The organism is Coleofasciculus sp. C1-SOL-03 (assembly GCF_040220555.1).
In the GTDB taxonomy this organism is placed as follows: domain Bacteria; phylum Cyanobacteriota; class Cyanobacteriia; order Cyanobacteriales; family Coleofasciculaceae; genus Coleofasciculus.
In genome coordinates this window covers 1-57,671 of sequence record NZ_JAVJUO010000177.1, presented here as the reverse complement: position 1 = coordinate 57,671, position 57,671 = coordinate 1, and the positions used below count along the sequence as shown (strand labels likewise).

Sequence of the window (57,671 nt, the reverse complement as noted above, 5' to 3'; positions counted from 1 at the left end):
ATGGCGTCAATTGGTCTGAGGCGATCTGTTCCCTAAAGACAACGGATGTGGTAAAACCATATATCAGAGACTTTGATAGTTATAAGCGTGACTATCAGCATCAACAAATAACTGGAGGTTACTTAGAAATATTACTTTTAGCATGGCTGGATGATTTAGCCTTCCACTGGAAGTTAGAAACACCGCCAGCATCAGAAGCATTAGCAGCCATTGGTTTATTAGAACGACTAGATCAGGGTAGCACCAAACGTGAGGTAGAAATTTCAGGTGATACTATACTTAGAGACGAACTTTCTCATGAGTATTTGTACTGGGCGTGATTTATTAGCGACTACATTGCTGCAAAATACGCCATCATCGGTGCAGCTAGTCATGCCAAGTATTTGTTTAATGGAATCCTTATCAGCGTTAGAAAATGAGCAAAAATACCGCCGACGTTTTGAAAATGAACTAAATTTACAAATTAGTCAGTTACGACGAGATAGAACCTCATCTCATGCGAGGTCGATGTTGGCGCTTTTAATGGAGTCTAAAACTGAAAATGAGCAGCTACTTGCAGAGGTAAAAATGCGTCTGTATCAAGCGATTAACCGGATATCTGAAAAAGCCGAACTCATTGCTTTAACGCCAGCCATAATCCAAGATAGTTTAACTATTTCTTTAATTGATCAAGATTATACAGATAATCTGATTCTTCACTGTATTCTACATCAGGCACAATCCTACCCGACGGAAACTCAAGTATTTTTGAGTAATAATGAACGGGACTTTGGTACACCCGAAGTTCAAGCCGCGTTGGGCAATGTAGGAATTACAAATTATTTTAGTAGCACTCAAGTCTTGCTCAATTGGCTACAATCTCAGCAATCTGAATAAACAACAGAAATGCTCGTTCGTTCGTAGTTGCGCTTTAGCGCCATCAACGCTTGCATCACACCCTTTAAATCAATGACAAAGTTGATTAACTGAATCACCCCATCCTGATAAGTACAATTTTTGCACAACTCAGCGTTTCTTTATATTAATTTAATCAATGGCGAATCAAGTAGAGACTTGGGACGACGTGAGATATAATAAATTCAACCATCATCCCATTACCGACCAATAGAGCAATCATGTGCATCCCCTAGAAATCAAGGATCAACTCAAATCCCTAATGAAAGAGGCATCATCGATAGAACCCTGTTTAGCGAAACGGTTAGATGAGATCAACCGCTGGGTGAAAGACATCAAGCCAGGTTCGCTTACGGCTAAAAAATTTGTCATGGCATTTTTGTTAGAGGTGATTCGAGATGCTGACCTTTGGCTAGCGATCAAAGCCTTAACCTCTCCCGAGTTGCAGGACTCTGCCTTTGAGCAAATGACGCCCACGGAACAATATTGGTATCGTTATCTTTTTCCCCAATGGCTAAACACCAGTGATCCAAAATTTTACATTTGGAAACAAAAATTGATGTCAAGCGAATTCAGTCAAACGGACGATGATATTCTTAACTCTATAGCTCAAACAATTGAGAGTCGAGGGGGTACAGTTTGGCGACGCTATATCGCCGATTTTTCAATGGCAACAGATCTGATTGTTAGTTATCGTCAAAGAAAGCCCCTTTGCCTTCAGGTGACGAGCGTGAGTAATGACCATTCTCAAAAAAAATATGAAAATTGGCAGGATACGCTGCAAATGTGGGTAATTGATAGAGGACTTTTCCTAAGTTATAACCCAGGAAAGCCCGATTTTTTGGAGCAGTTAGTAACCATAACACTTCATAACAGTGACTTTCTTCCTCTGGGACGTTATCTCCAATTTCCCTAACGGGGCAGATTGGTTCTGACGACCGAATTTTTTTTAGCACAAACGGAATTTTCTATCTAACTTATGGTCACCAAACAACAAAATTACAGTCATGATGACTTAGGCGCTTTTTCGGAAGCGCTGGAAAAATCCCGGAAAATGCAGCAGGATTGGCTGACTCATGGACTTGATTTTGTGAATTTGTATATTGAGGATATCGAGGGAGATTGGTTAGACAGGTGGGACGATGATGAAATAACAGGAGAGAGTTCTGTCGCCGTAGCATCAGATCAGACATTGATTGAACCCTCAATTGTCGAATTTATCGGTGCTTTTTTGGCAAGTGATTATCCCGCTGCAATTTGGGCGCGAGACAGTGATCATCCCTTAGCACAACGAGTGCAGCAGCAAATGGAAACTGAGGGATTAGCTCAAATTATTGCCCAGTTGGAAGGCTGTTTGAGTATTGCTGATGAATCGGATAGGCTGCATGAAGCGATCGCGATTTTGGCAGGTGGGGTTACGGTTGCAGAGATGACCCGCGATTCTGGGGATGAGGAAGATGAGTTTAAGTTATTTGATTTAGCCGAAAGTTTGTTGGAGAAATTAGCGGAACTGAAAGAAAGAGAATGGAGAATTATGGGGAATTGAGGTGAATGGATCTGTTTGCAGGGAAGAAAAGGGCGCAGGTTGGTCATTGGTGTCAACTTAAGGTAAAGAGCAGGGAGAGCGGGAGGTGTAGGGGCGGGTTTTACAGATAACTTATGGCAAAAACTTTGTCGGGGCGGGTTTAGTTATATCTGGGTGCAACCGAAAAGATAGTAGTTAAAAGAACCCCTACATAAAACCCGCCCTTCTCCAGTAGCAGAAAATTAGAATGGGTAAGAATTATGGCTTAAGTTGATACGGGCGCACGCCGTGCGCCCCTACAAATAATTGTCTTTATAGAGGTGCAATATTTTAGTTTAGAACGCTACATTTTATAATCAAAAGTTACTGACTCCTCCAGGAAAATTGATATGAATCCAGAAACTCTATTATCCAGAATTTCTATCGATCCCAATATTTGCCATGGTAAGCCCTGTATTCGAGGTCATCGCATTTGGGTTTCTCTAATTCTTGACTATTTAGCGAGTGGGATGACTGTCGAGGAGATTCTTGATGGATATCCGAGTATCGAACGGGATGACATATTTGCTTGTATCGCTTATGGCGCTGAACTGGCAAACCTTATTTGATAAATTAGAATTACGACCCGAAACTGTAGGGGCGCATGGCGTGCGCCCGATTCAATGGTAAAATCTATTACGCTAAAATCTCTGAAGTAGCGAATGAACCAGACCAGTAATAAAAATCTTAGTCAATTGGCAGAAAATTGAATTAATATGGCAAAAGGATTTGGCAATAATAAGAATAAAAAACACAAAAAACGTAAAATAGAGCCTCCTTCTTTCTTGGCTGAGGTATTGGGAGTAATTGGACAAAGCCCGGATGATTTAGAAAGAGTATATTCACTGCTACAAGCTAACTCACATAAACTGAATGATGATTTTTTACAGCAGTTTGGCAAGTGGGCAGATACTACCCTAGGGAAAGGTGAGTCTAAAGCCGCACGATTTATCTCGTTAAAAATTATCCAATTTAGCACATTACTGATGCAATTCCCACTAGGCAATAGGGCAATCAATTTAGAGATTGCCATTAAAGGTTATGAAATTGTGTCTGAAATGTTTAGTCAGGCAATAAAGTTCGAGGAAAAGCTACTTTGGTCAGGACTTCTAAATAATTTGAGTTGGGCTTACACGAACCGGATACGTGGAAATAGAACTGAGAACTTAGAAAAAGCTATTTGGGTTGGTAAACAAGCATTGACAATAGATACCCGAAAAAAAATTCCTCAACTCTGGGCAGGGATTCACAATAATTTAGGAGGGGCTTACAGCAACCGAGTCTTGGGACAAAAAGCTGATAACTTGGAAGAGGCAATCCGACACTTTCAAGCAGCTTTAGACGTCTGCACCCGTGAGACAATACCCTCAGAATGGGCAAGGCTGCAACATAATTTTGGAGATACCTATCTTCATAGAATTCGGGGAAATCGAGCAGAAAACTTGGAAGTAGCCATTAAGTATATCGAAGCGGCGCTGGAAATCTATACTAAGGAGATGTTTCCTAAAGAGTGGGCAAATGCTCAAAACACGTTGGCAGTTACCTATCAGGAACGAATTCGCGGAGATCGATCGGAAAATCTGGAAAAAGCGATCGCCTACTGTCAAGCCGCCTTGCAAGTTCATACCCGTGAGGTGTTTCCCCAGAAATGGGTGCAGACACAAATGAATCTGGCTAATGCTTACCGTGATCGGATTCGGGGGAATCTGGCAGAAAATCTGGAAATAGCTATTGCTGCATACAAATCTGCCTTACAAGTCGCCACTAAAGAGGAATTTCCTAGAGAATGGGCTACGATTCAAAACAATCTAGGCATGGTTTACTCGAAGCGGACATACGATGCCGAACATCAGGAACGAGCGATCGCCGCTTATGAAGCTGCTTTACAAGTTTACAGCCAAGAGACGTTTCCCAAAGAATGGGCAATGGCTCAAAAAAATTTGGGCCTTGTCTACAGTGAACGAATTCGTGGCAATCAAACAGAAAACTTAGAGAAAGCAATGACAGCTTACCAAGCTGCCTCTCAAGTCTTTAGCTGTGATGCTTTTCCCGACTATTGGGCTAAAAACCAAAATAATCTGGCTATTGCCTATACAAATCTAGGGCAAATTGAGGAAGCGATCGCTTGTTGTCGGTTAGCTTTAGAAGTTTTTACACCAATCGCATTTCCGGCGGAGTGCTTTATAGCTGCACGCCAATTCGGTGAGATTGCGGCAAAGGCAAAGCGTTGGGCAGAATCTATTGAGGGATACGGTATTGCCATTGAAGCTGTAGAAACCAGTCGCAGTTGGGCAACATCTGAATCTCGCCGTCAAGAGATTTCGGCAAAAGCCTTTCATATCTATCACAATATGGTGCAAGCTTGTATCAATGCGGGACAACTGGAAAAAGCCCTGGAAACCGTCGAGCGATCGCGGGCTAAACGTTTGGTCGATTTAATGGCAAGTAATGACCTTTACCAGAGTGATGAAATTGCCCCAGATGTCAAGGAATTGTTGCAAAAGTTTGATAATTTGCAACAGCGGATTGACCAAGAACGAATACAGAAGAAGTCCAGCCATAATCGAGAACTGATGGGGATAGAAAGCCATCCCAGAAACCGCGCTGCATTCCAAGCCGACAACGACGCGATCGCATCCTTAGAAGCTGACAAACTGCACGTCTGGGAACAACTTAGACGCCTTGATCCGGTACTGGCTGGAGAAATTAAAGTTGATGCGCCTAACTTTGCTCAGATACAACAACTTATTGACGAACCGACTACTGCCATTCTGAGTTTCTATACCACGACTAACGACCTACAGTTATTCATTCTACGACAAAATCAACTGACGCTTCACACTTGTCCCGGTCAAGGAATTAATACCCTGCAAGGTTTTATTTCTCAGAACTGGTTAAAACCTTATATTGAGGATAAGTTGAACTGGAAAAGCCATATCAACACATTTCTCAACGAACTCTCTCAACGGCTGCAACTGACTGAACTGATTACCAACCATTTACAGGGTATTAACGAACTGATTATTATTCCTCACTTATTGCTGCATCAAATTCCCTTTGCGGCTTTACCGATTCCGAACTCCTCTCCCGCCTCAAAGAATGATGCAAGTCGAGACTATTTCGCAGATAAATTCCTCATCCGTTATACCCCCAGTTGCCAAATCTTAACATTTTGCCACCAACGCCGCGATCAGGATGTAGAGATATTACCTGCAACCCAATATGGCACAGTTGAAGATGCCACAGATGACCTGCCTTTTGCCAGTTTTGAAGGCGAACAAATCGCCCGGTTACATAATATTCCCGATAACCTACGATTAAAAGGGAAGACTCAAGCCACGGTTAAAAATTATCGCCAACTGGTCAATCAAGTCCAAGTGATTCACTCCAGTCACCATGCCGAATTTCGCCTGGATAATCCATTGGAATCGGTACTTAAATTAGCGGATGGTCATATTACATTAGGGCAATTAATGACACCGGGATGGCGTTTACCTGATTTATTCGATGTCTTTCTCTCCTGCTGCGAGACAGGTTTAGGGTTGCCGGAAATTACCGATGATAGTCTCACCCTTTCCACGGGATTTTTATGTGCGGGGGCGAGAAGTGTGGTTAGCACCCTTTGGTCAGTGGCTGATTTAGCTACAGCTTTATTCTCCATTTTTTACTATCAACAGCGACAACAGGGAAAAAATCGTCCTGAAGCGCTGCGACACGCTCAAATTAAATTAAGAGAACTCCAGAAAGACGAACTGCTAAATCGAGAGGATATCAAAGAATTTTGCCAACAAGCAGAAGTAAAGCGGAAAGAGGCAAGACAGAAATACTATAGAATAACGAAGCAAATTCAAGCCATAAAAAAATCTCCAGATGAATATCCCTTCTCACAACCGCGATTCTGGGCGGCATTTACCTGCCAAGGCTTACGCTGAATTGGTCAGTCCGTGTAGATGAGAAATTAGTGACTGGGAAGCTAAATTGAGTGTCTATATCTAGAGAGGAATAATTTGTCCTAAGTTATAAGCTGTTCGGCATTTAAACCTTAATGTCAAAAACTGAAAAATTGTTGTAATGCGAGCATCTTGCTCGCTACCCATTCCCAATTTAAATGCGTGACAGCTTAACGGTTAGGACTTTCTTGACGGCTGAAACTTCTCCGGCTCCCCCAGCTCCCCCCGCTTCCCTATCCTCTGTAGATTGGCGAAACTACCCCTAACTTAGCTACCTGTGCGGGTGGCGAGAAGTTCCCTACAATGGGGAATAAACCGTTAGGGGAAGGTGTTCAACTTAGGGGAACTCCCCAGCGTTCTTACCAGGTGGGACTTGTCGATGGCTAGACCGAACTATGGGCCTCAAGCGAAAAAACGGGCAAAACGCTTGTTAGAAGCGTTGCTGGCTTACGCGAATGATGAGTTGGAGAATACAGAACATCTGCGGATTAAGGTCAACTGGCAAAGTGAGAAGCAGTTGGTTGTCAGGACTAAGGTGCGATTTCTCCAAGAACTGACATCCTTAGATCCCTATGAAGGTAAATTAAATAGCGAACAAATTAAGGAAGCGCTAAAACGACTAGCAGATTTTGTCGAGATTCTGGAAGATAATCGTCCCGGAAAGAAAGGGTTGCATGATTGGCACTTTACCCTGAAACTCTGGCACAAACGGTACGATAAAGAGGCGATTATGCAACGGTTCAATCTAGAGTGGGAACGTCGCCGCCCGGAAAAGTCCAAACAAGTCGCCCCTAGTACATCAACACCGCATTCTGTAACCACAGGCGTGCAGCCCAAGGAAAACAGGCGCAATGTAGAGACGTGCCATGGCGCGTCTCTTGTAACGTCTGGGAGCAACGTAGAAACGTACTGTGACACGTCTAGGCAAATTTATCGGTCATCGCCACCGTTAGCAAATGGATTAGAACTACCGAATAGTCCCGTGGAACTCAATTCTCAGTTTTATATAGAACGCCCCCCCATTGAGGAGCGTTGTTATCAGACAATTCGTCAAGCTGGGGCGCTAATTCGGATTAAAGCACCTCGACAAATGGGTAAAACGTCGCTGCTGGATCGGATTCTGGACTATGCAGAACAACAGGGTTATGCCACGGTGCGGTTAAATTTGCTACAAGCTGAGGCGGACGTTTTTAGCAGTCTGAATCGCTTTTTGCGCTGGTTGTGTGTTGGTATCAGTTCTAAACTTAAACTTGATGCTCAACTAGATGAGTATTGGGATCAGGATCGGGGCAGTATTGTTAACTGTACAACTTACATCCAAGATCATTTATTAGAACAACTGAATTCCTCGTTAGTTTTGGCATTAGATGAAGCGGATCGGGTGTTTCAGTCTCCAGATATTGCACAAGGATTCTTTCCTATGTTACGCAGTTGGCATGAAGAAGCCAAGACTGTGGATATTTGGGAAGAATTGCGCTTAGTGGTGGCACATTCAACGGAAGATTATGGACCCTTGGATATTAATCAATCCCCCTTTAATGTGGGATTACCGATAGAATTGCCAGAGTTTACCTCGCAACAAGTCGCCGATTTAGCTCAACGCTATCAACTGGATTGGGATGAGACGCAAGTTTTACAGTTAATGGCGATGGTGGGGGGACATCCGTATTTAGTCAGATTGGGACTTTATCACTTAGCCCGTCAGGATGTGACACTCAGCAAATTATTGCAAGATGCGCCAACCGAAGCGGGAATCTATGAGGCACATTTGCGCCGACATTGGGGAATGCTCAGAGAAAATGCGGAATTAGCCGCCGCCTTAAAACAGGTTGTCAGTGCCACCGAACCCGTGCGAATCGAAACCATGCAGGCGTATCAATTATACAGTATGGGACTGATTCAGCGAAAGCGCGATCGCGTCGTTCCTCGTTGTCAGTTATATCGGCAATATTTTCAGCGTATTATGAATTATGAATTATAGCGACCAAAATCGTAGAGACGCGCCATGGCGCGTCTCTACTACTGCTTGATGGCAACCAATTCAGTTTGTTGATGGGGATATAACAGATGGGAATACTCACCACCTAGCTCAGTCAAAACCGTATAATGATCCTCATCGCTTAATCCCAGTTGATGGCGAATGGCTTGCAGTACCTCTAGACTTTGGTATGACTGAAAACGCCCCTCTTCTAATCCATCCTGCAAGACTCCTTTGTAAAGAGAGAAACGGTACTGCTGGCTAAAATTCGGCAGAACTTTCGCCAGAACATAAAGTTCATCGGCTTTCAATTGCTCCAGAGAATGTCCCTCTAAAACCTGAGAAAAATCCACCGGAAGCTTTTGCAGTTGACGCCGGAAACTATGGGTGAGACTTTCCCGATTATACTGCTCGGCGCTGCGATTCCAAGTACGGTAAAGCCAAAGACTGCTAACTACAGCAACAAACCCATCAAAGAGAAATTGCATCGAGACAGGTAAGCGGAGAATCTCGGGACGCCCCCCATAGATAAAGAAAATATTGAACGCCAAAAAGGTGCAAATCGAAAAGACGCGGTGTAGCACCTGTTCCCGGCTGATACTGGGGTTATGGCGTCTTAGAGCAGCGCGGTATACCTTTTCTAATTTTGTACAAATTAGACAACTCATCACCACACAAATCCCTAGGGTTAACGGACAAGCCACCAGTTTAGGAATCGGAATGGGTTGATTGAAGAAGTAAAAACCAGGTTGCCAAAGTGTGGCTAATTGATTCGGTTCATGTACCCAATCTCCGGAAAAGTAATAGTCGAAATTCCCCGCATACAATCCGTAATAGATGAAGTAACCAATTACTAAACCCAAATACCCGTATTGCACGAGTTTCCGTCCCGGATGGCTGAGATAGTGCCAGTAGGATTTTTCGGCATCTTTATCGATACAAGCAGACTTGCAGCCAACACAGGCGCTTTTTTCTTGGCCCTTTGTTTTATCAAAAGTACGACACTCGGATTGGGGAATGGTACGACGTCCTGCTGTATTCGCTGGGGAGCTTAATAATCCCCGTGGACCCGTGAAAACCGTTTGCACGATGCCAAAGGGACAGACATAATGACACCAACTCCGTCCTCCGTACAGGAAAACTACTGTAATTGCAGAGAGAATGGTCAGGATCAAAAACAGCCCTAAAACTGTGCGATCGGAGTTAATAAACAGAATGCGGCAGTTCAAACCAATAAACAGAAGGGCAAATTGCAGATAGAGGTGTTTTTGTGCCAGCCAGCGATTTTTGCGAATATTCAGTCGGGGATTTAAGCCCAAAGCCCGGGGAATTTGAGACAGAAAGTAGAGCGGACAAATCCGTCGCCAGGTGTCATGACCAAAAACCAGGAGAATCATAATTGCACTGGTAACAATCATACCCCAGAAAATGCGTGCGCCCATGGGATAGGCAGCTTGTTCTAGACATTTTCCCTGCACTAATACGCAAGTATGGGGATCGCGAAAAGGACTCAGGAGGTTATTCGGATCAGTTAAGTGATGGGAAATGGGGTCATAAAAGAGAGAGAAAATTAACACCAGCCAACCCAGAGTCAACAAGACTCGGACAGAGTGCATCTTTTTTTCAGAAATCTTACTCAGCACTTCGTTATTGCCTCCTGTATCGGTACAATGATTAAGGTGAGATAACTCTCTCCCTTCAATCAAGTTGAAGAATCGTCGGGAAAAAATTAAATCCACGCATCAAACAATTCTCTGTAACCCGTTGAGTGGCGGAATTGAGAATTAATTCAACAGAGGTGTTTAGGGTAAGTGCGTTTGCCATGACAATCAGAAGTTGAAATTAAACTAGGGTTGGGAGTCAAGGTCAGATTTGGCTCCCGTTTTTTGGGTGTGCGGCTATAGTGCTGCTCGCTCTGCGGCTTTATCGCTACTTAATCAGCTATAGTTCTCAAGGCTGATCACCTATGCACATTTAGAGCATCGGTGATTTGGAGATTCTATGGACTACTCAGATTTCAGTCCTTCCTTTTACGCAGAACGGGCAGTTTTGTAACATTTCTTTACAAAGGTAAAATTGGACTCTATTAACGACTCATTGAAGCAGTTAACCTATACAGATCAAGGTTCTGTGTAGCAAGATTCACAGACTCACGGGTTGTACACATCTGTGAAGCAGGTGAGAGGCTTCGGTTCGGTAGAACCCGATTTTTGGCAGGATTGATGCCTTTCCATTCCTAATATGCTTTCTCATTTGATAAAAAAGTTGAGGAAAATTGAGGATTTTTATAATTCAGTGGAATTGAGGAAATTGATGCCCCAAAATCGTAGTCTAGCAGTAGACACATCGATTAGGACTTTCCGAACTGTTGTAGAGATTCCTCCGGCGGAATGTCTCTACCATAAGATGCGTCCTAACCGCTATGGCGATTGCTCTAGTGGCATTGGTTCATTCCAGAACCTAATTCTGATGAGTTTGTTTCCTGAAGAATGCACCGTATCCAACGGCAACAACAGCGCTCCATTTTATTAAATACAGGTCTTGATAATATACTATAAAATGTGATAAAGTTCTGTCACTTGGATTACACGAGCCGACGCTCTAGCAATTTACTATCAATTCAAACGGATCTAAAATGACTTTATGTCAGATAGCAATTATTACAAAGTAGGAGGAAGTTTAGAGTATCAGCACCCAACCTATGTGGTGCGACAGGCGGATGCTCAATTGTATCAGGGATTAATCAATGGGGAATTTTGTTATGTCCTTAACTCCCGACAAATGGGTAAATCTAGCTTGCGGGTGCAGATGACTAAAAGGCTAAAAGCCCAAGGGGTTAAATGTGCCGCGATTGATATGACTCGCATTGGTAGCCATGTGACGCCAGAGGAATGGTATGGCGGATTGGTGTCTGAATTATTACGCGGGTTTCGACTTTCGAGGAAGGTTAACTTTAGCAACTGGTGGCGCGATCGCTCTTTGTTATCCCCGGTACAACGGTTAAGTGAATTTATTGATGATGTACTGCTAATCGAGTTATCTGAAACTATCGTTATTTTTATTGATGAGATCGATAGTATCCTGAAAATTCAGTTCAAAGATGACTTTTTTTCCTTTATCCGGGCTTGCTATAACCAACGGGTTGATAATCCCGACTATCAACGCCTCACCTTTTGTTTGTTAGGAGTAGCTACGCCATCGGATTTGATTGCAGACAAACAGCGCACCCCGTTTAATATTGGTCAAGCCATTGAGTTAACTGGGTTTACTTTTGCGGAAGCCAAGTCAGCGTTAATCAAAGGATTGCAGAATTATGTAGAGAATCCTAAAACGGTTTTAACGGAGGTATTAAATTGGACAGGAGGACAACCATTTCTAACTCAAAAATTGTGTTCTCTCATTGTTCAAGAACGGGAAAACATGAGTCAGAAATTCGATACCGAAAACTCATCGGCGGCTAACGAGATTGAGGCGTTAGTGCAAAAAAGTATTATAGAAAACTGGGAAGCCTGGGATGAACCGGAGCATTTGAGGACAATCCGCGATCGCATCCTGGCAAATGAACAGCGTGCAGGTAGATTACTGGGACTCTATCAGCAAATCTTACAGCAGGGACAAATCCCCACAGACGACAGTCCAGAACAAGTCGAGTTGCGACTGACAGGCTTAGTCGTTAGACAGCCAGGACATTTAAAAGTTTATAACCCTATTTATGCCGGGATTTTTAACCATCGTTGGGTGGAGCAAGAATTAGCCAATTTGCGACCTTACTCTCAAGCGATTAGAGCCTGGGAGGTATCCAATCGTCAAGATAAATCCCGACTATTGCGCGGCTCGGCATTACAAGAAGCCTTAGAATGGGCAACGAATAAAAGTTTAAGTGTTACCGATTATGCCTTCTTAACCGAAAGCCAACAACAGGAATTAGAGGCAGAACGACAAGCCAAACAAATTTTAGCAGAAGCCAAACAAAAAGCCGAACAACTCTTAGCTGAAGCCAAAGAAGGCACTCGCTTAGAACGAGCGGGTGTGAGTGCATTACAATTGTTTGCAGCCGGAGGGCGGGAAATCGAAGCCTTACTCGCTGCGATGCAGGCGGGACAAGCCCTACTCAAACGAGTGCAAGATGGTCGCTCATTGCCCGATTATCCCGCCACAAGTCCCATCTTTGCCTTACAGCAAATTCTCAGTCAAATTCGAGAATGTAATCAATTTGTTGGGCATCGGGGTGGAATTATCAGTATTAGTTTTAGTCCAGATGGAACGTTGCTTGCCACCGCCTCAACCGATGGCACTGCCAAACTTAGGCAGGTATCCGGTAAAACAATTGCCACCTGTAACCAGCATCAAGGTAAGATCAGTCATATCTGTTTTAGTCCCGATGGACAGTTCCTCGCCACCGCCTCAACCGATGGTACCGCTAAGCTATGGGATTTAGCGGGAACGAACATCGCCACCTGTGAAGGACAAGCTTCAATTTGGAGTGTCTGTTTTAGTCCCGATGGTAAGCAACTGGCGACAGCCTCAGATGATGGCACCGTGCAGCTATGGGATTTATCCGGGAACCCGTTAACCCAATTCAGCGAGTTTCCTGGGGGAGCCTATAGTGTCTGTTTTAGTCCCGATGGTGAGTCTCTGGCTGTGGCGGCGGGAGATGGTTCTGCTAGCTTGTGGAACTTGCCGTATAGATACCAATCTGTGGAATTCAAGGGACATCAAAGTCGAGTTAATAGTATTTGTTTCAGTCCCAATGGTGAGTATCTAGTCACCACGTCAAATGATTACACGGCTAAACTGTGGAACATCTGGGGCTACCCAATTGCTGAATTCAAAGGACATCAAAGTCGGGTCAATAGTGCTAGCTTTCACCCCAATGGGGAATTCCTGGTTACTGCCTCTAATGATAGTACGGTACGATTCTGGGATTTATCGGGAAATAAAATTGGCGAACTTCAGGGGGATAGAGGTGGTGTCAGACAGGTCAGTTTTAGTCCCAATGGTCAACAATTCGCCACGGCTTCGGGAGACCCAATTGCTCGGTTATGGACATTATCTACCCATCAGATTGTCGAATTCAAAGGACATCAAGATTGGGTGAGGGGTATCTGTTTTAGTCCGGATGGGCGGTATCTTGCCACGGCGGCGGCTGACCGCACGGCAAAGCTGTGGGACTTATTGGGAAACCTCATCGTTGAATTTAAGGGACATCAAGACTGGGTGCGGGATGTGTGCTTTAGCCCGGATGGACGATATATTGCCACGGCTAGTGGCTGTACGGTCAGACTGTGGGACGTATCGGGACATTTAATCGTCAAATTTCACGGTCATCGGTACACTGTCGTCAGTGTTCAGTTTAGTCCGGATGGGCGGTATCTTGCCACGGCGGCGGCTGACCGCACGGTTAAGTTGTGGAATTTATCGGGAACGCTGATTGCCACATTGAGAAATCACAGAGGTTGGGTGAGAGGGGTTTGTTTTAGTCCCAATGGTCAGTATCTAGGGACGGCTTCAGATGACCGGAGCCTGAATATCTGGGAGGTATCAGGCAAGCTTGTGGCTGAATTAAACGGACATCGCGCTCCAGTCAGAGGTGTTTGTTTTAGTCCAGATGGCAGGTTTATCGCTTCTGCTTCCGGGGATCATACAGCTCGGCTATGGAATGTAGCTGGAGACTTGATTACTGAATTTGTGGGACATCAGGGTTGGGTACTCAGTGTCTGTTTTAGCCCCAATGGAGACTATATTGCCACGGGTTCAGGGGATGGCACGGCAAAGCTGTGGGATTATCAAGGAAATCTCCTCGCCCAGTTTACCCAGTCTCCCAGCAAGATTACCCGGGTGAGTTTTAGTCCAGATGGCAAACGGTTGGCGACGGCGGCTTCTGACGGTGTGGCACGATTATGGCAAGTGGAAGGCTTAGAGGAACTCCTCTGTCGAGGGTGCAACTGGTTGAAAGAGTATTGGGTCACTCATCCTGAGGAACTGGACAAACTCGATATTTGCCAACAGCAACGTTTTCAGTAGGTTGGCACAATAAACGTTAAGTCATTTGTCAAGGGTATGCCAGATATCAACTATTACAAAGTCGGTGGAAGTTTAGAGTATCAGCACCCAACCTATGTGGTGCGACAGGCGGATGCTCAATTGTATCAGGGATTAATCAATGGGGAATTTTGTTATGTCCTCAACTCCCGACAGATGGGTAAATCCAGCTTACGGGTGCAGATGACTAAAAGGCTAAAAGCCCAAGGGGTTAAATGTGCCGCGATTGATATGACTCGCATTGGTAGCCATGTGACGCCAGAGGAATGGTATGGCGGATTGGTGTCTGAATTATTGCGCGGGTTTCGTCTTTCGAGGAAGATTAATTTTAGCAACTGGTGGCGCGATCGCTCTGTTTTATCCCCGGTACAACGGTTGAGTGAATTTATCGATGATGTTCTCCTAATCGAGTTATCTGACAACATTGTTATTTTTATCGATGAAATCGATAGTATCATAAAAATCCCCTTTCGGGATGACTTTTTTGCTTTTATTCGGGCGTGCTATAACCAGCGCGTGGATAATCCCAACTATCAACGCCTTACCTTTTGTCTATTGGGAGTCGCTACGCCATCAGATTTAATCGCCGACCGAACTCTAAGCACGCCGTTTAATATTGGCACAGCGATAGAATTAACCGGATTTAACTTGGATGAAGTTAACCCATTGGTGCAAGGATTAGAGCCAATTGTCAGCTATCCCAATCAGGTAATCGCTGAGGTGTTGGAGTGGACAGGAGGTCAGCCATTTCTCACCCAAAAGCTGTGTAAATTAATTGTACAAGAGTCAGAGTCTGATCCTTTTAAATCCGCGAATCAGATTGAGGCATTAGTCCGGGAAAATATCATTGAAAACTGGGAAGCCTGTGATGAACCAGAGCATTTGAGAACGATACGCGATCGCATCAAGTGGAGTCAGCGCCGGAAACCCTTACTATTCCTATATCAAAAGATTTTGCAACAAGGAGACGTAAAAGCCAAAGATACCCCAGAACAGATGGAATTACGCCTGTCTGGGTTAGTCGTAAAGCAGCCGGGTAAGTTAAAAGTCGCTAACCGGATTTATCAGGCAGTTTTTAACAAAAACTGGGTCAATGAATTATTAGCGGAAGCGGGCGCATTAGTAGAGATGACACCAGCAACACCACTAAACTCTGAAGGGGAAATTGAAGACATCGAAGAAATTACCCGACTTGCCCTTCAAGAATTAGAATCTCGACAAATAGAAGCATTATTACTAGCACTTCAAGCTGGGTATAAATTAAAAAACCGAATTAACCAACATTGGTCATTGTCAGACTATCCAACCCTTACCCCCCTATTCGCTTTACAGAAAATTCTCAACACGATTCGCGAACACAACCGATTTACTACAGGTCAGCGTATGGTTCAAGACGTATGCTTCAACCCTGATGGAGAATCCCTGGTTACGGCTGGGGGAGACGGTACGATTAAACTGTGGAATCGATTCGGGCAACTGTTACGGGAATGGCAAGGACATCAGGGTATTATTTATGACATTAGTTTTAGTGCCAATGGTCAATTCGTGGCTACAGCCGGACGGGATGGCATGGCTAAGGTTTGGCACATTTCCGGAGAACAAATCACTCAAGTTTCCGGTCATAATGGTTCCATTTCAAGTATTAATTTTAACCCAGATGGAGACCAGCTCATTACTGTCGGACGAGATGGCACAGCAAAACTGTGGAACTTATTTGGAAAAGCTATTGCACAACTAAAAAGTCGAGGGGGTGTAATTTGGTCAGCCACGTTTAGTCCCAACGGACAGCAGATTGCTACGGCTGGAACTGCCAAATTTGGAGGAACTGTCATACTTTGGGATGCTTCAGGGAAAAATATAATTACTCAATTTCACCGCCCATACAGTCCGATTTTAAGTATAAGTTTTAGTCCCGATGGCAAGTCCATTGGTACGGCAGACCATGCAGGAAAAGTCATTCTCTGGAATTTGTTGGGAGAGCCGCTGGCTCACTTCAACAACCATCATAAGACTATCTGTTTTAGCCCCAATGGAAAATATTTTGCTACTGTATCAGGGGGGATTGCCAGAGTTTGTAATTTATCGGGAGAACTACTGGCTCTATTAAATAATCATCTTGGTGCGGTTTTGGGTCTAAGTTTTAGCCCAGATAGTCAGCGTTTAGCCACCGCAGGTGTAGACGGTAACGTTCGATTCTGGGACTTATCCCCAAAGCATCCGACTAGATGGAATACAGATCACGGTATAGTGTATGTAGCCAGTTTTACTCCTAATCAAAAGTATATTTTTACGGTTGGAGCCGACTGTAAAATCTGTCTTTGGAACCTTAAAGGGAAACAATTGGCTCAATTAGATGACCCTCGCGGTTGGATAAGAAATGCAAGTTTTAGCCCAGGAATGCATTATATTGTCACAGCAGGAGCGGATGGTAAGGTACGATTGTGGCGAGTTACATGGCAGCTATCAAACTCTGACCAGAAATCTATTCTTACTTTATCCGATAGCGATACCCTGCGGTGGCAAATTAAAAATCTAGCTGATGAAGAACTTGGTCACTGTGACTATCAAACGACCTTTTGGTACGAGTTTCCTCATTCAACTTGGGTTAATAGTGTCAGTTGCAGTCTTAATTGGCAAAACGTTGAGACACAACGTATCGCTACCGCCGGAGCAGACGGTATGGTTTGTATTTGGGGGTTGAGTGGAAATGTGCTAACTCAATGGAATACCAATCGCGGTGAACTTAAGAGTATAAGCTTTCACCCCGATGGTCAACGAATTGTCACAGCCGGAGTCGATGGTACTGTTTGTTTGTGGGATTTATCGGGAAATCATTTAGGCGAATGGAACGCACATCAGGGTGAAACTACCAGTGTAAGTTGTAGTCCTGACGGACAGATTATTGCCACAGCAGCTACAGACGGCACAGCAAAACTTTGGACAATTTCCGGACAATTGCTAGCCGAATTTAAGGGTGATCAAGGGGCAATCAGAACGGTGAGTTTTTGCGCGAGTGGAAAACTCATTGCCACGGCGGGAGATGATGGCACAGTTCGTCTGTGGCAGGTTGAAGGATTAGAGGAATTGTTAGCCAGAGGTTATGACTGGCTCAAGGATTATTTCGTGACTCATCCTGAAGCCGTCAAAACGCTGAAAAGCCGATCTAACTCTATTGCAGCAGAATCAAATCCAACTCCAGTAAATAACAATGAAGGTATATCCAAGGAAACTCACCTAAACCCAATGACTAGCTCACTGCCCTTTACACCAGGAGAGTCCGACAATCTCACTTCTGAATGCCAAATTGACTACACTCATCTACGCGACTTGTTAGCAACGGGACAATGGCAAGAAGCCGACTCCGAAACGACAGCAATTATGCTGAATATAGCAGGTCGAGGCGCAAAAGATTGGCTGAGAGCCGAAGATGTCAAAAGACTTCCTGGCACAGATTTACTCACCATTGACCAACTTTGGGTCAAATACAGCCAAGGGCGTTTTGGCTTCAGTGTTCAGAAGCAAATTTGGGAGAGCGTTGGCGGTACAGAAGAAGAAGCTAATTTTACAATCTATCGCAATTTCAGTAAATCTGTAGGGTGGGATGATGGCAGCAACTCCTGGCTCTACTATTCTGACCTCAACTTCAGTATGACCGCCCCAATGGGTCATCTACCTGGAGGACTATTGGATTGGTTGTGGTCAAGTTATCGGGAGTCCCGGTTGATTCTTGCCGAAAATCCTGATAGTGTAACCGATTCTGTGTGGTGGACTATCCTCCCGGCTCTGGCATCAAAATTTTCGGAACGATCTAAAAATACAACACAAGAAATAATTAATGATAGTGTCGGTATCGCCAGTGACTCCATTGACAGAACAATTGCTCCTAAACCTCTTCCGACTACAGCGACTCCTAATTTACTAAATTCTGAGCGTAAAACTGACTCCACTGGTGACTTATCTGCTGCAAGTACAGCTTCTAAACCACCTTTGGTGAAAATAATTACAAATAAACCAGGAGAAGGGTTTATATCAGATTTTTTAGTCGATAATAAATTAGTCAGAATCTACCAAGGAGATATCACCAATCTTGCCGCCGATGTTATCGTCAGTTCCGATGATACCTATCTCAGTATGGGAGGTGGAGTCTCTCGTCGCATTAGACGGATGGGTGGTAATATAATTGACAGTGAGGCTCGAAATTTTAGGATGTCAAATACTTTATCTATCGGTGATGTTGCGGTTACATCTGCGGGAAAGCTCCAGGCAAAAAAAGTATTTCACGGTGCAGTTATTGATTGGCAGCTTGAATTATTTCCGTCTCAAAAGATAATTCAGAAGGTTGTACATGATTGCCTGAGGAAAGCCAATGACTATGGATATAAAACAATTGTCTTTCCTTTACTGGGGACAGGAGCCGGATGCCTGGACAAACAAACCGCTTGGGAAATAATGCTTAAACAAATAATCATGGATTTATTGACAACTAACCAAACAATTCTCGAAGTATGTATTACGCTCTATGATAGAGAAACGGCGGTGGAGTTAAATCCTGAATACTTCCTATCTAAAGTGCAAAATAAATGGTTGTCAAGGTAATTAAATACAATCAAAATACCCTATATTTTTAGATTAAATATTAATTTTGTGGACAATAAAAAATTATAGTATGGTAAATAGAGAGTATTACAAAGTAGGAGGAAGTCTAGAGTATCAGCATCCAACTTATGTGGTGCGACAGGCGGATGCTCAACTGTATCAGGGATTAATCAACGGAGAATTGAATTCTGTTACGTTCTCAACTCCCGACAGATGGGTAAATCTAGCTTACGGGTGCAGATGACCAAAAAGCTGAAAGCCCAAGGCATCAAATGTGCATCAATTGATATGACTCGCATTGGCAGTCATGTGACGCCAGACGAAGGGTATGGCGGATTGGTGTCTGAATTATTGCGCGGGTTTCGACTTTCCAGGAAGATTAACTTTAGCAACTGGTGGCGCGATCGCGAAGTTTTATCCCCGGTACAACGGTTGAGTGAATTTATTGATGATGTACTGCTAATTGAGTTATCCGACAACATTGTAATTTTTATTGATGAAATCGATAGTATCCTGAAAATTCAGTTCAAAGATGACTTTTTTGCCTTGATCCGGGCTTGCTATAACCAACGGGTAGATAATCCCGACTACCAACGCCTCACCTTTTGTCTGTTGGGAGTGGCTACGCCATCGGATTTGATTGCGGATAAACAGCGGACACCGTTTAATATTGGTCAGGCAATTGAGTTAACTGGGTTGACTTTTGCCGAAGCAAAGTCTGCTTTAATTAAAGGATTGCAGCATCACGTAGAGAATCCTGAAGCGGTTTTAACGGAGGTATTGGATTGGACAGGAGGACAACCGTTTCTGACCCAAAAATTATGTTCTCTCATTGTTCAAGAATGGGATACAATGGGTCAGGAATTCCATCCCGATCATTCATCTACGGCTAACGAGATTGAGGCGTTAGTGCAGACGTGTATTATAGAAAACTGGGAAGCCTGGGATGAACCGGAGCATTTGAGGACAATCCGCGATCGCATCCTGGCAAATGAACAGCGTGCAGGTAGATTACTGGGACTCTATCAGCATATCTTACAGCAGGGACAAATCCCCACAGACGAGAGTCCGGAACAAGTCGAGTTGCGACTGACAGGCTTAGTCGTTAGACAGCAGGGAAATTTAAGAGTTTATAATCCCATTTATGCCGGAATTTTTAACCATCGTTGGGTAGAGCAAGAATTAGCCAATTTGCGACCTTACTCTCAAGGGATTAGAGCCTGGGAGGTATCTAATCGTCAAGATAAATCCCGACTGTTGCGCGGCTCGGCATTACAAGAAGCATTGAATTGGGCAGCGAATAAAAGTTTAGGTGTTGTCGATTATGCCTTCTTAACGGAAAGTCAACAACAAGAATTAGAAGCAGAACGGCAAGCCAAACAAATTTTAGCCTCAGCCAAACAAAAAGCCGAACAACTCTTAGCAGAAGCCAAAGAAGGCACTCGCTTAGAACGAGCGGGTGTAAATGCGTTGCAATTATTTGCAGCCGGAGGGCGGGAAATTGAAGCCTTACTCGCTGCGATGCAGGCGGGACAAGCCCTACTCAAACGGGTAACAAAGAGTCGCTCATTGCCCGATTATCCCGCCACAAGTCCCATCTTTGCCTTACAGCAAATTCTCAGCCAAAACGGACATCGCGCTCCAGTCAGAGGCGTTTGTTTCAGTCCAGATGGCAAGTTTATCGCTTCTGCGTCCGGGGATCATACAGCTCGGCTATGGAATGTAGCTGGAGACTTGATTACTGAATTTGTGGGACATCAGGGCTGGGTACTCAGTGTCTGTTTTAGCCCCAATGGAGACTATATTGCCACGGGTTCAGGGGATGGCACGGCAAAGCTATGGGATTATCAAGGAAATCTCCTCGCCCAGTTTACCCAGTCTCCTAGCAAGATTACCCGGGTGAGTTTTAGTCCAGATGGCAAACGGTTGGCGACGGCGGCTTCTGACGGTGTGGCACGATTATGGCAAGTGGAAGGCTTAGAGGAACTTCTCTGTCGAGGGTGCAACAACGGAGAGTTTTGCTATGTCCTCAACTCCCGGCAGATGGGCAAATCCAGCTTGCGGGTGCAGATGACTAAAAGGCTAAAAGTCCAAGGTGTCAAATGTGCCGCGATTGATATGACTCGCATTGGTAGTCATGTGACACCAGAAGAATGGTATGGGGGATTGGTGTCTGAATTATTGCGCGGGTTTCGACTTTCCCGGAAGATTAACTTTAGCAACTGGTGGCGCGATCGCGAAGTTTTATCCCCGGTACAACGGTTAGCAGGTCGAGGTGCAAAAGGTTGGCTGAGTTCGGACGATATTAAACAATTTCCGGGCAAAGATTTACTCACCATTGATCGACTTTGGGTTAAATACAGCCAAGGGCGTTTTGGCTTCAGTGTTCAGAAGCGTATCTGGGAGAGCATTGGCGGTACAGAAAACGCAGACTATGAAATTTATTGCATTTTTTGTAAGCGTGTAGGGTGGGGCGATCGCTTAGGGTTAAGAGAATTTTCCTGGTTATCTTGCTCTGACCTTACATACAATACTACAGCCCCGGTTGGTCATCTTCCTGGAGGGCTATTGGACTGGTTATGGTCGAGTTATAGGAACTCACTACTTATTGCCTCGGAAAATGCTAATAGCGCAACATCTCCTGCGTGGTGGACTATTATTCATGCTCTTGCTTCAAAATTTTCGGAATTATCTAAAGCGGATACAAAATAGCTTGCTTCTCGCTTGCGCGAGTTCTTCACCGTTCACGTTAATTATGTCCACCTACTTATTGTATACCATTAAATTAGAGATCCTTGCCAGTCGTATTAAAGGGGTTTCCGGTGACATATCGTTTTGAGTTTAATCCTTACCAGCGCCAATTTCGACATCCCCTAACTACTCATCATGGCATCTGGAAAGTACGTGAGGGGATTATCCTGCGTTTGATGGATGAAGCTGGGCGAATCGGTTGGGGAGAAATTGCACCACTCCCTTGGTTTGGTTCTGAAACCTTAGAACAAGCCCGACAATTTTGTCAACAGTTTCCATCTCAGTTTACATCAACCGATATTTTCTCAATCCCGGCTGAACTCCCTGCCTGTCAGTTTGGCTTTGAGTCAGCTTGGGATGTTTTAGTCGCAAGGGATGGAAGAAAGAGTCGTATTGAAACGGAAAACACAAGCCAATCGTTATCCCATGCGTCGCTGAAATACAGCTATCTTTTGCCCACAGGGGAAGCGGCGTTAACCGCTTGGCAACAAGGTTGGCAGCAGGGCGATCGCACGTTTAAATGGAAAATTGGTGTTACCTCTATGGAGTCGGAACTGAGGTGGTTTGATCAATTGGTTCAAGCCTTACCCCCATCGGCTCAATTACGCTTAGATGCGAATGGGGGACTCACACAGAATCAAGCAGAACAATGGTTACAGGTGGCGGATCAGGCGGGAATTGTCGAGTTTATGGAACAACCCTTGCCACCAGAGGAGTTTGATGTGATCAAGGCAATGCAGGATCAGTATAAAACAGCGATCGCCCTGGATGAATCTGTCGCCACGTTGAACCAACTCAAAACCTGTTACCAGCAGGGATGGCGGGGAATCTTTGTGATTAAAGCAGCGATCGCCGGATCGCCTACACAACTCCGACAATTTTGTCAAGCCCACGATATTGATGTGGTGTTCTCCTCCGTCTTTGAACGTGCGATCGCCAGAATAGCAGTTCTCAATTTAGCTGTAGAATTATCTCATCCCCATCGAGCCGTTGGGTTTGGAGTAAATCACTGGTTTGTGGAAGACTAGCACAAGAAGGCAGAAAACTCCAACACTGCACTTATAATATAGCCTTACGGGCATACGTTAGGACATTACCCTGTTGCCTATTGCCTATTCCCTATTCCCTATTGCCTTTTCACCTAATTTTATTATCCTAACCTCAATGCGTAGTACTATATGTGCTGTTTCGTCTATTGTTAACGGATAGGTTATTTTCACCGCACTGCACTCGATCATTACCAACAAACAGAATCATTCTTTCCTTACCAGTCTTATGATTCAAGTCAAAACTACACAACCCGAAGGACCTAAAGCCCCCAAATGGTGGCAAAAAATTCAGTGGATTACTAAGCCTCTGGATTACATGGATGCAGCAGGACAACAATATGGTGATATTTTCAATGCTCCCGTTATTGGCAATCACTCCTGTATGTTGTTTGTCAGTCATCCCCAAGCTCTAAAGCAAATTTTCACGAACGACACCAAACAATTTATAGCTCCTCCCGATAGACTTTTGCAGCCAATTGTTGGAGATTATTCGATATTGGTGCTAGAAGGCAATCGCCATCGTCGGGAACGTAAACTCTTATTGCCACCATTCCACGGCGAACGTATCCGAACTTATGGGACTCTTGTCTGTGACTTAACGGCAAAGGTAATGCAGCAAGTGCGTCCAAGTCAAACCTTTGTGGCTCGTTCCCTAGCTCAGGAAATCTCCCTAGAAGTTATATTAAATGCGGTTTTTGGTATTCATGATCCAGAGCGTTTTGGTCAACTGAAGGAACTCATTGCTAGCCTGATGGATCAATTTAAATCTCCCTTCACATCAGGATTACTTTTTTTTCCAGCGCTACAGAAAGATTGGACACCTTGGGGTGCGTTCCGTCGCTTAAAGCAGCAAATTAGTCAGTTACTCTATGCAGAAATTCGAGAGCGCCGTCAACAGAAAGACTTTTCGGGTTCAGACATTCTCACCCTGCTGTTATCAGCACAGGATGAGGATGGTAAATCCATGACGGATGAAGAATTGCATGATGAGTTGTTTACTCTATTAATAGCTGGTCATGAAACGACGGCTACTGCGATCGCGTGGGCGCTGTATTGGGTTTATCGATCGCCTGATGTACAGCATAAGCTGTGGCAAGAATTGAATTCTCTTGGTCAAGAAGCAGACCCGGTGGATATGGCTCGTCTGCCTTATCTTACAGCCGTCTGCCATGAAACGTTGCGAATTTATCCTGTGGTTCTCTTAACTGTACCTAGAGCCGTGAAAGAACCCGTTGAACTGATGGGATATCAGCTACAACCGGGAACCCGAGTTTATGGCTGCATTTATCTCACCCATCATCGCCCAGATTTATATCCCCAATCCCATAGATTTAAGCCAGAACGGTTTTTAGAACGTCAGTTTTCTCCCTATGAATTTTTCCCTTTTGGCGGTGGGATACGTCGCTGTATTGGTGAAGCTTTGGCATTATTTGAGATGAAGTTAGTCCTTGCTAAAATTGTCTCGCAGTATCAACTCACTTTAGCACAGCAGCAACCTGAGCGTCCTCAGCGACGGAGCGTAACCTTAGCGCCTAGCACGGGCGTAAGGTTAATGATGCAAGGTAAAAGATAGGCAAGACAAGAGTGCAGGGGGACGGAGGGGCGAGGGTATTTGTAGGGGCGGGTTTAGGGATTAATATTGATTGTTTCCCCTAACTAGATTGCGAAACCCGCCCTAATATTTTGTTTGGGTGGGTTTAAGGAAATGAGTTCTATTTTAATCGATATCAAACAGCGAAATAATGATTGGCTTATTGGTTTTGACAATCACCAATTCCCAGAAATAAATCAGAAATTATTTGATCAATTTTCCAACTTATCTCGATGTCAAACCGTTCCTAAGATTATTCTGGCTGAATCTAATCCTTGGCGATTCCTTGCTGCATTTAGCGCCGCTGTTAGTGCCGATTGTTCAGTGTTTTTGGGCAATCCCAACTGGACACAACAGGAATGGCAACAGGTTTTAGCATTAGTCCAACCCGATTTAATTTGGGGAGATTTGTCAAGGGTGATTCGTCAAGAGTTATTTGTCAATAATAAGGGACAAGGGATAATCAAGACGGAACCGACAATGGGTGTTTGTAGTCAGCGCTTGATTCGTGATGGCACTAAAGTGCCTACTACGAACATTGATGGCACTAAAGTGCCTACTACAAACCCTGAAATAATGATTCCTACAGGGGGTTCTTCGGGTAAGATTCGCTTCGCTATGCACACCTGGGAGACGTTAATGGCATCAGTGCGAGGGTTTTATCAGTATTTTGACCAGAAGTCGGTGAACTCGTTCTGTGTCTTGCCCGTGTATCATGTGAGTGGGTTGATGCAATTTCTGCGATCGCTAACTACGGGAGGACGATTTGCGAGTCTCCCGTTTAAAGAGGTGGTGGCGGGAAAAGGACGAGAGATTGACCCCAGAGATTTTTTTATTTCCCTGGTTCCCACTCAGTTACAACGCTTACTCCGGGCGAATGCAGCGAATTGGTTATCCCAGTTTCACACGGTTTTGTTGGGTGGTGCGCCAGCGTGGGAGTCTCTTTTAATTGAGGCGAGACAAGAAGGTATTCGCTTAGCGCCAACTTATGGAATGACGGAAACGGCGTCTCAAGTCGTTACTCTGAAACCTGACGCATTTCTGGCGGGGAATAATAGCTGTGGTCACGTTCTTCCTCACGCCCAGGTGACAGTTCGCAGTACAACTGGGGAAATTTTGGGGACGAATCAAATCGGAATTGTCACGATTGTAGCAGATTCGTTGGCTTTGGGTTACTATTCTTCAGTAGATAAGGAAGAATTTCCCCATCACCAATCCCCAATCCCCAATCGTAATGCAACGCCGGATACAATCCCTATGCTGCAATCTGACGATTTGGGATTTTTTGATAATCAGGGGTATTTAACCATTATCGGACGGCACAGTCATAAAATTATTAGCGGGGGTGAAAATATCTTCCCCGCCGAAGTCGAAGCGGCTATTTTAGCGACCCAATTAGTGAGGGATGTCTGTGTGATTGGCATACCCGATGATGATTGGGGTCAAGCGGTTACAGCGGTTTACATTCCCCGTTCATCAGCGGTTTCTGTGGATAGTTTAAAAGCCGCGCTGGTCAAGCGGTTAAGTCGGTTTAAGCAACCTAAATATTGGGTTGAAGTTGAACAATTACCCCGCAATGAGCAAGGAAAAGTTAACTATGAATCGGTTAAAACAATGGCGTTAAACTTTTTATCTAGATCGAGAACACCGATTCATACCAAATCCGCCTTTATTACCCCTTTTTGCCACGGCGATTGAAATCGCAGCTACACAAACAAAGTCCGCCTGCGCGGACTGGATTAGAAAGGGGGTGGCTAACCCGGATTTGGTATCAGTAGTCGAATCATTAGATAGGAGTTCAATTCGGCTTGTCACTGTGGAAAATACGACGTATTGACTAATCACAGAACGTGGGTCGAGGTTCCGATTGTCCGCGATAGCCATTCACTTAAAGCGGTGGGCGTGACATCATCGGGATGCAGCATATCAACTAATCCCAAATCCTGTAACCGTTTAGCCCGAATTAACTGTTCCTGTCGCGGTTTGACTCGTGGTACAATCAGCGCGGGTTTGTCAAAGGAAAGAACTTCGTAGGTGGTATTGTAGCCGCCCCAGCGATTTCAATCGCCTCCTCTTGCTGTAACGTCTCTACATTTATCGAAAAAAATTATGATGATTATTAGGATAATTGATAATTTTGTCCAGGGGAAGCGTCTAATCAAGTGCGGAGGCGATAACCCATTCCTCTGACCGTTTCAATTAAGTCGCTGCCTAATTTTTTGCGTAGATAACCGATATAAACATCAACAATATTAGAACCCGGATCATAATCATACCCCCAAACATGACTAAGTAACTGCTCTCGGCTCATCACTTGTCCGGGATGGCGTAACAGGGTTTCTGCGAGGGTAAATTCTCGTGCGGAGAGTTCAACAAATTGACCCTTAACCCGAACCCGACGAGTCCGTAAATCTAAACTAACTTGACCGATAGTTAGTACCATCTCCTGCTTAGATTTTGGCAAATAGTTATTACGCAACCGCACGCGCACCCGAGCGATGAGTTCTTCAAACTGAAAGGGTTTAGTCATATAATCATCAGCCCCTCCCTCCAATCCAGCGACCTTATCACGGATATCATCACGGGCGGTGAGAATAATAATGGGTATTTGTTCCCCCTGACCGCGCAACTCTTCTAGGACTTGTAAACCATCTTTACCCGGAAGTCCCAAATCCATGATCAGCAGGTCAAATTTGTGGGAGAGAGACATATTCAGCGTCTCTTGAGCATCTGTGGCTACGCTAGTGGTAAATCCTTTCGCTCGCAGCCCTTTCTCAATAAACGCTGCAATACGAGGTTCATCTTCAGCGATAAGAATTCGATTCATGGGGTAGAATATCCTGTTTTGGATCTAGAGGAATGACAATCGTAAATTGAGCGCCAGATCCGAGTCGGCTGTTGAGTTTCACCTGACCCTGATGCGCCTGGGCGATCGCTTGGACGATGGACAGTCCTAAACCTGCTCCTTCAGAACGACGACGGCTATTCGGGAGTCGGGCAAACCGCTCAAAAATACGTTTTTGGTTGGCTGGATCAATCCCTTCTCCACTGTCGCGAACCCAAAAACAAGCATAGTGTTTATTAATAGCTGAACCTAGGGTGATGGTATCACCTTCACAGGTATTTTGGGTAGCATTTTGAGCCAGGTTCGTGATCGCTTGAGTGAGGCGCTGGCGGTCAGCGAAAATTCGACCCGATGCGATCGCGTCCAGTTGCCAGTCTCGCTCGGCTAAGGCTTTGACTTTGGCAAAAAGTTCTTTGGTGAATGAGCCAATGTCTACCATTTCTAGATCTAAAAAATCACGCCCTTCTGCTTTAGCCAAGAGGAGCAAGTCATCAACAAATCGGTTCATGCGATCCAATTCATCTAAAACTAATTCTAAAGTTTCCTGTTGGGCTTTAGGGTCATCATCCCATAATTCCAGGTGTCCTCGAATAATCGTGATGGGTGTCCGCAGTTCGTGACCCGCATCATTAATAAAGTCTCGTTGGCTGGTAAACGCTTTCTGGAGACGATTCAGCATTTGATTTAGCGTGGTTGTCAGTTCCGCAATTTCACCACCGCCTTTTATGGGAATGCGTTGGGTCAGATCCGTTTCACTAATCGAACGCGCCGTTTCTGTTACCGAACGTAGGGGGGCTAGCATCCGTCCAGCAGCAACCCAAGCAATCACGGAAGTAACAACCATGACGATCAAGGTTACTTCAATGATTACCCAAACCACTTCATTGACTTCTTCCTCTTCACCCGCGATGACATTGGCGACGATAAAAAGTCCGCGAATTTCTCCGCCCATTTCCACGGGTTTGACATAATAAAGAATAGAACCTACTGATGTTTCTGTCTGACCTTTGGTTGGTTGGGTCAGATTACTCCAGCGTTTGAGTAGCTCTGAATCCGGTTGTAGTGGGTTGGGTAGTGCTGTCGGACTGGATTTGTAGAATTCACCGTCGATAATTGTGAGCAGAAATTCTCCGTCATTGGGAATATTACGGGATAGAAATATCTCAAATAAAGCCGCCACATCATCGCCAAACGGCTGACCCGTCAAGGGATTTTTTCCTTGTTGGAATAATCGCTGGAACTCCTGTATTTCTTGGATTAAATAGCTGTCGATTCGTTTGTGTACCTCCTCAACTAGAACTTGACGGATCAGCCCAACTGAGGTAAAGGTGAAGCAAACCGTTAGCAGGACATACCAAGCAAGGATGCGAGTTCGTCCTTCCCAAAACAGATTCCGCCAACCCCAACACTGTTTAGTTGTACTCGCCTCATGATTTTGATCAGGGTTGGCTGAGGCGAAGTTGTTACCCAACTTAGTCACGTCGATTCCCTGGTGGTTCGTAAGTTATCTCAAAACTTGATGTTAATCTTAGCGAATATGTTCCTGAATTGACTTCTGCTTGGATGAAAAACTAAGGACTGGATAAATGTTGTTACAGTACCTTCTAACCCTGTGTATTCTATTATACATTGGGTCACACATCAGTTGATGGAGATGTAAATAGACTTAAAATAAAAAAGTAGTCAGGATAGTTCCCACATAGATAAGGTCGTTGCTAGCATCATGTTCTGGATTAAAAACAACCAATAATCCAGGGGTAATTGATAGGGTTTCATTGGCACGCAAGGTATAAAACACTTCCAGATGCCAAGTCGTGTCTTTATCTTTATAGTCTTGATTGTCGATTTGAAAAGTATTATTGATTACCTTCGGCGGCTGACCGATAACAATCCCACCTAAATTTCCGGGTTTACCTAAATCGGGAAATGCCAAGGTGAGGGCATAATTAAAAATATCGGCTTGGGGATCACCAGGTAAATTCAACGCCGTGGCTTGAGTCCAACCCATCCAACCCCCTAAGATTAACTTAGGACTGAGGCGAACGCTGATATCTAAAGCGTAGGAATTAGCCTTGATATGGTCACTTTGATCATCAAACGGATCGTTGGCGCGATCGCTCCCTGTTCCTGTATCGATGATATTGTAGGAATGGACGTAAGCGAAAGCGATGCCCAAGTTATCGTTAGGGTTTAAGGTTAGCTGCGCGATCGCCCCATATTCAGCACCAATTCCTGAGTCTAGTTCATTCGCATCGTCAGCCGCATAACCCAAGCTGAAAGTGGCAATCTCACCCAATTCATAAAGCAAACCGACTCCAGCATCACCCCCTAAATCATAAATGGGATTGCCATCGCCAAACTTGGAAATTGCTGCATTTGGTGCTAAATTGACCTTTCTCGTCGGCGTACCTAAGCCGCCACCTTTGGCAGAAATATAAACCTTGGCATTTTTACCGAGAGGAAAACGATATTCTACTTTGTCTAACTCCAGCTCATTTTCATCTTGCCCATCCAAATCTAACCGCGCCATTTCTGTACCCGTGACATCCTCAAACTCCGGGGCATTTTTGGCTTCTAAACTGACTCTGAGACGGTCTTCTCCGGTGAAACTCGTATCAATATCGAGGCTAATTTTATTGCCGACAGTAAAGGTTGGATCGATATCCTCCTCACTGCCATCTGCCTGAGTTTTACCTGCCAGATAACTAATCGCAAACAGGACTTCCCCTTCCAGAGTTGTGGTTGGATCAAACGGTTTAATATCTATCCGTTCTAAGCGTTCAATAGAGTCTCGTCTCCGCGCCAATTCCGCTGCAAACCCCTTAATTAATCCTTGCAGTTCGGCTAACTCCCTGACCTTTTTGGGAATATGATTTAGGCAAACCTGTAACCGGGCGGCAAACTCGGATCGGGTTAGGGTTCGATTGGTGCGATCGCCGCGATCGGGATATTCAGCTAAACAACCATAGCGTTGGTCTAGAGACTCTAGCACTTGGAACTGCCAATCTGTGGGTTGAATGTCCGAGAGTTGCCAAACTGCGGTAATTTGAGACATGGGGTCAACAGATAACTCATCAGGATGAATCGCTTCAGCAGAACTCTCTGTTGCTTGTGCCATATTACCGCAGAATGAGGCTAGAGTAAACAAAGCTGAAACCATTGCTACAGCTTTGCTCAAATGATTTGACATATCTTTAGCTGGTCAGTATTTACCCTGCACGAGAAACAGGATGGGAAATATGTGGCGTTTCCTAGTCGCGATCGCTGACTAAATGGTGCGTTACGCTTTGCTAACGCACGATGGCGGCGTGACACGCCTAAATTGATGGTAAGAATTGGGTTTGTAGTCAGGGCTTTAGCCTAGATTTTGTTGAATAACAGGGTCAACCCAACCTACAGACCCAAGGCAATAATGCGCTATAGCACAGCATGGCAAAAATAACTAACCCGTTAAAATCCCCTCATTTGTTTATCGTTTGATCAAAGGGTCACATATTTCTAAAGAACGGACATCTCCATCACCTTTTTGGCATAATTCTGTTCGGGAATGTTGGTAGGTTAGCTGTTGCTGAGACTGAAGGTATTTGCGAGCATAGCGATCCGTAATATAGCGGTTGACAACCTTATCCACCGCCAGCAGCGCCTGCTCAATTTGCTTCCGTTTTAACCCCAGCTTCTTACCTAGCTTTTTGAAGCGGTAACTCAGCGGTCTGATAATCGTGCGTCGGCGTCGAGACCCTAACTTTTTGTTGTACTTGGTTTTGAAATATCCATCCTCAACCAGTCCCCATTTTTGGCGCAAGTTTTCTAGGCTAGAGTACATCCAAGCATCACTCCAGCGCAGCATATAGAAGTACATGTCGGTTAATTCTATTGGCGGTCCCGGTACATAGGTGACTAAGGAGTCCGGTTCAAAATAAATTGAGCCACCCGCTTCTTTGACCGTCATACAGAAATCCAAATGTTCTTTAGTACAGAGCATTTTGGCATCGAGATAACCAATTTTTTGGAAAATTTCTCGGCGAATTAACACAGAATGAAACTCAGCAAGTTCGGTTTCAATTCGTTTTAACTGGGGTCGTACCTCTGATACCTGCTGACCTTGTTTGTACATCTTTTCTCGGATATGTCGTTTACCATGAATATCGGTAACAACATGGCATTCCCCTGCGGCAAAGTGAATGGTTTCGTGTAAGGGTTCATCTTGGCACATCAGCGGACCAACCACTGTCGCACCTGTTTCTTCCGCACAAGTGACTAAGGCATTCAACCAACCGGGAGAAACAATCACGTCGTTATCCACAAAGACAAGATATTTGGTATCAACGTAACTCAAGCCAATGTTGCGAGCGTGATTTGGAGACAGGTAGTAATTAGTTCGCACGAGTTGGAACTGTTTGGCTTGGGATTGGGTTTCCAGGTAGCGTTTGATTGGAGTCGGTGAATTGCCATCAACGTACACTAATTTAAAGGGAATGTCTGTATGTTCGTAAATGCTTTCCAGAGATTCTTGGGTGTAGCTAAATCGTTCGCGAGGAACAACAACCAGTGTAACTTGTGGATCTGTCATTGCTGATGAATTCATGTTTAAATTGGCTTGGGTTTCCCTTGTGTTATTTGATGATTCAGATGCTGGTGATAAAGTCATAAATTCCTCCTAAAAATAGATTTTGCCAACAGCGATAAAATTGATTCAGTCATCGAATTAGATGACAGACGTACCATAGCACATCTCTAGATGACGGCTAACTGAGATTACACTAAGCGACGCTCTAATTGAGCAAGTTTTCTAGTTCATAAAGCATCGTTAACTCATCAGCAAAATTTACTGAATTCAACGGATTCATTGTCGGATCATATATTTCCCGCCAATACCTGCCTTGAGTTAAACTCTTCTCCAACAAATCCCTACCAATATTCTGCCAGTACAACGTTTGATTGTAATAATCAATGTTGTCAGACTGACGCCAATCGGTTGCCAAGGTGTTCTGTGCTAACGAGTTAGTTTGCTTTTGCTTGACAGACTTCATCTCTTTCTCATAGGGGATACTAGCCCAATCAGGAGTATTGGTTTCGATAATATAGCGATGAAAAATGTGAGATTTAATTCCCTGACCCTGATAACTAAATACAGCCCGGATAAAATTGGCATTAAGAAACGGAGACAGAACTAAACTTGTTTGGGTATTCTGGGAACCAGATTCACAACGCCTACAGCGTTCAAATAAATAGAAAAAAGTGAGTCGTTTTTCCGGAGATACACCAAAGGTTTCTGCCTGCTGATAAGCGTCTAAGATGAATTTTTTTACATTATCTTTTTGCTGATTCAGCATAGTTTTAGGGATTTTGCGTAACACCCATGACGTTATCTTTTCTTCATACTGACCAACTTCACAGGTCTCGGCTTTAACTTTTCTAGCAAACCAAGGCTTGCCAATAGCCCCAGCATGTCCCATCACCTGAACCCGACCCGAGGAAATACCCGTTGGCTGAGGCAAGAACGTCTTCAATTTATGATTGACCATATTGCCAGCTTGCCATAAAATTGATGCACAAATAGAATAACGCAGCCAATCTGTTGATTCAGGAGGAAGTTCTACTTCCTGCTTAAATCTTAATGGAAAACCCGCAATTTCTGCCAATTGCTTAGCCAAAATCACGTCATAATTATTGGCAGGTCCTTTCACCTTGGCATTCAGGTTTAAACCCAAATGTCTGTAGGTTGAGAAAACAGCGCGACTATCATAACCGCCGGAGAGTCCACCAGAAGCATGGGAAAATAGGGACTGGGTTGATTTGACATAATCGATTAAAGAAGTGCGGGCTAATTCCAGACAGTCGGCTTCTGGCATATTTTCCCGTTGTACCCATTTTTCCAGGACGTTTAACCGCTGTTTAACCAGTCCGTTGACAGACCACTTGTATAAGGTTGATGGTTCAGCAAACTTAATCTGAGAAAAGCCGGTGCAATTTAGCGGAAACCAACCAAAAAAACGACAACACTTGACTGCCCATTCGGCAAAAACGGGTTCCAGAGGGAGATTGAGGGTGGGAAAGGCAAAGATGCGATTACTGAGGATAATTGTGCCATTATGCTCATATTCAAACAGTTGAGCATGACCTAAGCCATCATTGAGTAAGTAAGACTGTTCAGTTGACTTATCGTTCCAGAACAGTAACATTGGAGGGGCAATTTCGCCCAGAACGTTTTCTGGTTTGGCTTGCAATTCTCGCGCCAACTGAGGTAACGCCAAAGTTGGTTGAACCGAAATTCCTCTTTGTTGTAAAACTTGGTGTCCGTTGAGAGGAAAATTGATTGCCAGAACTGAAGTTCGTTCATCTTCTTGATAGAACGGGGCTAGCCATCCGTCAACAGCGAGTTGATAATAAACTAGATGGATATTTCCGTAACTGAGTAATTTTAGCGGCGGTTTTTTGGCAAACAGGGGGGTATAAAGTCGGTCAAATCGGTCTACGACATTGTTGGGGTGAAGATTGGGATCGGCTGAGGAATTTGACCATAATAGAAACAGAATCATCGTCTTGACTTAAATTATTAGGTTTACCAATTCATCAAGTATTCCCAGAAACCGGGTTTCTCGTGAGGACAACAACGAAATATCGGTATAGTATTCCCAGAAACCGGGTTTCTCGTGAGGACAACAACGAAATATCGGTACCCAAAGAAACCCGGTTTCTTGACCGATGTCCTAGGTCTCTACAACAGATGACGTTAACTGTTCTACCCGTGACTGAGTGGATTTTGAATTTAATTGTTGCTGGTAAATTTCCACAAGTTCATCGTTGAGTTTATGCATATCATATTTTTCCTCGACCCGCCTACGACCCGCCTGACCCATCGATTGCCAGAGTTCTGGATGTTCAATTAGATAGCTAACTTTTTCCGCCAGGGTATCCCCATCCCGTTCGGGGACTAAGAAACCCGATGTTCCATTTTCGATTAATTCAGGAATACCACCGTGGAATGTGCCAATTACAGGTAATCCCATCGCCATTGCTTCTTTTAAGGTATTCACTGGTGCATCCTGATTTCCATCAGCAGCCGTCACAGAAGGGGCGATTAAAATGTGAGACTTATCGAGAATTTGAATCAGTTCTTTCTGCTGTTTCCATCCCAAGAGGTTGACAATATGACCGACACCAAGTTCGGCTATCAGGTTCTGGAAATCTTCCTTGAGCGAACCATCGCCAATAATGTTATATTCGATGTTAGAGTGAACCTGGGCGAGTTTCGCGATCGCACGAATCCCGTACTCGATTCCTTTCTTTTCAACCAGGCGTCCCGTGGTAGCAATACGAATGTGACCATCAGCCGGGAAATAGCGGGGAGTAAAGGCAAATTTACTACAATCAATTCCTGACCCCAGAATCCGAATTTTTGTCGCCTCACAACCGAGTTGAATCGCACGCTGTCGAAAAAATTCGCAGTTGGTTAGAAAAAAGTCGCCTTCAGCAAAGAGTTGATCATAAACCTGATCACCCCACTTTTTCAGATATTTACTAATATCAGAACCGCGAAACGTGGTGATTAAGGTTCCCTGGAGTAAACCGAGATTACGAAACAGCAGTCCCATCAATCCTACTGATCCAAATTGACAGTGGATAATGTCGTAAGATTTACCCTCCAGAACAGGTATGGCTTTGTAGAGTAACTTGAATGACTTAGCGCGTTTCCCATACTTAGATACATCCAGTAATTTCCGGCAGGCTGAAGGATTTCTGCCAAAATTATCGATTAGTAATTCATTCGTTTTCAGTTCTCGTAATAACTGATTGTCCGGTGGCGTCGGGGAATAGTAGGTATGCTTGAGTAAGTTGTATTTTTCCACAATAGGATGTACTTTCTCGGTAGGGTTCGCCGGACCATCAAGGGCGTAGATATCCACCTGATGACCGCGCTCCATTAATCCAGCAATTTGATTGAGGATAAATGTCTCGGATAAAACTGGGAAATTTCCCACTAGGAATGCTATTTTCATGGTAAAATTTAATCCAAAAATAGGGTAGACTAATTTTGAGTTTTTTGTCGGGGCGGGTTTCACTACTATCGTTTCTGACCTCATCCAGATGTAACTAAACCCGCCCTGATTGAGTAGAGACGTAGCATGCTATGTCTCTACAAAACGTAGCCGGACTAAACTGTGGTAATGAAAACGGAGGAACCAGCTTCTACAGATTGATTGGAAAACTGAGGCTGAGGTAAGTCGGAATTCAACAATTTCTGATAAATTTCTAAGAGTTCCTGATTCAGTTTATACATATCATATTTTTGTTCAACACGCGCCCGACCTGCCTGACCCATTGATTGCCAGAGTTCTGGATGTTCAATGAGATAGCTAACGTTTTGGGCAATGGCATCAGGATCACGTTCAGGGACTAAGAAACCCGAAATCCCATTTTCGATTAATTCGGGAATACCACCGTGTAAGGTGCCAATTACAGGTAATCCCATCGCCATTGCTTCTTTTAAAGTATTCACAGGTGCATCCTGATTCCCATCAGCCGCTGTCACAGAAGGGGCAATTAGAATGTGAGATTTATCCAGAATTTTCACCAGTTCTTCCTGCTGTTTCCATCCCAACAAGTTCACGATATGACCGACGCCAAGTTCAGCTACCAGGTTTTGGAAATCTTCCTTGAGCAGACCATCGCCAATAATGTTATATTCAAGGTTAGGGTGAACTTGGGCGAGTTTCGCGATCGCGCGAATCCCATACTCGATTCCTTTCTTTTCAATCAGGCGACCTATTGAGACAATTCTCACGCGACCATCAGCCGGAAAATAACGAGGAGTGAAGGCAAATTTATGACAATCAATTCCTGAACCAAGAACCCGAATTTTATTTTCGTCGCAACCTAACTGAATGGCACGCTGTCGAAAATAGTCGCAATTGGTGAGAAAAAAATCGCCTTTTTCAAAAAGCTGATCATAAACTCTATCGCCCCGCTTTTGCAGGTACTTACTAATATCATACCCCCGAAACGTGGTGAGAATTTTACCATTAATTATACCAATATCTCGAAACGCCAGAGCCATGAGTCCAAAAATACCAAACTGACAGTGAATGATATCGTAGGACTTTCGGTTCAAGAAGGGAATGGCTTTATAGAGTAATCGTTGGTCTTTAGCTTCTTTGCCAAATCTTGCCTTATCTATCAGTTGCAGTAAAACTAAGGGATTTTTATCGAGATTAACCAGCAATAATCCTAAGAGTTTCAGCCAACGCCACCCGTCATTTGGGGGACGTTCGGGTGGGTAGTAGGTGCGCTCTAAGAGCTTGTATTCCTTGACAATGGGATGTACCTTAGAGACATCCTCCGGGCGACCGTCGATGGCATAGATATCAACCTCATGTCCATCATCGAGTAAGCCTTTTATTTGATTGAGGATGAATGATACAGACAAGGTGGGGAATGTTCCTACTAATAATGCTATTTTCATGGTTGATTGTTTATGGTTGGGTTCCTTTGGAAATTCTTCTCTCCCTCATCTCCCCCATCTCCCTCATCTTCCCTATCTCCCCGATATTTATCCCTTGCACTACAGGGGCTTGATTAGCACAGGGATAGTGGATAACGCTAATTTTTCCCTGGTGAAGAGGTAAATGATTCAATTCATTGGTACTGATGCCAAGTGTTTGACCGAGAAAGCGTTTGAGGATTGCCTCACTTGCCACAATTAGTCCTGTTAGTAATGGCTGGGAATCCATCATCCCTGATGCAGCGTTCGCGTCAATGGTTTGTTGCCAAACTTGGGGGAAATCATTTCGCGATACCTGTAGCTGTAAAGTTTCTGGATGGTATTGCAGAATTTGTGCCGCTGTGAATTGGGCATTGTCGCGGTCATGATTAATACTGAAGTTAAGGGTTACATCTTCCAGTAATTGGGTTAGTTTTTGAATTTGCTGAGGATGAATGTCACCAGAGGGTATCAGTAACAAGCGTAAACCTTGACGTCCCTCCTTTAGTTTGGGTAGGGTTTTACCTAGATGGGCGGTAAGATTCAAGGCTTCTAGTTGGGCTGACTGAGGCACACCTGCGGGAAAATGTAAGACACTCATACCACAGTTACACTGTTGCAGAGTATGAAAGCGATTAGGTGTTAAACCGATTGCTGTACTAATCAAGGCGCGGTTTGTACCGCCGTGACTCACAATTAAGATAGTTTGACCAGAATGATGAGGTAAAATGTCTTGCCAAAATTGTTGGGCTTGTGCATAAAGTTCAAGGACAGGGAATCGGGGATTGGGGATTTGGGATTGGTAAAATTCTCCCTTGTCTCCTCCGTACCTCTGCACCTCCGCATCTCCGCACCCCGACACCCCCATCTGAAACTGGTGAGGATGTTCTTTCCAGCAGCGATATGCTTGGGAAAATTGTTCGCGCACATACTGAAAAGGTAAGCCTTCCCAAGCAGGGATATTAATTTCTTTGAGCGTTTCAGCTACTCGTAAAGGTGGTAACTTATCGTTAACGGTGCTAATTGCGGCTATAATTTCATGGGCAGTTTGTTGGGTGCGTTTTAGGGGGCTGGTATAAATGGCGTCGATGGGCAGTTCTTTGAGAATTAGACCCGTTTCATAAGCCAACTTGCGCCCTTGTTCAGTTAAGACGGAATCATCACAACTGCCTTGATATCGTCCCTGTTCGTTATATGTACTTCGACCATGACGTATTAAAATAACTCCTGTGCCAGGTGATTGGTGATTGAGACTTGAGTTGCTCCCCTTGAAAAGCGGTGCATTCGTTACATTTTGATTGGCATTTTCGGGGGAAACAGAGTGATTTGAGGATGGGTAGACGAGGTCAGCCATACTATCAATTTGGTTGAATCTTTAACAGAAACAAAGCAGAGGGAAAATGGAAAGGCGATCGGACCAGGGATAGAAAAAGAGGGGGTGTAGGGGCAGGTTTTACAGATAACTTATGGCGACATCTAACGCCCGATTTGAGCGGTGTTATGCCGGGATGAAAGTTGATCATAATCATGATTTTCAATGGCAACTTGTAGCCGATAAAGGGTGGCGTACCGCTGACCTAGACCCATGAGTTCGGCATGAGTCCCGCGTTCTAAGATTCTGCCTTTCTCGATATAGAAAATCTGGTCGGCTGAGGTGGCAGATCTCAAGTCGTGGGTAATCAGAAATGTAGTAGAATTATAAGTTAATCGTTCTAGTGCTTCGCTAACAGCGCGTTCATTTTCGTTATCTAAACCAACGGTTGGTTCGTCTAAAATCACAATTGATGCTTGACGTACTGCCGCCCGCGCGATCGCAATCCGTTGTCGTTGTCCACCTGAAAGTGTCGCCCCCCGTTCTCCCAGGATGGTGTCATAGCCTTGGGGCAGTGCCATGATAAAATCGTGAGCATTCGCCAGGTGCGCGGCGACGATAATCTCATCCTCCGTCGCACCCAGGGAACCATAAGCGATATTGTCCCGCACAGTCGTGGCAAATAAAACGCTATCTTGCAGGACAATACTAATTTGACGGCGCAAGGATTCTAGTTTGTATTCTCGCAAGTCATGTCCGTCAATGAGAATTTGCCCTTCTAAGGGGTCATAGAGGCGCAGGAGTAAACTAACTAACGTAGACTTACCGCCCCCAGAAGGACCCACTAATGCCACCCGTTGACCCGCTTGCACCTGAAAGTTGAGACCGTCTAATATACCTTTATCCGGTTCATAGCCAAAGCTAACATTTTGGAAACGGACTGCACCTCGGAAAGGGGGGGCGTCCACAGCACCCCGCGTATCCCGAATGTCAGGAACCGTATCCAGGAGATCAATTATCCGTTCTCCGCAAGCTGTGGCTTTGGCAATCTGTGCCGTATACCTAGCCAATTGGCGTGTGGGTTTAAAGGCGGTTTTCAGGTAGGTGATAAATACCAGTAAATCGCCCGGTGTCACCACCTTAGCCATGACCAATTGTACCCCGCGCCACAACACCAATGCCGTCGCGATCGCCACTAATATCTCTACGGTGCGTTGCAATCCCGCCGACAATCGCTGCGTCTGCGCCCCTTCTGCTAAACTCTTCTGGTTTTGGCTAGCAAACGAATCCTCTAACATTCCTTCCAAAGAGAGGGCTTGCACCACTTTAATCGCCCCCATCGATTCCGCCACCGTCGCCGCCATTGCCCCTTCCCGTTTGCGCTGCTGGCGGGCAATTCCGTGAATCCGTTTGCTAATTTTCAAGGTGGAGATCACAAACAGGGGAAAAATCGCGATCGCAATCAGGGTTAATTCCCGATTCAGCCAAAACATCACGCTCACTATACCAACAAAGGTGAGGGAGTTAACAATTAGTGGTAAAGCTGCCGTTACTGCCACCTCACGCAGTTTATCGGTATCATTAGTAATGCGAGTAATCAGGTCACCACTTTTTGCCTGGTTGTGGAAGGAAAGGGACAGACGCTGCAAGTGAGCATAGAGTCGGGCGCGGATATGGGTAACAATACGAGTCGCCGCTAGAGACATCCCCACCAAACCAATATAAGCCGCCACAGAACGCAACCCCGTCGCCACCACAATCGCCACGGTTAAGATAGTCAGCAGTACAATGGGTTCAGCATTATCGAGTAAGGGGATAGTCAGGTCAGGCGTAGCCACATCCGGCACAATCAAGCGGTCAAAAATTAATTTTAGGGGCCACGGTTCTAAGAGTCGGATCACAATTTCACCCACCAGTCCCAAGCATGCGATCATAAGTAAAACGCTCTGCTTACGGATTTGGGGCCAAAATCGCTGCACAATCCGCTTCATTGCGGGTAAGGCTTGCTGTATGTTTTCTGGGCGTTTTTGTTTCATTATCAAGTTCAGTTGAGTGTGGAAGGATAGAAGGGTAGAAGAGTAGGAAGTTAAGAATATTTCAGTGACCAATCAACAATCAACAATCAACAAGCACCCATTAAACCAACCTAACCCTAGCCATAGCCGGAATCTCTTGCTGTTTTAAAACCTGCTGATACACCCAGTTCCAGTTCTGTTGTTCTCCAGAAGGAGTAAGTTGGGTTTTAACTTTACTCTGAGCGGCAATTCCTAACTGTTGGCGTAAACTTGGCTGATGAATCAACTCTCGGAATGCCAGGGTTAATTCCTGGCTAGAGGCAGGATTTACTAGCAAAGCATCAATCCTATTTTCCAAAATCTCACCAATCGCATCAACCGTGGTTCCCACAATGGCTCTACCTGCCAGCATCGCTTCGAGTAAAGCATTGGGACAGCCATCATGTAGGGAGGGAATGGCAAAAATATCCAGATAAGGCAGGTAAGCTAGGGCGTCTTGGCGACTAATCTTTCCAGTAATTAACACTTGATTAGCAATACCACTACGGCGAAGTTCTTGTTCCCAGTACCCCCGCTCTTTTTGCACAAAATCTCCCACCAGCAGCAGCGTTAATTCGGTTTCTTGAGCCAGTTCAGCACAAGCATCTAGTAAATATTCCAATCCTTTTTTATCGCGGAAATTACCCACTGAACCAATCACCGTTCCCCGGAACTGCTCAACTAACGCTGGGGTGGTAAATTGGTCAAAATTAATGGGCGCGATCGCGTTTAAAAAGGCTGAGGATTTCTCCTGGATACTGGGAACCAATACCCTAGCTCGATTCATTAAATCCTGGCTAACAAATGTTACCCATGAAGAATTATCCAGCGTCCAGGTAATTTGTCCATGCTGCTGGGGACTAAAGCTATGCTTATGCAGGTCAGCCCCGCGAACACTATTGATAACAGGCAGATTGTTTTCTCGCGCCAGAAGTGTGGTTAAAAACCCAGTTTCGTTAATAAAAAAGCCGTGAAATATATCAAACCTATGGAGTTGATGTAACTGTTTTAATTGACTATAAATATCACACAAATAATCTTGTTCTTTTGCACTCGTCGAACGAATGGCTGGCTTGAGGCGATGCACCATAATCCCATTCTGTTCAGTCGTTTGACAACTAGAGCGTCTGTATTCGCCAGCCAACGCTTTTTCTCGTTCAGTCCGGAAAACCGCTCGGAAAACCGCAACATGGACTTTATAGCCTAAATCTTTTAACATTTGAGCGATACGCTGAGCCGACTCGCCCACACCCCCAACATCAGGGGGATATTCTAGGGTCGTTAGACAAACGTTGTGTCTCATGATTACGGTAGCTGATTGGGCAGAAGGATTTAACGGATGAGAAGGCGCAGAACTACAATTCTCCTGGTTTCCGCCCCTGCTGAATCAGCTAGGGGTTAACTTGAGTAACAGCTTTGATGCTGCTATCCATAGCTTTACAAATCTACATGAACTTTTAATGAAACTTTTATGAGAAGAGTCTCATGGGAACACCTGTGTAAGCCGTTTAGGGGCGACCCGCCTACCTAAATTAACAATTCAAATCCACTAAAATTACTCGGGTCGCCCACCTTAAGCTAGGTTTGTAGTTGCGCTGTCTTCTTTAGAGCGCAGAGTGTCAAAGATAGGTCACGCTGCCACCTCTTGGTTCTGGAAAAGCCCCCGCAAACAAGCACTTGTCTTATCCACACCATTGAAATCAAACGTAGCGGCTGTTGGTTGTTCGTTGAGATAAGTGATTATTTTGTGGGCAAAGGTTTCAGCTTGTAAGTCTTCGGAACAAATTGCTTTGACAATGCCTAGCTGTTCTAACTTTTTGGCACGAATCGTCTGTTCTTGATCATTATTGCCCGTAAACGGCAAAATTATTGCCCGAACCCCCGTCATCAAAATATTCATCGTCGTGTTGTATCCCGACATACTAATCGACAAATCAGCCTGTTGCATATAATTCAACAGGTGAGGGGTATAACGTTCAATCGTGATATTGGTTTGACTTGCTGCCAGATTTTGCAGGTTGGCAAACACAGCGTCGGGAACGAAGGGTCCGGTAAATATCTGGATATGATGAGGTAACCTTGCTTGTAAAAGTGGTGCTGTTTTAACCACAGATTCGAGTAACTCATGTCCAAATCTGCCGCCGCCAACACTCACCAAAATCATCGGTTTTCTCAGAGTAGGCATAGCCTGAATCTCTGGGGGACACTGCACGACATAGCCAGTGTAATGTACCTGGCAATTAAGATCATCCACCCGCGAAAAACTCTCTGCCAACGGTACGAATTTGGGATCACCATGAATCAGCAACATATCAAAATACTGATTCATTAACCGACAAACTTTCTCTTCATGACGTACCTGATTTTGCTTGGTGACTACGATATCGCGCAAACTGCTAACAATTTTGGTTCCTTTGGCTTTAGCCTCTTCAAGAAGCGGAATTAATTCAGCCGAAAATCGCCGTCTGCCAAAGGGAAATAGCTCAACCATGAGAACATCGGGTTGGAACTGCCCGAATATCTCCAGCAATTGATTTTTGCGAATCTCTAAAACTTCATCTACGCTGTTGAACCCGGCGGGAATTTGCAGGTTTTGAAATTCTGAGTCGGTTTTAATCGCTGGCAGATTGACTATTTCAATCTCTGGAGGAACTTTAAATCCCTGGATCACTTCCCCACCATTAATAAAACATACGTGAAAATCGGGGATCAGACCTCGGACAATTTCCATGCTGCGGATTAGATGTCCAATTCCCAGAATGTGTTGGCAATAAAACATGAGTTTTTTCATCGGATCAATATCTCCAGGTTGTTGTTGGTCATTTTGTCAATGATAATCAAGCTTGTTGTGTGGAAATAACTTGGGGAAAAAGAATGGGTTTTTTGGATACAAGTCGGGTTGTCGGACTATGTAATAAGGTGTGGATATCTTGGGCAATCTGATGCAGTGCATCCAAGTCCAAACGAGAGACAGGGGGAAAATGGTGACTTCTGCTATTGAGTTGTTCTAAAACGGCATCCATCAAAGCCGCAGGTGTCAGCAAATCGGGATGAATAGTTTTGAATAAACCAAGACCAGCCATGCGTTCGGCGCGAATCCATTGCTCTTGAACCGGTTTAATCCGGGGAACCACAACTGCCCGTTTATTCAAGGAGATAATTTCGCAAATGGTGTTATAGCCACCCATAGAAACAACGGCGTCAGCCGCATCCATGTAACTGGCAATGTCGTCAGTAAATTCGCAAATCTGAACCTGTGGATACGGCTGGATTTTCTCCTGCAATGCCTGTCTCTGAAAAAGTGGCATTTCCGGTCCGGAAATAATCAAGCTTTTGATGTTATGCTGAGGGGATAACTGTGCTAATCCTTGCAGATAGGTATCGACTAAATCGTAGCCATCACCACCACCCCCCGGTGTGACTAAAACAAATTTCTCATCTGGCTGAATTTGCAATTCCTGACGTAGGACGTGACGCGGTTTTTGTCCATAGTCTCGGCGGATATAGCCGCAGAACCGTACTTTTTGGGCAATGCAGGGTGAGAATTGATATTCCCTGGAAAGGTCAAATACCTCTGGCATACCCACAACTAGCACTTGGTCGTAGTACCATTGCAGCGCGTCATAGTAGCCATACTTTTGCCATTCTTTGATGGTAGGTTCAGGACTGTCCAAAATATCTCGCAACAGCAACACCAGCTTGGTTTCCGGAAGGCGGAGTTTCAGGTAGTCCAGCGTCGCTTTCAACTCTTCTTGTAAGCCGTAGGGCTTTTTATCCACCAACAGCAAATCAGGCTTGAAATTGACGGCTGCGACTTTAATCAAGTCAGAGCGCAGTTTCACCGTTTCATCAGCGGCTGTGTTTAGATATTTAGCCGCCACTTCACCGGATTCATTGCGTCCAAAGCAAGGTAGTTTAATATAATCGAGTCCCCGAGGCATCCGGAAGCTATGCAGCACAGGCGAACCTGATACCACTAAAATTGAGAGTCCAGGTATAGCATCAAGCAGGTGATTGCAGATGGCTAGCATCCGGCGGATGTTACCGAGACCGAACGAATCGTGAGAGTAGACCATCAGTCTCATGATTAAATATCTCCCAGTACGTTTATGCCGACAGTCAACTCATCGTCTATGTCTACTGTTTTGAGTGTCTCAATCCTGGATGAACGGCTGGTGAAGTATTTGTGAACAAATGTAAAAAAATGATGAGAAACTTTTCATAAAAATGTTTCATGGTGAAAGGCACTAAGTAGTCAGACAAAAGTAAACGGCACGTTTGCATAAATTAACAACTGTCGTCCACTCAATTTACTCGGGTCGCCCTCTCCTCAACTGTTTGTGTCAGAACGTATTTCTTGAGCGTTTCCACCCAAAAGGAGATAATTGAGTCATAATAGAGTACGACTAAAACCATGACGAACTATCCTGATTGGTCTAGCAACGGCTACCAAGTCCTCCGCGAACTCGGACATAATCATCTAGGTGGCAGAGTTACCTATCTTGCCCTTCAACTTAACACCCAAAAACCCGTCGTCATCAAACAGTTTCAATTTGCCGCCTTAGATGCAAGTTGGGCAGAATTTGAAAGTGTTGAACAAGAAGTCTCCATGCTACGGGGTCTGAATCATCCGGGTATTCCCCGTTACCTTGATTCTTTTCACACCCCTGATGGTTTCTGCATGGTACAATCCTACATTGAGGCAGAGTCTTTAGCCACTCCACGGCGTTGGACTCCTCAAAAGATCAAGCAGGTTGCCCTTGCTGTTCTCCAGATTCTGGCAGATTTACAATCTCGAACCCCACCAATCATTCATCGAGATATCAAACCAGAAAATATTCTGTTAGATGAACAATTTAATATCTATCTAATCGACTTTGGTTTTGCGCGGACAGGTGGTGGAGAAATCGCGGCTAGCAGCGTCGTCAAAGGAACGATGGGATTTATGCCACCTGAACAGTTATTTAATCGACAGTTAAGCGCCGCCTCTGACCTTTACAGCTTAGGTGTCACCTTAATTTGCTTACTGACGGGGACAAAATCTGCTGATATCGGCAATTTAATGGATGCCAATTATCACCTTCATTTCCAGCATCTGGTGCCGCCACTACAGCGAGGATGGATGAATTGGTTACAAAAAATGGTTGAACCTCGACTGGCTGACCGTTATCAGAATGCGGCAGATGCGTTAGCCGCACTCAGACCGATTAATGTTAACAGTTTACCCAAAGTCAGACTCAGCCGAAAAACGTTGGAATTTACCGCTTCCCACTATGGAGAGAAACTGACACAAACGATTAGCCTTACTAATCCAATTCCTAATACAGTCTTGGCAGGAAAATGGAAAGTTGATCCCCATTTTCGTGATCCCCCTCATACTCCTTATGACCACCCGTGGATATCATTTACACCGCCGAACTTTGAGTCGAACAAAATTGATTGTGAAATCACAGTAGATACGAGCAAACTCTGTGCTGGAGCGACTTATCTGCGCCAGATTTTATTACGCAGCAATTCTTCGCCCAAAACCCATGCTCTCACTATTAAAGTTCAGACAGCATCATTGCCACAACGACCAAAACCTGATGGATTATTTTTCTTAAGATTAAACATTTTATTCTGGATACCAATTGTACTCGTATGGCTGGCTTACCTCCCAAAAACTTCCCTGACTGGGTACATCGCTGTCACTTTTTTACTTTTGCTATTCGTCTGGTTTTTAGCCATAGAGATTATGGCAAATGCAATAACATTAGGCAAAAATATTAATCACATGAATCATTTTGTGGATGTAATTGTAACTATTTTAATGTCTATACTTTCGAGTGTGCCTTTAGTGGTGCTGCCTTTTATTGCCGCTATAAAATCAACGTTAATACTAGAAAATAAATTGTTTTTTCCAGTTTTGATAATTGGAATAGTATTTTTGTTGCTTTCTTTGCCAAGATTGGTTCCAGAAAAAGGTTTAGAATCTACCGATGATTTGTATTTATTTTCCTTCTTAATTACTATGTTATTTTTGCCTATATTTATCGAAACATCACCTTTGTTAGTAATTATACTGCCAACACTAGGTATACCGATATTTTTGTTCATGTCTAGGTTAATTTGTGCAGTAATCTGGGAATTAGTAAGGGCAATATTCAAGGATCAAAATAAAATAGGATTTAACCCAAAAGATACCACCGCAGCAATTCTGATTAGTGGTGGACTAGGGATTAGTTTAGCCTCGGTATCTATCGGGATTTCCACCTTTTTGTCACAATTTGGACAGCCCCATTTTGAAATATTTGAACATTTTTTTGTACTAATTGTCACCATTACTCCTGTTACCATTATTAGTTATCACCTGATCAAACTAATTTTAAAAAAGGTTCACTACCTAAAAATTATCAACCAATATCGCACCTCTGAACCCTATCTAATTAAGCCATAAGTCAATCGGTACGAGTTCTTAGTTACTGGTTATTACTCAATTAACAACTCAATAAAAACAATGAACTCCTTTCCTGATTTTTCCAATTACGGCTATCAAGTTATCCGCGAACTCGGTCATAATCGTGCCGGAGGTCGCATTACTTACCTTGCCACTGAAATTAACACAGGTCATTCTGTCGTAGTTAAACAATTTCAGTTTGCTCGCACTCGCACCAGCGCCAGTTGGTCAGACTATCAGGCGTATGAGCAAGAAATTAACGTCTTACGTTCCCTCGACCATCCTAGTATTCCCCGTTATCTGGATTCCTTTCAAACATCAGCAGGGTTCTGCATGGTGCAAGAATACAAAAATGCACCATCATTGGCAACTCAGCGAACCTGGACACCGGAACAAGTTAAACAGATTGCTATCTTAGTTCTAGAAATTATCCAATACTTACAATCACAAATTCCCCCAGTCATTCACCGAGATTTGAAACCGGAAAATATCTTAGTGGATGAGCAAATGAATGTTTATCTGGTGGACTTTGGGTTTGCCCGGACGGGTGGTGGCGAAGTGGCTGTCAGCAGTGTCGTCAAAGGCACATTAGGATTTATGCCGCCGGAACAAATGTTTAACCGTCAACTCACGGTTGCTTCTGATTTATATAGTCTCGGTGCAACATTAATTTGCTTACTCACGAACACCGTTTCTACAGAAGTTGGCAGTTTAATAGATGAATCCAGTCGGATGAATTTTAAACAGCGGGTTCCTCACCTCAGTCAAGATTTCATTAATTGGCTACAAAAAATGGTAGAACCCAATTTTAAAGACCGTTATTCCTCAGCAGAAGCAGCATTAGATAGTCTTGTTCCTCTACAGATATTGCGCTCAATTCAAGTTCCTAAACTTGTCTGGATTAGGGTTGGTTTGGTTGGTGTTAGCGTTGCTGTATTATTGCCACTTTTCATCAATATACTGTCTAAGCTAGAGTTTCATACTCGCTTGCAAGTAACCACAGAACCCAATTCCAGCGAAAATTTAAAACGTCTCTCCATCACCGAAGAACGGATTTATTTTTCAGTAAGTTTAGAAAATCTGGAAGAATCGGAATACAATAGCAGTTGTCAGATGTTTGACCAAGATGGTAAATTAGTTGCTATGGGAGAATCGACACTCAACGCTTCATCAGAGGGATTAAAGGCTTGGTGTTGGTACGATTTTCAAGATGCTGATCAACCAGGACATTGGACGTTTAAATTTTCTGTTGATGGTCAAACTGTAGCGCAAAAGGATTTAGAGGTCTTACCTTGAGGGGGTTTCACTCGTTGGGAGGACAGTGGATTGTACCCTTAATGAGTTTGGGGAGAGTCGTGGGCAAGGTATGACCTTCAACAGCACAAACTTTAGTTAGGATAGTCATCTTATCAGTTCCCTCGACTTGAGTTGCAAATACTGCACCAAGATAATGTTTAAGTTCGGGATGTTGAGCTTGGGCAATAACAATTATACTCTGTGGTAATTCTGTTGTGGATTTGCTGACATTCAATGCTGGAACAGGTCGCATTGGTGATACAATGTGGTAGTCATAGGATGCTGTTTCTGTATTAAGTTTTAACTCTAAGTCGGCAATTGACCTGGCAAAATGACCTGATTTGAGATAATCAGCTTGTAGCGCTTGGTTAATTCTATTAATGTTTGTTTTGGCTTCTGCCTGATAATCAGCTTTTCGCGATCGCTTATTGGTTTTGTCAAGATTGAGGATTCCTGTTTCCTGTTGAGAATAAGTACAGAAACCAAACCAACCATTACACTTAAAGTCATAATTGGGTAATAGTAAGCTAGCCGTCACACAACTGTAAAGAACCATTCGCACTAGCCACCCTGACAGAGTAAAGCGATGCTTTTGATTAAATGCTGTTGGGGAGGGTGAACTCTTAGTCATTGTTCCCGTATCTACGGCTAATACCCAGTCAGCTTTTGTATCCCCTTGGAAACCTTGAGCCTTTGGTCTTATCTTTTTTCTGCCTTAAAACCTTGCCCTGATCAAAAGGTGAGCTGTTAACCCGGATGAGTAATGTTACGGACTATTTATTGGGAATACAGTAGATACACCCAATAATTTTGTAGATGCACCCGAGTTTCAGCACCCTGACTTAATCAATTGTAAGTGAACTTTTCTAAGTGGGGATGAGGGGTGTCACCCCACATCTGCTCCGCTCGACTTGAATTCACGCACTGGCTTGTTCCAATACCTGGGAAGAGTTTCGGACTAACTGGAGATATAAGTCACTGAGTTGATGCGCCACACCATCCCAGCTAAACTTATCTTCCACCCGCTGTCTTGCCCTTTGACCCAATTGATTGCGCCAGTCGGGGTTCGACAAAATCCGGTCTATTGCTTCAGCAAACACCACCTCATCTTTAGGCGGCGCCAGTAATCCGGTTTCTTCAGGTACAACCGTAAACTGCAACCCACCGACATCACTGGCAATAACGGGTGTACTACAAGCCATGGCTTCAATTGCCACTAAACCAAAGGGTTCATAGTGACTGGGAACCACACAGACATCAGCCGCCGTATAATAAACCGAGAGAAGTTCATCGCTAATGCGTCCGGTAAATAGGGTAATATCCCTCATTCCCAGTTCATCAACGATCGCCTCTATCCGTTCTCGCTCAATCCCGTCACTTTGACCGGGACGAGATCCGCCACCAATAATCAGTTTCACTTGGGGATCATGGCGGATTTGGGAGCAACCCACGGCGCGAACCAGAGTTTCTATGCCTTTACGGGGATCAAAGCGTCCCACATAAAAGATGATTTTCTGATCAGGATGCCATCCTAATTGTTGTCTGGCTTGAGGGCGGTCAATTGCGCCAAAGCGTTCAATGTCTGTCCCACAGGGAATGATCTGAATATGACCCTTACTCGAAACCAGCGATCGCATATGGTCTCTTTCCTGGGGAGATGTTGCCACAGTTCGTTCTGCTGTCTCTAACACCGCTTTTTCCACGTCCAAGCGAGTCCCTGCAATCATCGGGATCGCTTCGACTGACTGATACTTCACCGCACCTAGAGAATGGTAGGTATGAACTTGGGGAATCGATTGCCGCTTTTTCCACTGCATCCCCACCCAAGCGGAAATCCAATAGTTGGTATGCACTAGGGAATAGCGAACCCCTTCCCACTCCTGAAACCGCAGCAGATTCTCTAAGAATTCCCCGGTATAGCCAAAGATTTTATCCCGGGGGACAAATGCCTCTGGACCCGCTTTCAACCGAATCGTCCGACAACGGGGGCTATGGTCTACGATAGTCGGAGCATCAGCATTGGCTTTTCGGGTAAACATATCTACATGCCATCCCCGATGGGCAAGGGCTTCACCCAGATGGCGCACGTAAACATTCTGTCCACCCGCTTCTTCTTTACCAATTTCTACGGCGGGATCGCCATGAACGGAGATGAGAGCAATATGCTGTCTATGTTTACTGTTCATAGGTTGGTCTAATCCTCGATTTCAACAAGGCTTAAAGTTGATTAAGCGTTTGATACTTGTGCGGCTTTTTCCGGCGTTCAGGTTTTTGGTTGAGAAAACCTTAAACGCTGAGCGCTTTGTCCGCATCAGACTACAGGATGGTAAATGTTATGAACCCTTAACTTGCCATCAACAAAGGGTGATCTAACCGCTTCTAAAAACCTAGACAAACCTACCCATCAGTAATTCTGCCTTGGTATAAGTCCACGGTGTAACTTTTGGTCGATAACCCTATCAGTGGGAATACTTGTACCACATTTGCCTCCCTTTTACTTTTCGCAGAAATAGTGAAGTAACTGAAACGATTTCGGTTCAGGCTGGTAGTTCCCTACAATAGAGCTTGAGAAAGGATTTTCTCTTTCAGGTCATGGACGACTTTACCCGACTACACCAAATGTCATACGAAACCTCATAGTGTTGTGTTACAGCTTAAAGGGTGCAGACTTAGCAATAGCGAATGAAACGAGCTAGGTTTTACTGGTTTGAAAAGAGTATAGCTTTTAGATCTTAAAGTTGCAATATGTAAAGAAAAATTTAGTTCTGTGAAGATATTGCTCGGGTTAACTACCCCCGTTTGGGTGGGGACAAGTCAGAGGGCATCCAGAAGGCAGAAGGCTCCAGGGCAGAAGATCAGGGTAAGGTGACAAGGTAGAAGAGATAATTTCCATCAAGTTACCCCTAGACAAAAAGGGATTATCATCTGCTATGATAGTCAAGCACCGCCTTGGAGAGGTGGCTGAGTGGTCGAAAGCGGCAGATTGCTAATCTGTTGAAGTGTTTAGGCGCTTCCGAGGGTTCGAATCCCTCCCTCTCCGTTTGATTAACTCCTCAAGATGAACTAAGCCATTGGTTCAACGTTTGCCATAGCCAGAAATCAGAAATGACAAATGACGAATGACAAATGACGAACAACTAAAGCAATGCTTTGAGTAATGCCTGAAGCTTGAGTTGGATTTCTGCCAGTTCTTTGTCGGGGTCAGAACCTGCCACAATTCCCGCCCCAGCGTAGAGTCGAGCGCGGTAGGTATTGTCATGAGTTGGAGAAGAGGGGTTGCTGTCGATTAATGCTGAACGAATACCGACGATGAACTCACAATTCCCTTGATAATCGATCCAACCTAACGGCGCAGCATAGAGGGAACGGTCAAAGGTTTCGTAGCGGCGGATCTGTGTTTGAGCAATCTGGGTAGGGACACCTGCGACAGCAGGGGTAGGATGAAGTTGGGCAACAATGTCTAGGGGGTGGACATTGGTAAACAGTTGGGCTTGAATCGGTGTCCACAGATGCTGGATGTTGGAGAGTTTAAGCAGTTGGGGCGCAGGTAAGTATTGGGGGATGAGTCCCAACTCAGATAAGCGTCGAGTGATAAAATCGAGTACAAATTGGTGTTCGCGCTGCTCTTTTTCAGAACCAAGCAAGCGATCGCCAAACTCAGCATCTTCACTGGCAGTTCTTCCACGGGGCGCTGATCCAGCTAAGGCATCCGTTACCACGAGATGGTCACGAATACTAATTAACCGTTCAGGACTCGCACCGAGAAAGTTCTGTCCTTTACCATTGCTGGCACAAAAAATATAGCAATCCGGATGGCGTTGGCGCAGATTCTCCAGGGAGTGGATGACGTTAAAGGGCTGGTGGGAAAAAATATCAACGGCATTAGCCAGAACAATCTTACTAAATTCATTTGCCTGGATCAAGTTTAATGCAGCGACAACCGCTGACTTAAACGCTTCCGTATTAATGGATTTGGGCTGGATCAATGGAGAGGAATTAATCCGGGTCAGCGAACTGGGTTTAGGGTCGGAAAAGTTAAGTTCAGCAATTTGATGATAGAGTTGTTGCAAGAGTCGTTTAATGTTGACGTGAGGAGTAACTTGAACATTCGCCACTAATGTACCGCTATTCCCCCGAAACGCCACTTGCCAACGGGGAAGAAAAATGGTAGCGGCTCGAAACGGGTAATTTTGATTTAAAGCAAAAAATGTAAAAAAGCAAAAAAAGTGCGGTCCGGCAAAAAAGATAGTTTTATTTCGTTCGCTCCAAATCCAAGTGTCTTTTAGATAATTCTGGATAACGGTCTTAGCGTGTTGAAATCGATTACTTCCTTCTAGTTCAGCATAGATCGCGGCATCAATCGCCAGAATCGCTTCATTTTCCTTTCTTTTTTCTAAATAAAACTGGAATTGTGAAGTTTTACCCAAAATTTGCAGTACCGCCAGAGGATCAACCCTGGGAATTGGCACAGAAATACTGGCAATTTGAGTGCAGCCTTTCTCAATCGATGCCTGCTGACAAGCGACAAGGAACTGGTATAGCTCCTTGTGGTCTGGCAAGCGATCGGTATGAGATGATGATAAATACGCCATGTACAAGAGGATTGCAGATTTTGGGTGATCCAGGCAAGACAGTTTCCCCAGATGTCGGCTACACGACTCAACGTTCCTGCCTTTCTATCTACCATTGCATATTTTGCCCAGTCAGCCATAAGGGAGTTAATCCAGTTGACTGAATCCCCCGCCTTATGGGTAAAGTGTTACCTGTTGCCTCAGCCCGGAAAAATTTGAATGAAATTGCCTGATGGTCCGACGTTGCCGTTTTTTGTGCAAACGCTGCAACTCATCGCTGATCCGCTTAAATTTCTCGACCTCTGTACGCAGCATTACGGCGATGCCTTTACCCTCCGCTTACTGGGTCGGAACTCCCCACCTGTGGTCTTTTTCAGCCACCCCCAGGCAATTCAATCCATATTTACCACGTCCTCGGATAAATTTGAGTTGGGTAAAGTCACCGATGTCTTCCGCCCTCTGACAGGTTCTACCTCCCTGATTATGTTAGATGGACAGCAACACCAGGTCATGCGGGGGTTGTTGATGCCGCCTCTGCATGGGAAACGGTTGCCTACCTACAGTCGGCTGATACGGGATATTACCACCGATGCGATCGCGGATTGGCAGCCCGGATCATCCCTTCGCATTCGGGACTACATGTCGGAAATTTCTCTCGAAGTCATCTTACGGGTAGTGTTTGGTCTGAATTCGGGCGATCGCTATGACAGGCTGAAACAACTGATTGAACCCTTCTTGAACAATATCACCTCCCCCCTGAACTCCATCCATTTTTTCTGGACACCATTGCAGCAAGATTTGGGTGGGTGGAGTCCCTGGGGCAAGTTTGTACGGCAACGGCAGCAAATTGATGATTTAACTAATGAGGGGTTTGGGGAGCTATAAATCTCGCGCCATACATTTCGACTTCGCTCAATGTTGGCGCTGAGATGCCTTCACTCCCCAAGTCAATTGAGTGAGGCTCAATGCCTCCGAAATTGACTCTTACCGCAACTTGACACTTACAGTAAAAGGCATTATGATCAGTGATTCAAAAAGTATGGGCAAATGAAGTCGATGCTTTTCCCTCAATTTGTAGTCAATCCAATAACCGGATGGCAGATCAAGCTACCCAAATTGGGAAAAGTTCAGATCAATTTACACCGCCCAATCCCTGATGGGTTTGTAGTTAAGCAGGTTAGGGTAATTAAAAAAGCGGTGGGTTGGTTTACCGTTATCAGCATTTGTTCTGATATTTCTATCCCTGATGCTGTGCCTCATGGTCACTTTATTGGGGTAGATGTTGGATTGAATAGTTATTTGGCTACCAGTGATGGCTTCGTAGAACCGGGGCGCAAATTCTTCAAGAATATGCACCGTAGGCTTAAAGTGCTGCAACGCAGACTATCCAGAAAAGAGAAACGTTCTAGGAACTACGAAAAAGCCAGAAGCAAAGTAGAGAAATTACACAACCATATTGCATTCAAGCGAAAAGACTATCAGTACAAGCTAGCCCATAAGCTATGTGATATGGCGGGAACTATCTTCCTAGAAGACATTGATTTCCGCACCATGGCTAAAGGATTCCTGGGCAAACATACGATTGATGCAGCGTTTGGTCAGTTCAGGGATATCCTCTATTATGTGGCTAAACAACGCGGTGTTTATGTCGCTGAAGTTGACCACAGAGGCACATCCCAAACTTGTCCAAATTGTCGCATTGAGGTTAGGAAAGAACTATCTGATAGGTGGCATAGTTGCCCAGAATGCAAATATGAAGTCGATAGGGATATAGCCTCGGCACAGGAGATTTGTAACCGAGGTTATGAGCAACTGAGTACCCAGGGACTCTGGGGGAAAGAAATTGGCTGTCAAGTCGGGCTGTCGGGGGCATTTAGCCTAGATAAGTGGCGCAGGGCAGCAATGTCCAACAGTGATGTTGGAAGCCCACACCATAATCTATGATTTGGTGTGGGAGGATGTCACTCACCTTGTTATTACTGGGTCACGAAACCACGGCGTCTGCTTTGGCGTGGGCGTTTTACTGGCTGCATCGTCAGCCGTTATGCTTAGAGAAATTAACACAAGAGTTAGACAGCCTGGGAGAGAATCCAGACCCTGATGCGATCGCACAACTCCCCTATCTTACGGCTGTCTGTAAAGAAGCGCTACGAGTGTACCCGATTGCCTTAATTGCTCAACCGCGTCAGGTGAAAGCATCGGTGCAGATCCAAGGGCTTGTAGCAGTCGCCTAAATGCCTAGATTTATCTATAATCGACAAGCGAGATTTCCACGGAAAAATCTATGGGTCGATTGTTGTCTATAGGGGAAGCCGCCGCCGTCAAGGGAGTGTCTATTGACACCTTGAGGCGATGGGAGAAAGAAGGAAAGATTCAGTCGATACGAACACAAGGAGGACATCGCCGCTACGATATCGACAATTTGATTGACTTTCGGGAGAATCGCAAAACGGTTGCCTATGCTCGTGTTTCCAGTCATGACCAGAAAAACGACTTAGAGCGACAAGCATTAGTTTTAGAGGCTTACTGCCTGCACCATGGCTACAATTTTGAGATTATCAAGGATTTAGGCTCTGGACTCAATTACAAAAAGCGAGGACTACAAAAGCTACTCCAGCTTATTATGGACGAGCAGTTAGACCGACTAGTGATTACTAACAAAGATAGGCTGTTGAGGTTTGGGTCAGAACTCATATTTAGCTTGTGCGAATACGCAGGCATAGAAATAATCGTTCTGAATCGAAAGGAAGATTCGAGTTATGAGGAAGACTTAGCTGCCGACGAAAAGAGAGATTATTACGGTATTCTCCGCTAGGCTGTATGGTTCGCGTTCCAGGCGCAATCAGAAGATTTTAGAGAAACTAATTGAAGTAGTTGACGACAAGGGTAAATCTCAGTAAAATACATAAAACATAGATTTATTCGACCAATGCCATCGTCCGAGTCCCGCACCTATGTCACAACAACAACCGTTCCTTGGGCGGTTGCGTACTTGAATGACGCGGCGACTATCGGCTATGATGCCAAGATTGAGTCCTTGAAGTGGCTTTTAGAGAAAAAACCTGCCAGTAAGTCAAGACTTAATCAGCAACTACAACAAAACCACAGCCTCAATAAGCGACAGGCGAATAGTATCATCGCTTATGTTGAGGGACAGGTCAAATCCTCTAAAGAGAGCCGTGGCAATCATTTAAAGCAACTTATTGGTCAACTCAAGCACACGACAGAAGTTATTGAGAAGTTAGAAAAGAAAATTAAAGCGCACCGCAAATATCTGCAAGCATTTGAACAGGTAAACCGAGGGAAAAGGAAGAAAGTCCCCCAATCCCTCAAACCTAAGTATCCAGAAGCTTGCCCGATGCGGTGCGCTGATCATTTGACCCTATATCAGTTTGCCCAAGTCAAACTGCATCAAAAGAAACGCTATGCTCATAAACTGAGGCAAAAAATCGCCCACCTCAAAGCATCTGATGAGCACGTAAATTTGGGCAATAAGTATACCGTGGAGATGATTGGCTCCAAAGATGAATCCTACGGAAATCAGATTTGCCAGTTAGATCTAATTGGAAAAGAACTTCATATTCGAGTCCCCTATGCTCTAGAGCATCGATACGGTTCATGCATCCAATTTCCAATTCGATTACCTCAACATGGAACCGACTTATTGGCAACAGCTTGGTATAACAGACAAGCCTTAACCTATCGATTCATCCAGAAAAGTTTAACGGAGTGGGAAATCCATATCACCTTTGATGTCGAACCCGCTCCCAGAATAACTGCACCTGTTTCTTGGGGAGCCATCGGTGTAGATCTCAATCCCAACTGTATTGGTTGGGCAATGACTGATAAGGATGGAAATCTGGATGGCTTTGGTCAAGTCAAGGTCAATATTCAATCTCAACCAAAGGGACGTACTGAGGCTATTGTGGTTGATGTCGTTACTGACTTGACCACAATAGCCTTGGAGTATAAGCGCCCCATTGTTGTCGAAAAACTTGATTTTACCGAAAAGAAAAAACGGTTGCGTGAGCTAAATGCAAAGGCACGCCGTATGTTGAGTAACTTTGCTTACTCTAAATTTCTTCAACTTCTTAAAGCTAGATGCTTCAAACTGGGTATCCAGGTTATTGAGGTCAATCCTGCCTATAGTAGTTGGATTGCATTGATTAAGTTCATGTCGATGTATGGCATGAATAGTGCCACAGCGGCTGCTTTCGTGTTAGCGCGGCGTGGAATGTTTTTGTCTGAGAGACTGCCAGCCAATACAGCCTACCAAGGAACGGAACCAAGGAAGCACGTTTGGTCAGACTGGCGGTCAGTGGCGAAACGTACCAAAGGTTCGTCTCGCCATTCTTTTTTCCAGCCTAGACTTACAGTCTACTCCAGGTTACGCTCAGTACGGGGCTTTCATTCTCCTCTATGGGATGAAGCGATATCGGCTGTTGACAATCCGAATGGGGAGCTTGGAGAGGTCGGTGAAAATCCGACAGGAAGTCGTTATACCGCGTGACGGCGTATCATGCATAGTTTTGCATAGATATTTTTTAGCGGTATGAATTGGAGCCAGGAGCGATCGCAGTACCCTGTATTTATTTAACCCACCGTCGCCAGGATGTCTATCCCGAACCTGACCAGTTTAAACCTGAACGCTTTATGTCTCAGCAGTTTTCCCCCTATGAGTATTTCCCCTTCGGTGGCGGTAGTCGTAGCTGTATCGGTATGGCGTTGTCCCTATTTGAATTGACATCCTCCCTCGCCGGAGACGAGGGATTCCCAAACCTCACGATTTAGGTTTCTGCTTCCTACCCCTTTGACTACGCTCAGGAGTTTTTCGCAACTGCCCTTTGGACTTATGTCCATCGGGTCTTATGTTCGCTCCACAGACTATCACCGCAAGCCCTGCGGCTAGAATATTATTCGCGGCATTAATATCTCGGTCATGGTGAGTTCCACATTCCGGGCAATCCCACTCCCTGACATCAAGCGGCAATTTATCAATAACGTGACCACAATGTCCACAGCGCTTAGAGCTGGGAAACCATCGGTCAATTTTAACCAGCAATCGACCGTACCACTGGCACTTGTATTCCAACTGTCTAACCAGTTCGCTCCAGCTTGCGTCAGCAATTGCTTGTAGAGACGTAGCATGCTACGTCTCTACTTATGGTTTTTCATCATGTTCTTCACGGCTAAGTCTTCGACAACAATCGTTTGATTTTCACGTACCAGTCGAGTCGTTAGTTTGTGAAGAAAATCTTTAC

Annotated in this window: 35 protein-coding genes, 1 tRNA gene and 6 pseudogenes (1 of these 42 running past the window's edge); 24 read left to right on the top strand and 18 right to left on the bottom strand. The window is 44.6% G+C overall.

The genetic code is table 11. The annotated features are described in order from the left end of the window. The 7 genes from RIE73_RS28100 to RIE73_RS28070 all read left to right on the top strand — a co-directional run. Positions 1 to 320, top strand: the 3' portion of a protein-coding gene (locus RIE73_RS28100) for a hypothetical protein (RefSeq protein WP_446404306.1). It extends 214 nt beyond the left edge of the window; 320 of the gene's 534 nt are visible here — the last part of the coding sequence; the start codon falls outside the window, past its left edge; the stop codon is at positions 318 to 320. Continuing rightward, entirely contained in the window at positions 298 to 876 is a 579-nt protein-coding gene (locus RIE73_RS28095) for a PIN domain-containing protein (protein ID WP_446404305.1), read from the top strand. Before RIE73_RS28100 ends, RIE73_RS28095 begins: the two co-directional genes overlap by 23 nt. A gap of 241 nt (positions 877 to 1,117) precedes the next feature. Next, complete coding sequence (locus tag RIE73_RS28090) at positions 1,118 to 1,810, top strand: hypothetical protein (protein ID WP_446404304.1); 693 nt, start codon at positions 1,118 to 1,120, stop codon at positions 1,808 to 1,810. A gap of 63 nt (positions 1,811 to 1,873) precedes the next feature. Further along, positions 1,874 to 2,440 carry a hypothetical protein gene (locus RIE73_RS28085; protein WP_446404303.1) on the top strand — a complete coding sequence of 189 codons (567 nt, stop codon included), beginning with the start codon at positions 1,874 to 1,876 and terminating at the stop codon, positions 2,438 to 2,440. Positions 2,441 to 2,808: 368 nt separating this feature from the next. Then, positions 2,809 to 3,027 carry a DUF433 domain-containing protein gene (locus RIE73_RS28080; protein WP_446404302.1) on the top strand — a complete coding sequence of 73 codons (219 nt, stop codon included), beginning with the start codon at positions 2,809 to 2,811 and terminating at the stop codon, positions 3,025 to 3,027. Positions 3,028 to 3,174: 147 nt separating this feature from the next. Continuing rightward, the gene (locus RIE73_RS28075) at positions 3,175 to 6,390 is read left to right on the top strand and encodes a CHAT domain-containing protein (protein WP_446404301.1); all 3,216 of its coding nucleotides are present in this window, start codon (positions 3,175 to 3,177) and stop codon (positions 6,388 to 6,390) included. A gap of 397 nt (positions 6,391 to 6,787) precedes the next feature. Beyond that, positions 6,788 to 8,389 carry an AAA-like domain-containing protein gene (locus RIE73_RS28070; protein WP_446404300.1) on the top strand — a complete coding sequence of 534 codons (1,602 nt, stop codon included), beginning with the start codon at positions 6,788 to 6,790 and terminating at the stop codon, positions 8,387 to 8,389. Positions 8,390 to 8,427: 38 nt separating this feature from the next. On the opposite strand, the gene RIE73_RS28065 is transcribed toward RIE73_RS28070, so the two are convergent. Continuing rightward, positions 8,428 to 10,125, bottom strand: coding sequence for a 4Fe-4S binding protein (locus RIE73_RS28065; protein ID WP_446404299.1), 1,698 nt, complete (start codon positions 10,123 to 10,125; stop codon positions 8,428 to 8,430). 574 nt (positions 10,126 to 10,699) lie between these two features. Here RIE73_RS28065 and RIE73_RS28060 point away from each other — a divergent pair. The 8 genes from RIE73_RS28060 to RIE73_RS28025 all read left to right on the top strand — a co-directional run bounded on the left by RIE73_RS28060 (position 10,700) and on the right by RIE73_RS28025 (position 26,113). Further along, a complete protein-coding gene (locus RIE73_RS28060) occupies positions 10,700 to 10,918 on the top strand; it encodes a hypothetical protein (RefSeq protein ID WP_446404298.1) in 219 nt (72 codons plus the stop codon). Between the two features lie 111 nt (positions 10,919 to 11,029). After that, positions 11,030 to 14,410 (top strand): WD40 domain-containing protein, encoded by a 3,381-nt coding sequence (locus RIE73_RS28055; RefSeq protein ID WP_446404297.1) that lies wholly within the window; start codon positions 11,030 to 11,032, stop codon positions 14,408 to 14,410. A gap of 36 nt (positions 14,411 to 14,446) precedes the next feature. Next, positions 14,447 to 19,024, top strand: a complete 4,578-nt coding sequence (locus tag RIE73_RS28050) for a GUN4 domain-containing protein (protein WP_446404296.1) — start codon at positions 14,447 to 14,449, stop codon at positions 19,022 to 19,024. Positions 19,025 to 19,094: 70 nt separating this feature from the next. Next, entirely contained in the window at positions 19,095 to 19,268 is a 174-nt protein-coding gene (locus RIE73_RS28045) for a hypothetical protein (protein ID WP_446404295.1), read from the top strand. Next, positions 19,238 to 21,736: a GUN4 domain-containing protein gene (locus RIE73_RS28040; RefSeq protein WP_446404294.1), complete on the top strand. Its 2,499-nt coding sequence runs from the start codon at positions 19,238 to 19,240 to the stop codon at positions 21,734 to 21,736. Before RIE73_RS28045 ends, RIE73_RS28040 begins: the two co-directional genes overlap by 31 nt. Positions 21,737 to 21,846: 110 nt before the next feature. Beyond that, positions 21,847 to 22,803, top strand: coding sequence for an o-succinylbenzoate synthase (locus RIE73_RS28035; protein ID WP_446404293.1), 957 nt, complete (start codon positions 21,847 to 21,849; stop codon positions 22,801 to 22,803). Positions 22,804 to 23,050: 247 nt separating this feature from the next. Beyond that, positions 23,051 to 24,397: a cytochrome P450 gene (locus RIE73_RS28030; protein ID WP_446404292.1), complete on the top strand. Its 1,347-nt coding sequence runs from the start codon at positions 23,051 to 23,053 to the stop codon at positions 24,395 to 24,397. A 132-nt stretch (positions 24,398 to 24,529) separates the two neighbouring features. Then, the gene (locus tag RIE73_RS28025) at positions 24,530 to 26,113 is read left to right on the top strand and encodes a 2-succinylbenzoate--CoA ligase (RefSeq protein ID WP_446404291.1); all 1,584 of its coding nucleotides are present in this window, start codon (positions 24,530 to 24,532) and stop codon (positions 26,111 to 26,113) included. A 161-nt stretch (positions 26,114 to 26,274) separates the two neighbouring features. Here RIE73_RS28025 and RIE73_RS28020 read toward each other — a convergent pair. The 13 genes and pseudogenes from RIE73_RS28020 to RIE73_RS27960 form a co-directional block, all read right to left on the bottom strand. Then, positions 26,275 to 26,466: pseudogene (locus RIE73_RS28020) on the bottom strand (glycosyltransferase family protein); the annotation flags it as partial. Between the two features lie 107 nt (positions 26,467 to 26,573). Next, complete coding sequence (locus RIE73_RS28015) at positions 26,574 to 27,242, bottom strand: response regulator transcription factor (protein WP_446404290.1); 669 nt, start codon at positions 27,240 to 27,242, stop codon at positions 26,574 to 26,576. Continuing rightward, positions 27,220 to 28,731: a sensor histidine kinase gene (locus RIE73_RS28010; RefSeq protein WP_446404314.1), complete on the bottom strand. Its 1,512-nt coding sequence runs from the start codon at positions 28,729 to 28,731 to the stop codon at positions 27,220 to 27,222. Before RIE73_RS28010 ends, RIE73_RS28015 begins: the two co-directional genes overlap by 23 nt. Positions 28,732 to 28,926: 195 nt before the next feature. Next, positions 28,927 to 30,450 (bottom strand): iron uptake porin, encoded by a 1,524-nt coding sequence (locus RIE73_RS28005; protein WP_446404289.1) that lies wholly within the window; start codon positions 30,448 to 30,450, stop codon positions 28,927 to 28,929. Between the two features lie 279 nt (positions 30,451 to 30,729). Further along, positions 30,730 to 31,830: a glycosyltransferase family 2 protein gene (locus RIE73_RS28000; RefSeq protein WP_446404313.1), complete on the bottom strand. Its 1,101-nt coding sequence runs from the start codon at positions 31,828 to 31,830 to the stop codon at positions 30,730 to 30,732. A 202-nt stretch (positions 31,831 to 32,032) separates the two neighbouring features. Beyond that, complete coding sequence (locus tag RIE73_RS27995; protein ID WP_446404288.1) at positions 32,033 to 33,799, bottom strand: hypothetical protein; 1,767 nt, start codon at positions 33,797 to 33,799, stop codon at positions 32,033 to 32,035. A 171-nt stretch (positions 33,800 to 33,970) separates the two neighbouring features. Then, the gene (locus RIE73_RS27990) at positions 33,971 to 35,260 is read right to left on the bottom strand and encodes a glycosyltransferase (RefSeq protein WP_446404287.1); all 1,290 of its coding nucleotides are present in this window, start codon (positions 35,258 to 35,260) and stop codon (positions 33,971 to 33,973) included. 155 nt (positions 35,261 to 35,415) lie between these two features. Beyond that, positions 35,416 to 36,723 carry a glycosyltransferase gene (locus RIE73_RS27985; protein WP_446404286.1) on the bottom strand — a complete coding sequence of 436 codons (1,308 nt, stop codon included), beginning with the start codon at positions 36,721 to 36,723 and terminating at the stop codon, positions 35,416 to 35,418. 10 nt (positions 36,724 to 36,733) lie between these two features. Beyond that, positions 36,734 to 38,095 (bottom strand): histidine phosphatase family protein, encoded by a 1,362-nt coding sequence (locus RIE73_RS27980; RefSeq protein WP_446404285.1) that lies wholly within the window; start codon positions 38,093 to 38,095, stop codon positions 36,734 to 36,736. Positions 38,096 to 38,217: 122 nt separating this feature from the next. Further along, a complete protein-coding gene (locus RIE73_RS27975; protein WP_446404284.1) occupies positions 38,218 to 40,089 on the bottom strand; it encodes an ABC transporter ATP-binding protein in 1,872 nt (623 codons plus the stop codon). 100 nt (positions 40,090 to 40,189) lie between these two features. Continuing rightward, positions 40,190 to 41,410 (bottom strand): glycosyltransferase, encoded by a 1,221-nt coding sequence (locus tag RIE73_RS27970; protein WP_446404283.1) that lies wholly within the window; start codon positions 41,408 to 41,410, stop codon positions 40,190 to 40,192. 327 nt (positions 41,411 to 41,737) lie between these two features. Beyond that, positions 41,738 to 42,898, bottom strand: a complete 1,161-nt coding sequence (locus RIE73_RS27965; RefSeq protein WP_446404282.1) for a glycosyltransferase family protein — start codon at positions 42,896 to 42,898, stop codon at positions 41,738 to 41,740. Positions 42,899 to 42,944: 46 nt separating this feature from the next. After that, on the bottom strand, positions 42,945 to 44,192 hold the full coding sequence (locus RIE73_RS27960; RefSeq protein ID WP_446404281.1) for a glycosyltransferase family protein: 1,248 nt from the start codon (positions 44,190 to 44,192) through the stop codon (positions 42,945 to 42,947). Between the two features lie 329 nt (positions 44,193 to 44,521). On the opposite strand from RIE73_RS27960, the gene RIE73_RS27955 reads away from it, so the two are divergent. After that, positions 44,522 to 46,543 carry a serine/threonine protein kinase gene (locus RIE73_RS27955; RefSeq protein WP_446404280.1) on the top strand — a complete coding sequence of 674 codons (2,022 nt, stop codon included), beginning with the start codon at positions 44,522 to 44,524 and terminating at the stop codon, positions 46,541 to 46,543. A 60-nt stretch (positions 46,544 to 46,603) separates the two neighbouring features. Then, entirely contained in the window at positions 46,604 to 47,839 is a 1,236-nt protein-coding gene (locus RIE73_RS27950; protein ID WP_446404279.1) for a serine/threonine protein kinase, read from the top strand. Positions 47,840 to 47,846: 7 nt separating this feature from the next. Here the strand turns inward: RIE73_RS27950 and RIE73_RS27945 are convergent, their stop codons facing one another. After that, entirely contained in the window at positions 47,847 to 48,470 is a 624-nt protein-coding gene (locus RIE73_RS27945; protein ID WP_446404278.1) for a type IV pilin-like G/H family protein, read from the bottom strand. A gap of 286 nt (positions 48,471 to 48,756) precedes the next feature. Next, positions 48,757 to 50,025: a glycosyltransferase family 4 protein gene (locus tag RIE73_RS27940; RefSeq protein ID WP_446404277.1), complete on the bottom strand. Its 1,269-nt coding sequence runs from the start codon at positions 50,023 to 50,025 to the stop codon at positions 48,757 to 48,759. Between the two features lie 765 nt (positions 50,026 to 50,790). Between RIE73_RS27940 and RIE73_RS27935 the strand changes: the two genes are divergently transcribed. Next, positions 50,791 to 50,879, top strand: a tRNA-Ser gene (locus RIE73_RS27935). A 97-nt stretch (positions 50,880 to 50,976) separates the two neighbouring features. On the opposite strand, the gene RIE73_RS27930 is transcribed toward RIE73_RS27935, so the two are convergent. Then, a complete protein-coding gene (locus RIE73_RS27930) occupies positions 50,977 to 52,431 on the bottom strand; it encodes an isochorismate synthase (protein ID WP_446404276.1) in 1,455 nt (484 codons plus the stop codon). Between the two features lie 198 nt (positions 52,432 to 52,629). Between RIE73_RS27930 and RIE73_RS27925 the strand changes: the two genes are divergently transcribed. From RIE73_RS27925 to RIE73_RS27900, 6 genes and pseudogenes are all read left to right on the top strand, one after another. After that, a complete protein-coding gene (locus RIE73_RS27925) occupies positions 52,630 to 53,295 on the top strand; it encodes a cytochrome P450 (protein ID WP_446404275.1) in 666 nt (221 codons plus the stop codon). Between the two features lie 144 nt (positions 53,296 to 53,439). Continuing rightward, positions 53,440 to 54,354, top strand: a pseudogene (locus RIE73_RS27920) (RNA-guided endonuclease InsQ/TnpB family protein); the annotation flags it as partial. 20 nt (positions 54,355 to 54,374) lie between these two features. Next, positions 54,375 to 54,626: pseudogene (locus RIE73_RS27915) on the top strand (cytochrome P450); the annotation flags it as partial. 68 nt (positions 54,627 to 54,694) lie between these two features. Continuing rightward, positions 54,695 to 55,310, top strand: a pseudogene (locus tag RIE73_RS27910) (IS607 family transposase). Positions 55,311 to 55,339: 29 nt separating this feature from the next. Continuing rightward, entirely contained in the window at positions 55,340 to 56,920 is a 1,581-nt protein-coding gene (locus RIE73_RS27905; RefSeq protein ID WP_446404274.1) for an IS200/IS605 family accessory protein TnpB-related protein, read from the top strand. A gap of 41 nt (positions 56,921 to 56,961) precedes the next feature. Continuing rightward, a pseudogene (locus RIE73_RS27900) lies at positions 56,962 to 57,168 on the top strand (cytochrome P450); the annotation flags it as partial. 22 nt (positions 57,169 to 57,190) lie between these two features. Here RIE73_RS27900 and RIE73_RS27895 read toward each other — a convergent pair. Next, a pseudogene (locus RIE73_RS27895) lies at positions 57,191 to 57,671 on the bottom strand (RNA-guided endonuclease TnpB family protein); the annotation flags it as partial.

What these genes read in the sequence shown, in the direction of transcription:
- RIE73_RS28075 (WP_446404301.1), top strand. Translation starts at nt 3,175, where the DNA reads ATGGCAAAAGGATTTGGCAATAATAAGAATAAAAAACACAAAAAACGT.
- RIE73_RS27930 (WP_446404276.1), bottom strand. Translation starts at nt 52,431, where the DNA reads ATGGCGTATTTATCATCATCTCATACCGATCGCTTGCCAGACCACAAG.
- RIE73_RS28060 (WP_446404298.1), top strand. Translation starts at nt 10,700, where the DNA reads ATGCCCCAAAATCGTAGTCTAGCAGTAGACACATCGATTAGGACTTTC.
- RIE73_RS27905 (WP_446404274.1), top strand. Translation starts at nt 55,340, where the DNA reads ATGCCATCGTCCGAGTCCCGCACCTATGTCACAACAACAACCGTTCCT.
- RIE73_RS28080 (WP_446404302.1), top strand. Translation starts at nt 2,809, where the DNA reads ATGAATCCAGAAACTCTATTATCCAGAATTTCTATCGATCCCAATATT.
- RIE73_RS28000 (WP_446404313.1), bottom strand. Translation starts at nt 31,830, where the DNA reads ATGACAGATCCACAAGTTACACTGGTTGTTGTTCCTCGCGAACGATTT.
- RIE73_RS27955 (WP_446404280.1), top strand. Translation starts at nt 44,522, where the DNA reads ATGACGAACTATCCTGATTGGTCTAGCAACGGCTACCAAGTCCTCCGC.
- RIE73_RS28030 (WP_446404292.1), top strand. Translation starts at nt 23,051, where the DNA reads ATGATTCAAGTCAAAACTACACAACCCGAAGGACCTAAAGCCCCCAAA.
- RIE73_RS28015 (WP_446404290.1), bottom strand. Translation starts at nt 27,242, where the DNA reads ATGAATCGAATTCTTATCGCTGAAGATGAACCTCGTATTGCAGCGTTT.
- RIE73_RS28050 (WP_446404296.1), top strand. Translation starts at nt 14,447, where the DNA reads ATGCCAGATATCAACTATTACAAAGTCGGTGGAAGTTTAGAGTATCAG.
- RIE73_RS27940 (WP_446404277.1), bottom strand. Translation starts at nt 50,025, where the DNA reads ATGAACAGTAAACATAGACAGCATATTGCTCTCATCTCCGTTCATGGC.
- RIE73_RS27970 (WP_446404283.1), bottom strand. Translation starts at nt 41,410, where the DNA reads ATGAGACACAACGTTTGTCTAACGACCCTAGAATATCCCCCTGATGTT.
- RIE73_RS28095 (WP_446404305.1), top strand. Translation starts at nt 298, where the DNA reads ATGAGTATTTGTACTGGGCGTGATTTATTAGCGACTACATTGCTGCAA.
- RIE73_RS27995 (WP_446404288.1), bottom strand. Translation starts at nt 33,799, where the DNA reads ATGATTCTGTTTCTATTATGGTCAAATTCCTCAGCCGATCCCAATCTT.
- RIE73_RS28005 (WP_446404289.1), bottom strand. Translation starts at nt 30,450, where the DNA reads ATGTCAAATCATTTGAGCAAAGCTGTAGCAATGGTTTCAGCTTTGTTT.
- RIE73_RS28085 (WP_446404303.1), top strand. Translation starts at nt 1,874, where the DNA reads ATGGTCACCAAACAACAAAATTACAGTCATGATGACTTAGGCGCTTTT.
- RIE73_RS28045 (WP_446404295.1), top strand. Translation starts at nt 19,095, where the DNA reads ATGGTAAATAGAGAGTATTACAAAGTAGGAGGAAGTCTAGAGTATCAG.
- RIE73_RS28055 (WP_446404297.1), top strand. Translation starts at nt 11,030, where the DNA reads ATGTCAGATAGCAATTATTACAAAGTAGGAGGAAGTTTAGAGTATCAG.
- RIE73_RS27980 (WP_446404285.1), bottom strand. Translation starts at nt 38,095, where the DNA reads ATGGCTGACCTCGTCTACCCATCCTCAAATCACTCTGTTTCCCCCGAA.
- RIE73_RS28070 (WP_446404300.1), top strand. Translation starts at nt 6,788, where the DNA reads ATGGCTAGACCGAACTATGGGCCTCAAGCGAAAAAACGGGCAAAACGC.
- RIE73_RS27925 (WP_446404275.1), top strand. Translation starts at nt 52,630, where the DNA reads ATGAAATTGCCTGATGGTCCGACGTTGCCGTTTTTTGTGCAAACGCTG.
- RIE73_RS28040 (WP_446404294.1), top strand. Translation starts at nt 19,238, where the DNA reads ATGGGTAAATCTAGCTTACGGGTGCAGATGACCAAAAAGCTGAAAGCC.
- RIE73_RS28025 (WP_446404291.1), top strand. Translation starts at nt 24,530, where the DNA reads ATGAGTTCTATTTTAATCGATATCAAACAGCGAAATAATGATTGGCTT.
- RIE73_RS27960 (WP_446404281.1), bottom strand. Translation starts at nt 44,192, where the DNA reads ATGAGACTGATGGTCTACTCTCACGATTCGTTCGGTCTCGGTAACATC.
- RIE73_RS27985 (WP_446404286.1), bottom strand. Translation starts at nt 36,723, where the DNA reads ATGAAAATAGCATTATTAGTAGGAACATTCCCCACCTTGTCTGTATCA.
- RIE73_RS27975 (WP_446404284.1), bottom strand. Translation starts at nt 40,089, where the DNA reads ATGAAACAAAAACGCCCAGAAAACATACAGCAAGCCTTACCCGCAATG.
- RIE73_RS27945 (WP_446404278.1), bottom strand. Translation starts at nt 48,470, where the DNA reads ATGACTAAGAGTTCACCCTCCCCAACAGCATTTAATCAAAAGCATCGC.
- RIE73_RS27950 (WP_446404279.1), top strand. Translation starts at nt 46,604, where the DNA reads ATGAACTCCTTTCCTGATTTTTCCAATTACGGCTATCAAGTTATCCGC.
- RIE73_RS27990 (WP_446404287.1), bottom strand. Translation starts at nt 35,260, where the DNA reads ATGAAAATAGCATTCCTAGTGGGAAATTTCCCAGTTTTATCCGAGACA.
- RIE73_RS27965 (WP_446404282.1), bottom strand. Translation starts at nt 42,898, where the DNA reads ATGAAAAAACTCATGTTTTATTGCCAACACATTCTGGGAATTGGACAT.